The following is a 57,671-nucleotide window of genomic DNA, read 5'->3' as shown; positions in this document are numbered from 1 at the left end:
CGGCAGACATGGATATGGTGGCTGAAATTACTTCGCCGCCGCTTGTCTTCAGCACAACAACAGCATTTACAGCACCTTCCTGAATGCTTTCGATTTTTCCCTTAAGTTGATTTCTTGCACTTATAATCATTATAAACTCCTTTCTGACGCTTCTCTCCGATAAAAATTTCCATCAATATGTAAAATAATAGCATAAAGTTGAGCTGAGGGCTATTGGGCTGCAACATCAAAATTCATAACATTGCCGATGGTAAAATTATCGTCGAATACAGCAAAATAGACAAAAAAATCATAAAAATATCAATAAAATTCTAAATGGAAGAACAAAATACCAAAATTTTATAGCATTGACTTTTTTTGACAGTTTATATATAATTACTTCAAAAGTTATAAAATGGGGTAATATTTATGAATATTCTGGTATTAATCGGGTCATCGAGAAAGAATGGAAACTCCGCTAATATTTTTGAATATCTGAAACAGCATGAACTAAGCAGTAAGTATTCCATTGAAGGTGTGTATATCAGTGACTATGATATTGAGAATTGCAGATCATGTTATGGCTGTAATCAGGGTGGATGCGTCATAGATGATGATATGCCAATTGTTGTGGAAAAAATGATAAATGCAGATGCAATTATTTATTTACCGGTTGTTTATGCTTTCTCAACAAATTCAACTATGCAGGTGTTTCTGGAAAGGTGTGGCTTCGGATATCTCAGGGTTCAGGGAAGGCCTTTGAGAAACAAGCTGGCAAATGTCATCGCAGTGGGACGAAGGTATGCTCATTTAAATGTCATCTCACAAATTTTTATGAATATTTATCTTAATGAAATGATTATTGTTGGCAGCGGGTTTCCTCTGGTAGTAATGTGCGAGGGTGATTTTCCCGGGGACGCAATGCTTGATGAGGAGGGGAAAAATTCAATAGACAGGTGTATAACAAGAATGGTGGAATATTACTATGACAAAAAGGAAGTAGTCGTCTAGAGCAATTACAGCAGAAGGAGTGGCACGAATTTGATATTGATGATTGATAATTATGATTCTTTTACTTTTAACATCGTACAATACCTGAAAGTTTTGAAGCAAGATATTTATACTGTGCGCAATGATGCCATCGACAAGTCCCTGATTGAAAATCTGAAGCCCCAATGTATCATTATTTCTCCCGGCCCCAAAGCTCCAAAGGATGCCGGACAATGCCTGGATATCATACATGAATTCAAGGGAAAAATCCCCATATTCGGTATATGCCTTGGACATCAATGCATAGGAGCGGCGTTTGGAGGCGAGATAGTCCATGCGAAAAGCCTTATGCATGGAAAAACCTCTGTCATTAATTCCCTGGAGAAGGGAATATTCAAAGAATTCAGCAAAAAGCAATTCATTACAACCAGATACCATTCTCTTGCCATAAAAAGGGAAACCTTGCCTGACTGCCTGGAAATCACATGCGAAACCGATGATGGAGAAATAATGGGAGTTAAGCACAAGGAATATGATATTGAGGGAGTACAGTTCCATCCTGAGGCCATATTGACCGAAGGGGGCTATGAAATGCTGAAAATATTTCTGGACAGGTGCGGTTGTGGCTCCGGAAGCAAGCCGGATACAAATATTTCAGACAATACTCTGTTCAGTACTGCTGAAAATTCACTTTTCAGCAGCAGGAAGCTCCACCTTATACAGGAAATTGAAATCTTCAATTATGACGGGGATTTTCATACCGGATTTTTGAATATTTATAATCACCACCCTGAATATGGAAACTGTGCCTACCTGGATTCGGCAGGCGGTCCGGCAACTGACTGCAATTTCTCTGCCATAGCCGTTGACAGGCAATTCACCTTGAAACTGAAAAGCGGTCTCCTGACAGTTGAAGGCAAAAACGCAAACTATATAAACCATGTGAAGGGAATCCTTTCAGAACATTTCCAGCGCAGGAATGGAGGCTTTGATATTAAGGGCAGCAAGTTCTCTGCAATTTTCAACCTGATTAAAAGTTCATTTATTATTGACTGCCGGCATGATGAAAAATTAATCATATCAGTGCCTCTGATAGGCTATTTTACATACGAATACCTGCATTACCTGGAAAGTGTGCCCGAGAGAAGCGAAGATCCGTTAGGTTTTCCCGAGGTGGAGCTGGGTTTCTATTCCACTCTGATTTATACGGAATACAAGAGTAAAAGCTTCTCTATAATATCCAATTTCACTGATGTCCCATTTCCAAAGGACGACATAATCAGGTGCTTTATGAATTCCGGCACAGGAGAGTCCCCTATAAGCCCGAATGGTGACTCTGAAGTTCTGGAAGGCCGGCTGGTACAGAATATCTCCAGGGAAAAGTACCTGGAAATAGTGGACAGGTGTAAAAAATATATTGTTGAGGGAGACATATTCCAGGTGCAGATATCCATGAGGGAGGAAATTGAAGCCGACTGCCGGCCTATGGACATCTACAGGCAGATCAGGGCAATGAACCCTTCCCCATACATGAGCTTTATCCAGGAGGACAATTATACCTTCGCCAGCAACAGTCCGGAACTTCAATTTTCTGTGGTGGACGGGCATGCCATGATAAGGCCTATAGCGGGAACCTCCAAGGGAAAGGGCCGGGACAGCGGAGAAAGAGCGGAAATATTTGAAGAATTCTCAAAGGATAAGAAGGAGAATGCAGAGCATATAATGCTTGTGGATCTTGCCAGAAATGATATAGGGAGAATGGCCGTGGAGGGTTCGGTGCATGTTCCGGAGCTCTTGAAAATAGAGGAATATTCAAAATTCTTTCACATGACCAGTACTGTCAAGGGCAAACTGCAGTCGGATTTGAATTCCATGGAGCTTTTTGAGGCTACCTTCCCGGCCGGAACCTTGACCGGGGCGCCCAAAATCAGGGCCATGGAAATAATTTCGGAGCTTGAGACCGAAAAGCGCGGACCATACGGAGGTGCAATTGGAATCTTTGATTTCAACGGAAACATAGTAAGTTCAATAAATATAAGGACCGTTATAAAAAAAGGCGGAAAGCTGTATATACAGGCTGCAGCCGGTACAGTTGCCGATTCGGTCCCTGAAAATGAATGGAACGAGGTAATAAACAAGTTGGGAACATTGAGACAGGCCATTACAAATGTTTGCAACGATGAGCTTCAGCTTGTTTGAAATTCTATCGTAACAGCGATAGGACAATATAAACAGTATTCTGAAAGGGGTTAAAGAAATAATGGATAACGTAGGAATTGATTTTAACAGTATTGAATGGAAAAAGTGGGACAAGCCGGGGGCGGTTGGCCGCGTAAAGCTGGTGTTTGCCAATGGCAAAAGGATAAGACTGCTGGAGCTTCCGGCGGGCTTTAATGAAGAAAAATGGTGTGAAATAGGTCATCAGGGTTATGTGCTGAGCGGGGTTTTTACCATAATGTTTGAAGACAGCAGCTATGAATGCAGGCCTGGTATGGGTTTTGTCATACCAGACGGAATAAAGCACCGCTCAAAGGGTATGGACGATGAAAAAACAGTGGTATTCGTAGTGGATGAAATCGGAGTGGATAATATTTATGGAGAAAATAAATGATTTGCGCTCAGCGGTCAGCTTTCTGGAAAGTAATGAAGAATACATTCTTGAGCATAACGAACCCATTGATGCCCATTGTGAAATTGCAGCACATTATGTGAAGCATGGGGCAGGTGTGCCTGCATCTCCCAATTGCAGGGAGGGCTCTGCCGTTATCTACAGGAATGTAAAAAACCATTCCATGCCGGTGCTAATGGGTTTGTTCGGAAGCAGAAGAAGAAGCAACCTTTTGCTTACCGGAAAGGATGACAATACGGCAGCGGAGGTTATGCTGCATGGCTTGATGAACAGGCTTCCCGCTGAGAAAATGGAAAATCCGCCCTGCCAGGAAAATATTATAAGAGCTGTGGACATTATGAAGCAGCTTCCTGTTCCAACCATATCCCAGGCCGATGCAGGTCCCTTCATCACCTTGGGTGTCGTATATGCCGCAGACCCCGAAACAGGAGAAAAAAACTGCTCAATACACCGGTTCTGTATTCACGGCAAGGATACCATGACCATATGGATTGTTCCTGGACGTGACCTGGGCATATTGTATAAAAAAGCTCTTGAACGAAATACTACCCTTCCCATATCAATAAATATCGGGGTTGATCCGGCGGTTTATTATGCCTCCTGCTTCTCAAATCCTCCGGTAGCTCCGGGGGAGGATGAGCTGTCAATTGCGGGGGGAATCAGAAAATATCCTGTACAGGTTTCGGAATGTGTGTCGGTGGATGCATTGTGTATCAGCAATGCGGAAATAGTTCTGGAAGGAGAAATAACCGGTGAATTGGCAAATGAAAATGTTAACGACCCCACAGGTTTTTCACTGCCGGAATTTTTGGGTTACAACGGATACGCAAAACCCTCCATACCCCTGGTAAAAATCAAGGCCGTTACACATAGAAATGATGCAGTGTATCAAGCCTTGCTGGGACCGGGAAAGGAGCAGTCCGAGCTGTTGAGCATTCCTGCCGAGGCGGCGGTTATGAAGCTCTTAAAAGAGAATCTGCGGGGAGAAGTTATCAATGCCCATTACAGCTCGGCAGGGGGCGGTCTGCTGTTCCTGATTCTTCAGATAAGAAAGAAAGCCCCTGTTGACGATGCCTTTGCAAGGCAGGCGGGATTAATGGCACTGTCCTCCTTCCATATGCTAAAGCATGTGATAGTGGTGGATGAGGACGTTAATATATACTCCCATGAGGATGTATTATGGGCCATGACCACCCGGTTCCAGGCAGACGAGGACATAGCCCTGATTAAGAACCTGCCCGGCTTTCCGGCAGACCCCTCCCAGTCTCCTCAGTACTCACGAAGCATACCGGCAGCCGGTGTAACAGCAAAAGCAGTATTTGACTGTACTGTGCCGTGGGGGATGAAAGCCCTGTTTAAAAGATCCTTTTAACCGGACTGAATTGTAAATATTTTTAAATTTTGAAGGAGATTTCAAAATGAAAGAGGAATTAGAAGCTGTAAGAGCAGAAATTGACAATATTGATAATATAATAGTGGATTCGCTGGTAAAAAGGATAAATTGCGTGTTGAAGGTGGTTAAGTACAAAACCAGCGAAGAGGATGTAATTGGCTGCGACAGGGTGAAAATTGTTCTGGACAAGGTAAGGAACAAGGCAATTGAGGCCGGAGGACACGAGGAAATGATTGTGGAGATTTATAAGCAGATCATTGATGTGCTCACGGATATGCAGCTTGAAATACTGAGAAGCAGGAATGAATAAAGACAAAGGAGACCGGCTATGAAGATTGTTGTAATTTTAGGACATCCGCAAAAAGGAAGCTTTAATCATGCAATTGCAGAATTGGCAGTTGACACCCTCAGAAGTGAAGGGCATGAAATAATATATCACGATTTGTATGAAGAAGGCTTTGATCCTGTTATAACAAGCGAGGAGATACCCAAAGGAGCCCGGATTGATGCTGTTATTGAAAAGCATTGCCGGCATATAGCCGAGGCCGATGGAATAATTATAGTCCATCCAAACTGGTGGGGGATGCCTCCCGCTATAATGAAGGGCTGGATTGACAGGGTTATAAGGCCGGGAGTGGCCTACGCCTTTTTAGAAAATGACAAGGGTGAGGGTGTTCCCATTGGGCTGCTCAAGGCAAAGGCGGCAATAGTGTTTAACACTTCAAATACGGAACAGGCAAGGGAAATAGACGTATTTGGAGACCCTCTTGAGACCATATGGAAGAATTGTATTTTCAGCCTGTGTGGTGTTGATAATTTTTACAGAAGGATGTATGGAATAATTGTGACCAGCTCTGAGGAAGAGAGGCGGCATTGGCTTGAAGACGCAAGGCAGGCTGTTTTAAAATATTTTCCGGGAGATACAAAATAATTTATATTCTGCGGTAATGGACTGACAGGCTCAGCTTTGCCGCATGGGGCAAAAAGTATATGATTGAAAAGGCAAACATAAAAAATATATGCGTATATGGTGTGGGCGGTGTAGGCGGGTATTTCGGAGGGCAGCTTTGCCGGGGCTTGCTGTCGTCACCGCACCACAAGCAGGATACTGAATACAGGGTTTATTTTGTTGCAAGGGGAAGGCATTATGAAGAAATCCGTTCCGGAGGGCTCACTCTTGATGCTGAAGGACAGGGAAAAGTAAAAATCAAGCCCTATGCGGTAGTAAATGACGTGGCGTTGATTCCGCCTGCTGATATATATATCATATGTACCAAGAGCTATGATATATGTGCTGCAGTTGAATCAATCAAAGACAGGCTTACAAAGGATACTGTTATTTTACCTCTTTTAAACGGCATAAACATATATGAGAAAATCAGGTCTGTAAGTCATGAGGGTATTGTACTTCCGGCCTGTGTCTACATAGCCTCATATGTGGAAAAACCGGGTACTGTCAGACAGCAGGGTCCGGAGGGGAGAATAGTATTCGGCCGTGACCCCCGCAATTATTCCCACACTCCAAATGAAATATTGGAATTATTCCGAAACACAGGAATCCGTTATGAGTGGGTGGACGATCCCTATCCGCTGATTTATGAAAAATATATGCTTATATGCTCATTTGCACTGGTTACGGCCAGGTATGGAGTCACCATGGGCAGGGTTATTGAGGATAGCTTCCTTAAAAACATACTTGTGAATATTATGCTGGAAATCAGAAGCATTGCAGAAAAAAAAGGAATAAAAATGTCTGAGGATATAATTGAAAAATGCATTGATGTGGTAAGAAAATATCCTGCCGGCACAAAGACCTCCTTTCAGAGGGATGTTGAGCAGATGAAGGAGCACAACGAGGGGGAGCTGTACGCAGAAACCATACTAAGAGCAGGTGAGGAACTGGGTATACAAACACCATTTACCCGGCTGGTTTCAAGCTTTGAGACGGGCGGGGCCAAATGGACGGATGCTGGTATACAAGAGGTATAGAGGTATAAATGATAGAGATAGTCAGAAAGAAAAACCGTTTGGAACTGAAAATGATGGCTGCCGGCATGGGCGACGATCTTTGCGTCATGCTGACGGGAGGTGACAGGCCGCATCTTGGAGCAGTGACAGTGGGCTCCGGCACCGGAGACCTCAAAACCTTCACTTTTGACAGGCACAAGGAAAATATAATCACCGAGCTGTTTTCCAGCAGGTTAAAAAGGGAGTATGCCGGGAATTTTGCCGTGTGCTGCGGTATACATATGAACAATATATCCCAGGAAGAACTAGAGCTGGTAATCCAATTATGCCGGGATATGGCCGAGGAATTATGTGCATTACTAAAAAATAGAGCTGGATGAGGTTTTTAACGTGAGGCTTATAGTGGGAATAACAGGGGCGACAGGAGTCATTTATGCAATAAGGCTTCTGGAGGCGCTAAGGGAAATAAATAATTTGGATGTTTACCTTATTATTAGTGAATGGGCAAAAAAGAATCTTGGGATAGAAACCGATATTTCCCTGGATTATGTGGAAAGTCTTGCAGGTGAAGTATTTGACAATGCAGATTTGGGTTCCAAAGTGTCAAGCGGCTCATTTGTCACCGATGGAATGATTATTGCTCCCTGCAGCATGAAATCGCTAAGTTCAATTGCAAACGGCTATTGTGAAAGCCTTATTTCCAGAGCTGCGGATGTAATTCTCAAGGAGGGGAGAAAGCTGGTTTTAAGCCCGAGAGAGACTCCCTTAAGTGCTGTTCACCTTGAGAATATGCTAAAGCTGTCCAGACTGGGAGTAAGAATCGTGCCTCCCATGCCGGCCTTTTATAACCGGCCCAGGGAGCTGGAGGAAATTGTAGAACACCATGTAATGAAGATACTGGATCAGTTTGGGCTGGAAAGCCGGATGGCAAAAAGATGGAATGGAAATCAGCCTGCCCTGTTTTAGCATTGCAGCAAAAGTGCAATATTTTATGCTCAGGGACACAAAATATATATTGACATTAGGTAAAAAAGGGTGTAGAGTAAATATAAGGTAGTAATGTCCGGAAAACTTAATATTTAAAGTCTATGAATGAGAAAAGTATTTAAAGTATTTTATCACAGCGAGTTGACGTTTGGTGAAAGGTTCAACATAAGATTTTTAGAGAAATGGGCTCAGGAGATTTAGAACGAAGTTATAGTAGTTTGTTACGTGTTTCTCACGTTATAGGGATAGAATATTTTTATGTATTTGAAAATTGAAGTTTTTGAGTGGTATAGCGAACTGTTTCGTCTCGAATTGACGAAGCAGTTTTTTTGTTTATCATCAGCGCTGAATAAACAATAACTGAAAATTCCCATATGAAACAAACGAATATTTTTAGGTCATTGAGCTGCGGGTTTCGACTAACTGCCTGGCTTTAGTTCAGTATTGCCTTTTGCCGAATTAATAACACTATAAAATCAATGGAGGGTGATTCAATTGAAAATATTACTTATAGATAATTATGATTCATTTACATTTAATGTTTATCAATACTTAAGAGAGCTGGGAAACCATGTGATCTCCGTCAGGAATGATGCAATAACCCTGGAAGAAATCCGGGAATTAAGCCCGGAGGCCATATTTTTATCACCCGGGCCAGGCACTCCAAGTGAAGCAGGTATCTGCACAGAACTGATAAAAAGGTTTGCCGGGGAAATATCAATATTTGGCATATGCCTTGGGCATCAGGCCATAGGAGAGGCCTTCGGAGGGAAAATAATACACGCTAAAAGTCTGTTCCACGGAAAAACCTCCAGGATTTTCACCTTTGACAAGGGAATCATGAGCGGCTTTAAGGATGGGTTCATTGCAACAAGGTATCATTCCCTGGTGGTAGAAAGGGATACTTTGCCGGACTGTCTTGAGGTTACCTGTGAAACGGAGGATGGCCAGATTATGGGCATCAAGCACAGGGATTACAACATTGAGGGTGTGCAATTCCATCCCGAGTCCATAATGACGGAAAAGGGAAAGGCTATGCTCAAGGCATATCTGGAAAGGACGGGAGAACTTCTGAAAAACTGTGAGCGGACAAAAGCTTCCGGTATTGACAGCCGCCTGGATAAAAAGGAAAAGGCGATGCCTGTTGCCGAAGCAAGGGAAGTGGCCCAGTCCGCCGTAAGGCTCAAAAGGAATGGAAACGCCTATGAATTGTTGAAAAGAATACAACACGGCTTTGGGCCGGAAAACAGTTGTATTCTGGAGTCGGTGGACGGTCCTGCGGAAGACTGCGGGAGCAGTTATATAGGAGTATTCCCCCGCTTTGAGATAGTTATAAAAGACAGCAAAATGACCATTTCTTCCAAAAATGCAGACCTTGAAAATATGTTCATAAAGAATTTCAGTGATATGTATGATACCCAGAGCAAGGTTTTCTGTCTGGGAGCTAAAAGGTTTTCGGATATATTCCCTGCTATAAAAGGCATGTTTAAAACAGTCAAGCAGCATGAGCTGGACATTAATATAAGCCAGGGTCTGATCGGATATTTTTCCTATGATTATTTTCACTATATTGAAAAGGTTGAAAAGAAAAATCTGGATGCCCTGAACCTGCCGGAAGTACACCTGTGCTATTATTCCACCCTGATACATGTGCTTAAGGAATCACAGGAAATGGTAATTGTCAGCAATTACATTGATGATGAGTGCCATAGTGATGAAGAGCGGTTGCTGGCGGTATTGCAGGGCGACATTGCTTATCCTGATGAAGTTCCCAGCGGTGCTCTGCTGGGTATAACCTCCAATATGAAGAAAGAAGATTTCCTGAAAAAGGTTGAAAGGGCCAAAAAGTATATATATGAGGGTGATATTTTTCAAGTGCAGATTGGCAGAAGGCTTTGCGTAAAAAGGCAGATTGAACCTTTGAAACTATATGGAAAACTCAGGGAACTGAATCCCTCACCCTATATGTTTTATTGGGATGCCGGAGAATACCAGCTTATCAGCAACAGCCCCGAGCTGCAGCTCAGAGTTGAAGACCTGAATGTGAAAATAAGGCCAATAGCGGGAACCTCCAAGGGAAAGGGAAACAGCCCCGAGGAAAGGGAAAAGAAGAGAAATGAGCTGGTAAGCGATGCCAAAGAGCAGGCGGAGCATATAATGCTGGTGGACCTGGCCAGAAACGACATTGGAAGAGTGGCCGAGGCAGGGACTGTAAAAGTAAGCAAGCTGATGCGGGCGGAAGAATTCTCACATGTATTTCACCTGATAAGCAATGTTGAAGGGAATATTTCTCCCGACTCAAATTCCATGGAGCTTTTTGAGAGTACGTTCCCTGCGGGAACCTTGTCGGGAGCACCCAAGGTACGCGCTCTGGAAATAATAGAGGAACTGGAGGACGAACAAAGGGGGCCTTACGGAGGTGCTTTCGGAATATTTGATTTTAATGGGAATATTATCAGTTCGATTATTATAAGGACGGTGCTGAGAAAAGGTGAAAATTTATACCTTCAGGCCTCCGCAGGTATAGTAGCAGATTCCAGCCCCGAATCGGAATGGAATGAAATAGAGCATAAAACTGCAGCCATAAAAAAGGCCCTGGAAGAAATTGACGTTTAATATATGAAAGGATGAAAGTGTTATGCATATTATTAATCAAGAAAATCAAGATTTTTTAAACGGCTACAAAAAGGTAGTTGAAAGTTTTTTTGACGGCAGCTTGACGGGGAAGGAGCTGGAGGCTTATCAGAATCAAAAGCTGAATGAAATACTCCGGTATGTGCATGCCAATTCAAAATACTATAATAAGGCTCTGGAACAGTACAGCCACAAATTTGGAAGCTATACGCTGGATACCATGAAGGAGCTTCCCTATACCACCAAGGATACCTTGAGGGAGGCGGATATTGATATACTGTCCCAGCCAATACATAAAAATGCCTATTATTATGAAACCACAGGCACCACGGGAAAGGCCACTCCATGCCCCAGAAGCATGATTGACGTCATGTCCAGCAATATAACCATATCACTTATGTACAAACAGGTCTTTGAAAGCGTATTTGGGGATGAAAAGCCGGTGGTAGGGGTATACGGCCCAACGGAGGTCCATTCCTTCGGAGATACTCTTGGCAATGTATGTCACAATCTGGATTTATGTACCGTAAAAGCATGGCCGTATTCTCCCATAATAGGTTTTGATAAGGCCCTGGAGCTTATAAAGAAATTAAATATCCAGGTGATAATGTGCACACCCGGGCTTACCATGACATTGCTGAAGGCCGCTAAGGTCCGCGGCTATGATATCAATAAGGATTTTAACATAAAAATGTTCATGCTGACGGGAGAAATGTGTACTGAACCTATGATCAGGAATATAGAAAAGCTGTGGGGAGCCAAAGTTTTCAATTTCCTGTATGGTTCCCAGGAAGCGCTGGTAATGGCCACCTGCAATAAGAATAACAAAATGAATATTTTCCCCCATAATTATATATATGAAGTTATCAACTATGAAACAGATGAGGTTACAGGTCATGAGGGTGAGGGAGAACTGGCGGTCACCATGCTCAATCCCGGCGGAAAACCTCTTATACGGTACAGAACCGGAGATATTGTCAAAATACACAGAAATCCTGACAGCCCCATACCTTCTCCGGAAATGGAAATACTGGGCAGGGTAAAGGACCGTATACTGTTCAACGGGCTGGAGTACAAGGCTGCTGATATCGAAAAGGCAATAATGACGGATGTGGCCAACTGTCTGGGCTATCAGATAATTATTGACAATCCTGGCGGAACAGATCACGTTGACGTTAAAATTGAGATGCTTGATAAGGAATATGAAAATCCCGGCATATTGCAGGAGATTAATAAAAGATTCAATGAGGTTTTCAAAGTGGGGAACAGCGTGTCATTTTCCGATGAATTGAACCCTGTGGTATATACAGGGTCTCTTGTCAGTTGGAAGGCGGCGAGAATAATTGACAAAAGGCTTAAAAAAGCTGAGCATGACGAAGTGGAAAGAACTTCCGCAAAAGAAATAATCAGCAAGGAAGTCATAAAAGCCAAATAAGCACCGGGGTGGGACATAATATGAGTTCATTTATAGATATTGCGAAAAAACGGTATGCCTGCAGGAAATATAAGACTTTAAAGGTGGAAGAGGAAAAGCTTGAGCTTATTCTTGAGGCCGGAAGAATTGCCCCTTCAGCTTATAATTATCAGCCGCTGTATTTTATAGTAATTGATGATGCAAAACAAATGGATAGGATAACCGGCTTCTGCGGCAACAGCGGAAGCTGGCTGAAAAAAGTTCCCTTAATGATTGCGGTATGCAGTGAATACGGCAAATCGTGGATAAAGGCTGATGGCAGGGCTTCATATGAAATAGATGCCGCCATAGCCATAGACCACATGACCCTTCAGGCTGCTGACCTGGGATTGGGTACCTGCTGGGTCTGCGGTTTTTATCAGAATGAGTGCCGTGAGATTTTAGGTATTCCCTCCCATGTGGAAATTGTGGCATTTGTACCTGTGGGATATCCTGAAGAAGAAATTGACAATATGGATTTCCAGGTTAAAAACAGAAAGTCCAGAGAACAGATGGTGAGTAAAAATGTCTTTGGTGCCCGTTGGGTGGAACTTTGAAATACGGTAAATCTAATAGGTTTTAACTTTTCAACAACCGGATGTGTAATAGCCAGCATCCGGTTGTTGTCATGTCCTGCTGCCGGGGCAGCAGGTTATATCATTATTATGATTCTGATAATCCGAGAATATAGTACTATATAAATTATTTAAAAAAAAGTCACATCATGGTAAAATACAGCCTATATGGTAATGCGGTTGGTTAAAATATCTACATGAAATGGGGGACATTATGCCCGCAATAGGAATTGATCTTGGAACTACCAACAGTCTGGCAGCCTACTGGTCTGAAAAAGGTGCTGAAATCATACCCAACAGGCTCGGTTCAAATCTTACTCCGTCAATTGTAAGTGTTGATGATAATGGAGAAGTTTACATAGGACAAATAGCCAAAGAAAGACTGATTACGCATCCAAATCTCACGGCCTCGGTTTTTAAAAGATTCATGGGCACTGAAAAGCTCTACCAGCTTGGCAGGTTCAGTTTTTCGCCCGAAGAGCTGTCATCCTTTATAATAAAAAAGCTCAAGGATGACGCGGAGTACTTCTTGGGTCAGACAGTCAAAGAAGCCATTATAAGCGTACCGGCTTACTTTAACGACAGTCAGAGAAAAGCCACCAAGAAAGCAGCGGAGCTTGCAGGATTAAAGGTTGAACGCCTTATAAGTGAACCGACTGCTGCGGCTATGGCTTATGGCTTGTATAAGGAAAATGATTATACTAAATTTTTGGTATTTGACTTGGGAGGAGGAACGTTTGATGTTTCAATCCTTGAACTGTTTGAAGGGGTTATGGAGGTTAAATCCATAGCAGGCGACAACTTTCTGGGGGGAGAAGATTTTACAGAGCTGCTTATATCAAATTTTTTAAATAAAAACAAACTGAAATCAGAAGAACTTGATGCAAAGACAAAATCCATCATCTACAAACAGGCAGAATCCTGTAAATATGGTTTGACAGATAACAGCCTGTCCAAGATGATGCTGACAATAGACGGGCAAATTGTAGAAGAATCAATTACCAGAGAAGAGTTTGAAAAAATTGCAGCAGGATTGCTGCTAAAATTGAGGCATCCTATTGAACGGGCTTTGCGGGATGCGGAATTATCGCCTCAGGAGCTGGATGCGGTGATTCTTATTGGGGGAGCTACCAGGATGCCCATTATCCGTTCGGCAGTTACAAAAATGTTTGGAAAGCTTCCATATTCAAATATAAATCCTGATGAAGCAGTGGCTTTGGGAGCGGCTATTCAGGCTGCGTTAAAGGAACGCAATGAAGCTTTGAAGGAAATAATACTGACAGATGTCTGTTCATACAGCCTGGGTGTAAATGTGGTTAAGCAAATTTTTTCAGATAAGTACGAGGAAGGGTATTTTCACCCGATAATTGAAAGAAATTCTCCAATACCCGTCAGCCGGGTGGAAAGATTTTTTACTGTGCATGATAACCAGAAGGAAATCCGGGTTGAAGTATATCAGGGAGAAAGCAGGAAGGTAAGTGAGAATATCAGGCTTGGAGAGCTGCTGGTAAAGGTTCCTCCCGTAGTGGGTGAACAGTCTGTAGATGTAAGGTTCACTTATGATATTAACGGGATTCTGGAAGTAGAAGTGACCACAGTTAAAACCGGAGAAAAGAGAAGTATGATTATAGAAAAAAATCCCGGTGAATTAAGTAAAGGTGAAATTTCTGAGCGACTTAAACTATTGAGTGAATTGAAAATTCATCCCCGTGAGAAGGAGGAAAACAGACTGCTGCTTGCAAGAGGAGAGAGAATCTACGAGGAATCTGTGGGTGAAATGAGGGATGTGATTTCTCAGCATCTGGATATTTTTGAAAGAGAGTTGGCTTCCCAGGAAGATAAGCGTATAAAAATTGCAGCTAAAAAGCTTAAGCAGTTTCTGGATGAATTGGAAAGCAGGTTTCAACTATAATGAACATATGGGAAGTTCTTGAAATCGATTATACAGAAGATGTGGGTACAATCAAGAAGGCTTATGCAAGGAAGCTGAAGCTTTGCCATCCTGAAGATGATGCAGATGGATATCAGAAGCTGCGTGAAGCATATGACCTGGCAATAAAAAATGCTAAAAATGCTGTTAAGATACAGGATTCTCCGGACAGCGTCCGGAATAACGAGAGCCCGTATAACATGCATATGCTCCAATATGCTGCGGATTCTGGGGTGTATGGCTCATTCCCTGCATCAGGAATAAATGTTAATGACATAATTTCCGGCACATTTGAAAACCGTTTGAAAGGTTTGATGTCACAGCTTGGTAAGATATATGAAAATTTTTCGGAAAGAATAAATATAAATTCCTGGGTACAGGTTCTGAACCATGAAGCCATGTGGGATTTGGAAAATAAACAATTAGTGTTTATAGAATTTGTGACGTTTTTGTCAACTCACCGATGCCTCCCCGGAGAAGCATGGGCTTTGCTGGATGATGCATTGCGATTGCAGGAGCAGATAGAGCACCCTGTTTTCAGACAACACTATGAATTGAGAAATTATTTGCTTGGGGTTTTTAATCAGCGCTCGCTGAGTTTTCATTTTCTACATGATATAGAGTACGGCCAGCGGGAAAAATTCATAGAGTTAAGAGTTAACGCATTGGAATGTCTGCAAAGGAAAAATTATGATTTGGCATGGGCTTACATAGAGGAGGCAAGGGAAATATTTGACGGAGACCCGGAATTGACTTGCCTTGAGGGAATACGGTACTCGGTTGCATATAACACAGATGCTGCGATTGAAGCATTTTCAAAGGTATTGAAAGTAATGCCTGATTCTGTGGAGGCACTTTCCGGCAGGGCTAATAATTATTTGTTGAATGACGAGCTGGAAAATGCCAAAAAGGATTTTGAAGCATTGCTGGAGTTAAATCCAAAGGAAGATAAATATGTGACCCAGCTTGCGGAAATTCATTTAAAACAGGATGACCCCATTGGTGCCAGAAAGCTCTATAAAAAAATCAATGCCTATGAGCAGGAATTAGATAAGAATCATATACTTAATCTCATTGCCACTAACAAGGCTCTTGTTATAATGGGCAAAAACCCCGGACATGAAGAAGGTGCTTACTTTGAGAAAGAACTGCCTTTTATTAAACAGGAACTTAAAAAGCTTCAGAAATATGCCGGCAATGGTTATAAAACCAGCTCTTCCAGTGTTTATAAAGGATATGTCAAATTTATCATAGGCCTGGTACTTGTTTTGGCAGTCTTGTTTTTAGCAAATATGTTTTACAAGACAATAAATAATAGGAATAATGTTCAAGCAAATGGTTCAGTTCAGGGGGGAGACGCGGTTCAGAGCGGTAAGGTTGTTTCGGAGGCTTCAGGTGAAGCTGAAAAGGTTATTGATATATCCGAGGCAAATTTGGAACAATTGGCACAATCCGGGGAAAAAATATCTGTTACTATAACCCAGCCTCAAATTCTTAATTTTATTATTTATAATTCCTCAAAAACTGATAAGAAAACCCTGTATCCATTAACGGAAAAATTAGAGCCCGATAATGAGAATAATAGAATATTATATTTATCAAGAAACCTTTTTATAGGAAGGATAGGAGACAATTCTCTGTTTTTTTACGGAAGTATTTTTAGTATACTGGGTAAACAAAAAATCGATTATTATTCCGATGGGGGCTTCCCTGACGAAGTTACCTTAGAAGGCAGAATTGAAAGGAATGATTTTATAGATTTTAATACTACAGTTATTGATTATATGTCCTTTTACCCGGGGTATGAGACCTATCTTGCTTCAGTAAGCACAAAATACATATTTAAAGCGGAAGAAGATTACTATATCCCTGAAATAAATAATAATAGTAATAATAAAATCCCGAATATAACTGCAGTTATTAAATTGCTGTTAATATTAACTTTTGTATCAGTACTTATTTATAAGACGATAAAGGGAAGCAAGCACTAGTGGTCTGATTGAAATAACAGAGCTCTTTGTTTTGGGGTTTTTAACTTAACTCTTATAATAAACCCATAAATAGACATTAATGCACTTATATGTTAAAATATAGAATAATTAGGCGGTTTATACGGCCTATTGTCTGAGTAAGCTTTTTGTATTAAAGTTCGGCGAAAGTCTGCCTGCCGCACCCAATTACTGCCTTGGTCAAGGTAAGCTGCCGGAGCCGGCAAAAATACAAAATTCATAAATTTACTGAGGAGGTATTTTAACATGAAAAGGGTTTTAGCGTACTTACTTGTTTTGGTTATTGTGTTTACCGCTTTGCCAATTTCCTTTGTCAACGCTGCCACAGGCGGCTACTACAGCACAGGCACCTACAGGAACATATTCGTCGAGACAGGCAGGACAGAAGCTCAGGTGCAAGACAAACTCAACACCATGTTTGACAAGTTCTTTAAGGGAGACACCAATAATCAGAGGCTGTTTTATGAGTCGGGAACCGACGAGGCCTACATAAGAGACACAGGAAACAACGATGTGCGTTCGGAAGGTATGTCCTACGCCATGATGATATGTGTCCAGATGGATAAAAAGAAGGAATTCGACATGCTTTGGAAATGGTCCAGAAACCATATGTATCAAAGCTCAGGGCAGTATAAGGGTTTCTTTGCATGGCAATGCAACTACAGTGGCGGCATAATGGATACTACTCCTGCATCTGACGGAGACGAGTACTTTGCTATGGCGCTTCTTTTCGCAGCACGCAGATGGGGTAACGGAACAGGAATATACAATTACGAAGCGGAAGCCCAGGTAATACTGGATGCCATGCTCCATCAGGCAGATGACGGAGTGGGAGTAAACATGTTTGACAAGACACAGAATCAGGTGGTCTTCTGTCCAAACGGCGGTTCGGCTACCTTCACAGACCCGTCCTATCATTTGCCTGCATTCTATGAATTGTGGGCATTATGGGCCAAGAACCAGAACGACAGAACTACCTGGAGCAAGATAGCAGCAACAAGCAGGGAATTTTTCAAGAAGTCAACAAATTCAACCACCGGCTTGAATCCTGACTATGCTAATTTTGACGGTACTCCAAAAGACGTATCCTGGAGCTCGGGACATGCCGACTTCAGATATGATGCCTGGAGAGTCGCTTCAAATGTTTGTGTGGACTATGCCTGGTGGCAGAAGGATGCCTGGGCCTCAACAACCTTTGCACCAAAGATTCAGAGCTTCTTCAAAAAAGAAGGTGTAAGCACTCATGGCAGCAACTACACTCTGGCAGGGTCAAAGCTCAACAGTGACCATTCCCCGGGATTAGTTGCCATGAACGCGGTTACAGCCATGGCTTCCGACGCGGCAACTGCAAAGCCCTTTGTGGACGAATTATGGAATACGGCTGTTCCTTCAGGACAATACCGCTATTACGACGGAATGCTTTATATGCTTGGAATGCTTCATTTAAGCGGCAACTTCAAGATATGGGGCGCAGTACCCACGGTTATGTGCGGTGATGTTAACCAGGATAATGTTATTGATGCTCTGGACAGTGCAGTGTTAAAATCTTACCTGCTTGGAAAGATAACTACTCTGCCAAGCATGCAGGCAGCGGACACAAACGCTGACAGTTCAGTGGATGCTATTGATTTTGCCATACTTCAGCAGTATCTTTTAGGTAAAATAACTACTTTGCCTTACGGCAACTGATAGAAGCCCACTGAAGTAAAAATACATAATATTTTCCATATTATATATTTTTCGAGGATATTTATACCATTGATTTTGGCACCTGGCAGTAGAAAAGCGGTAAAAGTTGTAGAATATTGCGAAACAGGATAAAACCCGAATATATTATGTGTTAAAAATTACCTATGAAAAAGCCCCTTGAATCTAATTCAATGGGCTTTTTAAAAAATCAGTTAAATCCTGACAATGATTTTTCAGCATTGTCACAAAGTCAATTCGGAGGCTTTGGCCTCAATCCCAGACTATTTTAAAAGGGAGAGATTATTATGTGGGAAAACAGAGCACTACTCTGGAAAAAGTTTTTGCGTACTGTAGCCATACTGCTGGTGACTTCAATGCTTGTATCGGTAATATTTTTTCAGCAGGCAGTTGAGGCGGCGTCTGAACCAAGAACTGGCGGTTCCTATTACAATTATGGCGAAGTATTGCAAAAGTCAATTCTTTTTTATAAGGCTAACCGTCTTGGAGACTTACCCGATGATTACATTTTACCCTATAGGGGAGATGCCGCAATGACAGACGGGCAGGATGTGGGCCTTGACCTGACAGGAGGCTGGGCAGATGCAGGAGACGGAATAAAATTTACCCATCCCATGTCATATGCTGCGGGCCAGTTGGGCTGGGCAGTATACGAATACCGCCAGGCATTTGAAAAGTCAGGGCAGTTGGACGATATTCTGGACGAAATCAAATGGGCTACGGATTTCTTCATAAAGGCGCACCCCAGCCCCGATGTCCTATACTACATGTGCGGGTATGAGGAATCCGACCATTCTGTTTGGATACCTCATGAACTTCTGGACTACAGAACAAAAAGAACCTCCTTTAAGGTTGATGCATCCACTCCGGGTTCTGATGTGGCGGGACAGGCTGCCGCCGCGCTGGCTATAGCATCCTTGATTTTTGAGCCCACCGACCCGCAGTATGCAGCAACCTGCTTGACTCATGCAAAACAACTGTTTAAATTTGCCGATACTTACAGAGGAAAAAATCCTCTTAAAACTTTATACCCTTCGGGAAGTTATGTGGATGACCTGGCATGGGGTGCAATCTGGCTCTATATAAAAACCAAGGATGCCTCTTATCTGGATAAGGCCAAGTCGGTGCTGCCTGCCAAGTCGCTGGGCGGTCAGCACACTCACTGCTGGGACGATGTAAGCTATGGAGCGGCATTAAAAATTGCACAGGTTACACATGATGCGGAATATACCGCAATGGTTGAAAAAAATCTGGACACCTGGATGCCTGGAGGAGGTATCACCTATACTCCGGGAGGCCTGGCCTGGCTTTCACAGTGGGGTTCTTTGCGTTATGCCTCTACTGCTGCGTTTCTGGCCTTTGTGTGGTCTGATGACCAGACAGTGGGAACTGCCTCAAAAAAGGCAGCCTACCACAAGTTTGCAGAGAGTCAAATCAATTACGCACTTGGAGATAATCCCCGGGGCGGCAGCTATGTGGTGGGATTCGGCAAGAATGCACCCGAGCACCCCCACCATCGAACAGCCCATGGTTCCTGGACCAGCATGCTGTCCGTACCTTCCTTCCACAGGCATATTCTGTATGGTGCACTGGTAGGAGGCCCCACTTCAAATGATAGCTGGAAGGACGACATTTCGGACTACACCTTGAATGAGGTGGCTACGGACTACAATGCAGGGTTTGTAGGCGCCCTTGCAAAAATGTATGATATGTATGGCGGAAATCCGCTGGAAAATTGGCCTAAGCCTGAGGATTTCAGAGCAAAGGAGGACAACCTTACAGAATATTTTGTGAGAGGCTGGATAATATACGAGGGCTATGGAACTCTGAACCTTATGTTCCAAATCAATAATCGTTCAGCCTGGCCTGCCGCCATGAAGGACAAGCTTTCGGCACGGTACTACATGGACCTCACGGAAGTTTTTGAGTCAGGGCATAAGGTTGAGGATGTGGAAATAACACTTGGACAGAATCAGGGAGCCAAGCTTTATGGCTTGAAGCAGTACAAGGACAACATTTATTACTTTACAGTGGACTTTACAGGTACGCAGCTTATGCCTGCCGAATGGGAACTGTGTGAAAAGGATGCAAATGTGTCCATAAAGTACAAGGACAACTGCGGCTCTAATGAAAATGACTGGTCATACAAGAACCTGACAGGTCCTCCGGACTACGACGCAGTTTCTTTTGCTGGCAAAACCCCATATATTCCCATATACGACAACGGTGTACTTTTGTGGGGAGAAGAACCTCTTAAAAATGAGCCGGACTTTACCTACGGGGATATAAATGATGACGGCAGCATAGATACAATAGATTTTGCCCTGCTGAAACAGATATTGATGGGGAATTCTCCGGCAAATGTCAATATGCAGGCAGCGGATGTCAAGGCAGACGGGGATATAAATGCCTTGGATTATGCGGTACTGAAGAGCTATCTGCTGAAAATCGTGGATAAATTGCCTCAATAGCAGTAAGAAAGAAAACTCCTGCCAATGCTATGCTCCCCTTAGAGTAGACACCTGAAATGAAAAAAATCCAGGACTATACTAGGGGGAGATTTTCTTTTCCGGCCCAGTGCCGGGTTTTCATATTGCTACCTTTCGGGTGGTGTGATAATATAAAAGTGATATGTTACAAAATATTACAAATAAGTATTGTTTGCTAAAATCCGACACTAAGAAATGAGGCGATAATAATGTTATTTATATTCGGCTGGGGTCATCAAACGGTTAAAAACCATGGTCCTGTGGGTGTTTACCACTGCGAGCATTGCAATAATGACAAGTATTGGACACTGTACAGCAGAAGAACCTGGTTTACACTCTTCTTTATTCCCGTCATTCCATACAAGACTGAAAACATGCTGTTATGTCCCATATGCAATCATGGAGTAAAGCTTGACGCTTTAAAATTCAACGAATTAAGACAAGTGGCACAGTGCAATATGGATTTGATAAATAAAAAAATCACACAGGAACAGCATGGACAAATTCTTGCAGGTATAGCCTCCTCAACCGGCAAAAGCCCCAATGAAGGAGATAATTTTGCGGGTAAAACCGAGACTCAGATTAATTACATAAATCAAATGAAAGAGCTAGAAAAACAGAAGGGCTAGCAGCAGCTCAAATGTGAAAAGAACAGTAAAAGGAGTGCCGGCATGTATAGTTCAGGTATTAAACACCACTATACTCTGGCACTCACTTTTAACTGTTCTTATTTTTTCAGCTTATAATATTAATTCACGGGGAGAGTTTTTATATCACCCAGCAAATACTTCTTAAGCATGGCCAGGTCAATAGCATCCACGCTGCCATCAATATTCACATCAGCAAGCCTGAGACCGTCCTTTGAAGGGAAGGTGCTTATCTGGCGTGTAAGATATTGTTTTACAAGTGCAAAGTCAATGGCATCAACTGCCTTGTCATCATTAACATCACCATACAAGCCGGCATTGATTTCTCCCACAAAAGTGGTGATTGAATTTCCAGCCAGGCTGGCTGTGAAGCTTGAGCCGCTTACAGCTATTTTTGAACCTTCTGCCAGATTCTGGGTTGCAGAGGTTGTATATGGTGTCACAGATGCAGGGGAGAACCCATCCAGGGTATATGTAAGGGATTGATTGGTTGAACTGTCATTCATGGCAACTATGGCGAATTTACCGGTAGCCGGGTCTTTGTAAGCAGTTACATAAACACCTGATACAGGGTTCGCCGTAGCGGAAATTCTCTGCCAGCCGGGTCTTATAAACCTTGAATATTGTCCGATTGTATAAAGCCTCTTGGCAACTTTATAGGTTTTTGCATTCATGTCCATTTGTATGAGGCCTTCTCCGTTATATGTCTTATAGCAGGCACCCCACCAGTAATTCCACGCATTTCCCTGGGTTATGGTCATGAAATCATATATTTGCTTTGACCATTTCAGGCCATCTGTAATTGTTATATCGTTGCCGTTCATATCAGATATTTCTGTTTGCCAGATACCCTTCCCTTTAGCTTTAGTGGTGGGGAAGGTGGCATAGGAAGAGCCATAATTATGACAACCTACAATATCTGTCCTGGTAACAGCCACAGCATCATTCAGACAGTCTATGGCGAGAGACTCGGAACAGGTCATTTTTTCACCCATAATTACTTTGGCAGTTATGCCCTCACGGTCAAAGGTAGGCACCAGAGCATCTTTCATAAATGCTTTAAATTGAGCTCCTGTCCAGGTACACGAAGAATAGGCGGTTGTCAGGTCAGGTTCATTTGAAATGCCTATATGGGTTATTTCAATGCCAAACTTGGATTTGTAGTTTTTAATATGTTCAGCAAGATAGGTGGCATAGGCCTGATATTTATCTGCCTTGACCGACCCGCCTGCAACTGAACCGTTGGTCTTCATCCACGCCGGCGGACTCCATACCGAGTATTGGATGTTTTTGATTCCGTATGCTGCCTGGATGGCCCTTATCATAGGTATTTGATCATCGTTGGATTCACTCCAGTCCCAGGTGGTCTCAGACGGCTGCATGGTTTTGTTGGGGCCGTCTGTGGCATTTCCCCAGGTCCCGCCGTCACCGAGAATGGAACGAAAGATGGAAAAACCTGCTCCTTGGGTTGTAGAGAAAAGCAGATCATATATTTCCTTTTGTTTGGTTTCACCTAAAAGGGCGATATTGTTAGATTGATGAAAGGCTTCAGATACACCAAAGCCATCAATTGATTGATAGACAGTATTCCAGCCCACCGTAACCGTAGATGCTGCAAAAAGCTGCTGAGGCAAAGCTAGAGACAATAGAATCATTAATGCAATCGCTATACAAGTTAAGCGATTAAATCTTTTCATACCATAATCCTCCTATTTCGGTATTTTTGTTGTAAAAGACGAACCTTGAGATTAGCAGGATATTGATTTTTTTCAATATCACTTTTCTTTTGTTTTGCCTGCCCATATCAGGGCAGCTTTATCCTGTGTATTTTCAGTGCAAAAGACGGCTTTCCTCCTTTTAAAATATTTAGGTTTTTAGGACACCTATAAACCACAAACTATAAACCCTGGGATTCTGTATAAGGGCTTTGAAATAAACCGTGAAAATGAGAACGAAACTATTGCCTTGAGATATGTATTTAGTCCGATAACTGCCAAAAAATATGCTAAAAGAGCATAATTTGATATATTGCGAAATAGATTTACAGTCTTTTAATATTATACCATATATTGACATTGATTTTAAAGGCAAAAATATTGCTTTTTGAGAAAGTATCAGATAGTTCTTAGATAGTACTCAGATGGTCCTCAGAAGATACAGGAACAGCGAGCTTTACAAAAATAATTATTTCAGAAATTGGCCGGTTTTCCCCATCTTATAGGCCAGCAGTATAATGTCCTTTTCCTGGGAGGTCATATTCCTGTCATACATCTTTTCAAATTGCTCTATTATCCCCTGGGTGTCAATGGTTCTCCTTGGACTTCTGGCCGGTCTGGTCCTCACGGCTGCAGGGTCATATATTTCCGCCTTCATGAAATTATTATGGATTTTTTTAAGTATCTCACCTGTATAATACGCATCATAAAAGGCATTGTGAAAGCTGTGTTCAACAGGGATTCCCAATGCGCGGACTGCGTATTCAAGTCTTAGCTGGGTTTTGACCGGGTAGTGCAGATACATTGAGGCATAGGGCTGCAGGTTTATATATTTTTTTGACAGGTGCCTGCTGCTTAAATGGTGATATTCCACACTCCTGTACAATTGCTTCATATCACTTGAGCCCCATGCACAAAAAACTGAATCTTCACCGCCTGCAAATTCGCAAAACTCCCTGTATATTTCAGGGAAAAGTTGCTCCGACAGGAGCTGTTCTGCTGTGATTCCCGTGAGTTCAGCAACAAATGGATTTATTTTTTCATATAAATCCGGCTTTACATATCTGTTAAAGGCAGCCACTGTATTAAAGCCTGAGTCCAGCTTGAGAGCACCTATCTGTATTATTTCAAACGGTAACTGCAAACCCGGGGCCGGGCGGCTCTTTACGGAGGAGGGCTCCTGATTCAGTTCCAGGTCAAATACAATATAATCCATATAAACTCCTGAGTTTTGACATATGCCTGTTATATACAAACTTTTATTAGAATTATATAATGAAAAGGCACTTGTTAAAAGGGGTGGCAAGTGTAATCATGCACTGGGCTTTTGACAGTCAAAAGCTGTACGTGAATATATTGTTTTTGCAAACTGGAGTATAATATATAACTGATAGAAAATTTACTATACAGCCGGGCGCAGAATGAAAAATTGACAAGCGGCAGAGGGAGACATTTCAATGAATAACATGAACTTGACCATGTTGACGGATTTTTATGAAATAACTATGGCAAACGGCTATTTTCAAAATGGCTGGAAGGATAAAACGGCATACTTCGATATGTTTTTCAGAAAGGTTCCCGATAATGGCGGCTTTGCTATAATGGCGGGCGTGGAGCAGGTAATACAATATCTTAAAAATCTGGCATTTGACAAAGACGATATAGAGTATTTAAGAAGCCGGAAGCAGTTTGGTGAGGATTTTTTGGAGTACCTGAAAAATTTTAAATTCAACTGTGACGTCTGGGCGGTTCCCGAAGGCACTCCCATATTTCCGAATGAGCCGGTGGTAATTGTAAGGGGTCCTGTAATTGAAGCGCAGTTTATTGAGACCATGGTTTTGCTGACCATCAATCACCAGAGTCTTATTGCCACCAAAGCAAACAGGATTGTGAGAGCGGCACAGGGGCGGGAGGTCATGGAGTTTGGCTCAAGGAGGGCGCAGGGTTATGACGGTGCCATATACGGAGCCAGAGCAGCATATATCGGAGGCTGCATCGGAACAGCCTGCACCATTGCGGAAAAAGAGTTTGCCATACCTGCCATAGGTACCATGGCCCATAGCTGGATACAGATGTTCAACAGTGAACTGGAGGCCTTCTGCCTGTATGCCAGGACTTACCCGGATAACTGTACACTTCTGGTGGACACCTATAATACCCTTAAGTCAGGTGTACCAAATGCAATAAGGGCCTTCCGGGAAGAAATAGTCCCCAAGGGCTTCAGGCCCAAGGCCATCAGGATAGATTCCGGTGATATTACTTATCTGTCCAAGGCTGCCAGAAAAATGCTGGATGAAGCCGGCTTTCAGGATTGCAGGATTGTAGCTTCAAATTCTCTGGATGAATTTATTATCAGGGATATTTTGTCCCAAGGTGCGGAGGTGGATTTGTTCGGCGTTGGTGAAAGACTTATTACTTCCAGGTCAGAGCCGGTTTTTGGAGGAGTCTACAAGCTTGTGGCAGTTGAAGAGGAGGGAAGGCTCATACCCAAAATCAAGCTGAGTGAAAATGTGGGAAAGGTCACAAACCCAGGGTTCAAGCAGGTTTACAGGTTGTATGACCGGGTCAGCAACAAGGCCATAGCCGATGTATTGACTCTGAACGACGAGGCTATAGATGAAAACCGGCCTTACGAAATATTTGATCCGGAATATACCTGGAAAAGAAAAACCTTGACGGGTTTCAGAGCGCAAAAGCTTTTGGTGCCCATATTTGAAAAGGGCAAATGCGTTTATGAAAGTCCCAGTACCCAACAGATAAAGGAATTTTGCAGGGCACAGGTGGATACTATCTGGGATGAAGTCAAAAGATTTGAAAATCCCCACAAATATTATGTGGATTTATCAAAAAAGCTGTGGGATATTAAACAGGGACTGCTGCAGGACTATTCTGTAAAATAGCAGTCTCGGCTGCTGCGTTTCAGGTTTTACATAACAGCACAGGCACAGTTGCGGAAATAATGGGAGCATATGGGCAAACTTCGAGACAACAGGTTTGTTGATATGCTTTTTTTATTTAAATATATGAAAAAATATGGTATAAAAGGATGTATAAACAAAAATCATGTATAAATTTTATTAAAACCGGGGTATGAAATGAAAAAGATATTAGTCGTGGATGATGAACCATCACTTAGAGATTTGATGGAATTAGTCTTAAAACGTGAAAAATATGAAGTGGCCGCGGCTGTGGACGGAAAGTCTGCCTTGTCCCTTGTCCATGAGTTCAAACCTGATTTAATCCTGCTGGATATTATGCTGCCTGATATGAGCGGACATGAGGTGTGCAAGCAACTAAGCGCTGACAGGAGGATTCCCACTATCATGTTAACTGCCAGGCATGAGACCATAGATAAGGTGCTGAGCCTTGAGCTCGGGGCTGACGACTATGTAACGAAGCCCTTTGAGATAATGGAGCTGCTGGCCAGGATAAAAGCTCTGCTCAGACGGTCCGCCAAGGAGGATGAAGCGGAAATAATCTGCCATCAGGATTTAAAAATAGATATGGCAAACATGACTGTTTTAAAGGGAGACAGGGAAATCAGCCTGACGGCCAAGGAGTACCAGCTACTGGAGCTGATGGCGAGAAATGTAAAGAAGACCTTCAGCAGGGATGAACTTCTTCAGAAGGTTTGGGGCTACGACTACATGGGAGACAGCCGGGTGGTAGATATATGCATAGCCAGGCTCAGGAAGAAGATTGAGGATGACAGCAGTGACCCCGTACATATTGTAACAGTCTTTGGATTGGGATACCGCTTTGCGGGTCAGAGCTGAGGCTTTTACGGTTATTTTTACGAAACCAATGCCGTGTAAAAGGTGGAGGGAAAAATGAAATTCAGTACCAGAATGGTTTTATATTATTCCATGACATCCGTGGTGGTGCTGCTTATAGTTGGAGCAGTGGTAATAAAAAGCATTGAGACCTATTGGATAAACAAGGTGGATCAGCAACTTGCAGCACAGGATACAATGGTTCAGGATTATATAAATCAGGTGTTCCTTTTTGAGAAAAACAGTACAAAGGAGCTAAATGAACAAAATGCAAAAATGGTGTCTGCCAATCTCAGCTCGGGAGTGGGACAGCTTTTGATTTACGACAGGGATTTGCGGCTGCTCAGTGGCCTGGTTGACATATTTGAGCATCCTGATTTCCGCATGGATGCCTTTCAGAAGGAGGTCCTGCTGCCTGCGCAAAAGGGCGATACCGTAAACTACATACAGAATAATATCTATTACTATGCCTCACCGGCAAAAATAGACGGCAGGAATTCAGGGATAATTGTAATAAGCTATAAGCTCGATCTTCTGAATCTCATACTGAACAAGGCCATTGTAATCCTGTGCATGGGGGCGGCGATATTCTGCCTTGTGATTCTGATATTGAGCATATTAATATCCCGCAGATTGTCAGTGCCCATTAAAAGGCTTGTAATTACCACGGGAAAGTATGCAAAACGTGATTTTGAGCTGGTGGAAATATCCCGCAATGATGAGCTTGGGCAATTGGGCAGGAGCATAAACGATATGGGTATGCAGCTTAAGGACCATATTGACAGGCAGAAGCAGTTTGTTTCAAATGTATCCCATGAGCTCTGTACGCCACTGGCGGCTATAAAAGGATATACTGAGTACCTGGCTGATGAGGTCATGGGAGACCCGGGCCTTGACAAGGTTATTTTCCACCTGGATAATGAGACCTCCAGACTTACAAACCTGGTCAATGACCTGCTGCAAATGTCCCGGATGGACTCTTTCAATGAAAAGTTTTCCTTTCAAAAGTTGAATTTATCGGACCTTTTGACCGAAACTGCGGAAAAAATGAGAGACAGGGCATCAGGCCATAAGATTGATTTATGCTGCGGGATTGACAGGAATATCCATATCGAGGCGGACAGGGATAAACTTGTACAGGTGCTGGTAAACCTGCTGGACAATGCCATTAAATATTCCCGGGAGAAAACTTCTGTTGAAGTAAGGCTCGCTTCTGATAGTGAATATGCCGTTATAACCGTTGCAGATGGAGGAATAGGCATTCCGGAAGAAGACCTGGACAAGGTCTTTGACCGCTTTTACCGTTCACAAAATGCCTCCGGTATTCCCGGCACAGGCCTTGGACTGTCCATATGCAAAGAAATCATTGAAAGGCATAAGGGCGAAATTTACATATGCAGGACCGAGACAGGAGGCACAGAGGTCAGGGTCTTGCTGCCCCTTTAAGCTTTAAGTCCCTTTTAAGAGGAATAATGTTACAATTTTGATACAACTATGAATTATGAAAGAAATAAGCCCAATATATAATGATATTGACAAGAGAGAAAATCAAGTTAATAAGGGGGCTTTAAAATGAGTGGCTTTAAAATGAGTGGCTTTAAAATGACAGGCTTTAAGATGGCAGGTTTTAAAATGACAGGTTTTACAAGGAGCAGTGCCAGGCGGTGGGGGGCAGGCTTGCTGGCACTTGGATTGGCGGCAGGCATGTTAAGCGGCTGCGGAAATTCCTCGGATAAATCCTCCGCCGGTGTCTCAAGTGCAGCGGACGCATCAGTAAATGTTAAATTCAGTGAGCCGATTAATGGCGCTACAGAAAATGTAATTTCCCTTGACGGCAAAGCTGATACCACCAGAAACTACGGCATGCAGACCTCTCCCCAACCAGATGAGTATAGAGAGGAAGGCCGCCAAAACCAGAGTGCATATTTCAAGGACTATGGTATCAATCCGTTCAACGATACGGGAAATAAGCCTTTATCCACTTTTTCACTTGATGTGGATACAGCTTCCTATACAATCGCCAGAAAGTACATAGAATCCGGTTCACTTCCTCCAAAAGAGGCAATAAGGCCGGAAGAGTTCGTAAACTATTTCAGACGGGACTATCCCTTACCCGCAAAGGACACTTTTTCAATTTATACGGAGCTGGCGCCATCCGCCTTCAACAGAGGCTATCATATACTGGAAGTAGGTGTCCAGGGCAAAAATGTGGCGGCCTCAAATATAAAACCTTCCGCCTTGACTTTTGTCATTGATGTTTCAGGTTCCATGGGTATTGATAACAGGCTGGGACTTGTTAAAAAGAGCCTGAATATATTGGTAGGGCAGATGGGTGAAAGTGATAAAATAGGCATCGTGGTTTATGGCACAAACGGCAGAAAGCTTCTCGAACCCACCTCGGGGGAGGATAAAGACCGGATTTTATCAGCCATTGACAGACTTGAACCGGAAGGCTCCACTAATGCTGCGGAAGGTTTGATACTGGGTTATGACATGGCGTACAGGAATTACAAAAAGGACGGCAATAACCGGATAATTCTATGCACCGATGGTGTGGCCAACCAGGGGATCACCGGTGCAGAAGATATTTTAAAAATGGTGGAGGACTATAAGGCAAAGGGAATAACTCTTACAACACTGGGCTTCGGCATGGATAATTTCAACGACATATTCCTTGAGACGCTGGCAGATAAGGGAGACGGCAATTACGCATATATTGATACGGTGGAAGAAGCCAAAAAGGTATTCATAGACCAGTTGGCCGGCACTCTGGAGGTTATAGCAAAGGATGCAAAGGCTCAGATAGAGTTTGACAAGGGCAGTGTGGAGAGTTACCGGCTGATAGGGTATGAGAATAGAGCGCTGGAAGACAAGGACTTCAGGAATAACACCGTGGATGCCGGTGAAGTTGGCGCCGGACATGCGGTTACGGCATTGTATGAACTAAAGCTCAAGAACAGCCTGGAAGGGCGGATCGGAGTTGTAAAACTCAGGTATAAGAGTCCTGATACAGGTAAAGTTACCGAGATAAGCAAAACCATTGATTCTGCTCAGGTAAAAGACAGCTTTTATAATGCAACTCCACGCTTCAGATTTATTTCCATGGTTGCCCAGTTTGCGGAGATACTGAAGGGAAGTCCCTGGGCAAGCAATACCAGTTTGGAGGATGTTAACGATATCCTTGAGCATGACCTGAAGGACCTGAATTGGAGCAAGGAGGATACCGGGTTTGCCGGCCTTGTAAGGAGCGCTATGGAGCTTAAAGCCAGGTAATGCTCCTTGCGGAGAATAATATGCAGTTTTTATTTTCATATAAGTTCCTTGCCGGTCTGAATTAAAAATTTTATGACCGGCATTGGAACTTTTTCCGTTTATCGGGGTCTAATAGTTTATAAGCATTAACAATAAATTATATGAGGTGATTCCATGACCGTAAAGAAGAAATTAATAACATTGACTGCAGCAGCAATTCTTTCGCTGTCGTTCGCCCTCAGCGGGGCAGAGGCTTCCATACAACTTATGGATTTGCCTGATACCGATGTAAAGGATAAAATAGTTTCACTATATGAGAGAGGTATCGTAGCCGGTACGTCAGACGGAAAATTCTCTCCCATGGCCAGGGTTACAACAGCTCAAACAATACAACTGCTTGTTAATGCCTTTGATTTGAATCTCAATTTTGTCCGTTTTGCCAAGGAGCCTAAAGCAACTGATTATTTTTCAAAGGCTGATGACAGCGCCTGGTATGCAAATGCACTTATCATTGCCTCGGTTAACGGTGTTGAAATCAGTAGAGATATTGACCTGAAGCAGGTCTGGACCAGAGAGCAATTTACAAATACACTTATAACCTTTATGGAAAAGCATTATAATCTTCCAATGCTGAAAATATTGCCGGAGGCTATTGCCGACGAGTCTCAAATAACAGCCGATTACAGCGGAGCCATTCAGCGGGCATTGCTTTACGGGGTTGTAAATCTGGATGAGGAAGGCAACTTTTACCCAAAGGACAGGCTTACACGTGCTGAAGCGGCTGAACAGATCTATAACGCTCTGGAATATTTGCAGTCCAACTTAAAGAAAGTGGTGGATTGAGAATAAAAAATCAAATATTCATACAATCTTCCGGAACTTGGTGGTATAATATTCTGATAGCCAGAATTGCTGGTTGAAAATCTATTATATCCGGAGAAAAGTATGAAACACATAATTAGACTTTTTAAACTTGCCAGGCCATGGACAAAATATCTGGTGGTATCCACAGTTGCACTGTTTATGATTTCAGGCATCAACCTTTTTGCACCGTACATAACCTCAAAAATAATTGCAATAATGGAGAGCGGTGATTACAGCTCCTCCATTAATACTATCGTATTTTTTGCCATGATACTGCTGGGCTGCTTCGCCTTAAGAGCAGTATTCCAGTTCCTGAACAACTATTTTGCGCATGTGGCGTCCTGGAGCCTCGTAGCCCGTTTGCGGGGAGTTTTGTATGACCATTTTCAAAAACTGTCCATGAGCTACTATCATGATAAACAAACCGGCCAGCTTATGTCCAGAGTCGTAAACGACATAAATACCTTTGAAAACCTGATAGCCCATGCTATTCCAGATCTTGTCACAAATATCATCACCCTGGTGGGCGTATTGGTTATCCTGGTTTTTATAAATCCGTTCCTGGCCTTGCTGGTTTGCATACCCATCCCCTTCATTGCTTTCCTGTCTGTAGTGCTTCGCAAAATCAGGAAGTATTTCAAGGTGGGGCAGGCTAAGATTGCCGAATTGAATGCCGTACTTCAGGATAATTTTTCCGGAATGAAGGAAATTCAGGTTTTCAACAAACAGGAGCATGAACTGGGAAAGGTCTCTGAAAAATCCGAGGAACACTCTTCAGCATTGATTAAAGCTCTTTTTTACTCTGGAATTTTGAATCCAGCAGTTAATTTTATATCTTCAATCGGTACTGTCATAGTGCTTATTGCGGGACCATTGCTTGCATTGAAGACAGGCCTGAGCATATCACAGGTAGTTGCCTTTTTGCTGTACCTGAACCTTTTCTATACGCCCATATCAACGCTGACCAGAGTGGTTGAAGATATGCAGCAGGCGCTGGCGGGAGCGGAGAGGGTTTTTGAGGTGCTGGATACCGATCCCGACATAAAGGATAAGCCCCATGCCAAAAAGGTTGGAAAGCTGTCCGGCTCAGTGGAGTTCAAAGATGTCAGTTTTTCTTATAAGGGTAATATCCCCGTGCTGGATGATATAAGCTTCGAGATAAAGGCAGGTCAGATGATTGCCCTGGTAGGTCCCACCGGAGTTGGGAAAACCACGGTTTCTGCCCTGATAGCAAGATTTTATGATCCAAACTCAGGAAAAGTCCTTATGGACGGGATGGATATCCGGGATATGACTTTGGAGTCCTTAAGAAATCAGCTCAGCATTGTTTTGCAGGATGTATTCCTGTTTAACGGAACAATAGCCGAGAACATTGCATACGGCTGCAGCAACACTACTCAGGAGCAGATAGAGGAGGCGGCTGAAACCGCCTGCATACATGAATACATTATGTCTCTGCCGGAAAAGTACCATACTGTTATCGGGGAGAGAGGCGTCCGCCTCAGCGGAGGCCAGAAGCAGAGAATATCCATAGCCAGGTCCGTTCTCAGAAATTCACCTGTGCTTATCCTTGATGAAGCCACCTCCGCAGTAGATACCGAAACCGAAACGGAGATACAGAAGGCAATTAACCAGATAGCCGGAACGAGAACGCTGATTGTTATAGCTCACAGATTATCAACCGTAAAAAGGGCAGACAAAATAATTGTACTGGAGAATGGCAAAATAGCCGAACAGGGACAGCACGAGGAGCTCCTGAAACTAAAGGGAGTATACTCAAACCTCTGCAATATACAGAACCTGATGTAAAAGCCAATACCAATCCTGCAGCTTTTAATTAAGAAACAGTCGTAAAATGGAGAAACCAGTGAATACAGTACAAAAAATAAAAACTCTGCGGAAGCACCCGCTGATTGAATTATTAAAACATAACAAGGGAAATCCAAGGACCCTGATTTTAATGGAGCCTCTCTGGGGTATTCCCTATAACTTAATCGCACCTTTTGCCACACTATATATGTACACGCAGGGAATAACGGACGTTCAAATCGGACTGATTCTGTCGGTTGCTATGTTTGTTCAGGTGTTTTTTTCCTTCTTTGGTGGTATAATCACCGATAAGCTGGGGCGCAAATTTACAACCATGATGGGTGATTTCTTTGGCTGGGGTGTTGCTTGCCTCATATGGGCCATTTCGGGTAACTTTTGGCTCTTTTTAATTGCAGTCTTATTTAACAGCTTTGAGCAGATTAACCAGACGGCATGGTATTGTTTATTGATTGAGGATGCAGATTCCAAGGATTTATTAGGAATATATACCTGGGCGAACATAGGCGGTCTGGTTGCAATATTTTTTGCACCAATTTCTGGAGTCTTGATAAATTCTTTTACCGTGGTCCCGGTTGTCCGTGTTTTATATCTGGTTTTCGCTGTGAATATGCTGATTAAGGTGATTATTACTTTGCGGCATTGCGATGAAACCCGGCAAGGAAAGATTCGTATGGCCGAGACGAAAGATACCACTGTTCTACAGATGTTATATGAATACAAGGATCTGATACCCAAAGTGCTGATGAATAAAGAAATTATGAAAGTGGTTATTGTCTCTGTGATATTACATATAACCAATCTTGTCAGTACCAACTTCTTTAGCTTGTATGTAACACAAAGACTAGGCATAGCAGATCGTTATCTGGCTTTTTTTCCTATTTTGAATGCGGCTGTGATGTTGATTTTCATGATTGGAATACAGCACCGCTTGGAAGCTGTGAAATTCCGGATACCTATGTGGATTGGTCTGGTATTGTATGCCGCGTGCTCGATTCTTCTGATACTGACTCCCATCGGCAGCTTGCCGTTTATTATCCTTTATGTCTTTGTTGCGGCAGTGGCCAGTGCCCTTGTAGTGCCTCGTAAAGATGCCTTGCTCCAGCTAAACATTAATCCGAAGGAGCGGGCCCGTATTAATTCTTTGATTATGTCCTTTACCATTGCTTTTGCCTCACCATTTGGCTACTTTACCGGATGGTTATCAAGTATTGACCGCCGCTTGCCATTTGTATTTACATTTACCATTTTCATCGCAGCAATCATTATCATAGGTCGTATCCGTGATCCCGAATTCGCTGAAGAGCATAGGGACGTGGATAATCCGGTGGTTTGCGGTACAGGTGATTAAACTTAGGCTGTTACAGCAATTTCAGACACATTTCCTTGAACTCATAAAGTGAAGACGGTATTATATAATAAATGGATGGCTAAATAATAAATTTAACTTGTCTTAGAAGAGGTATTAAATGAAAAACCAAGACACAAAAAAGAAAAAAATAATAGATTGTGCAAATCAAATTATTAGATCAGAAGGAATACGTGCTGTTAATGTTACAAATGTGGTTAATGCTTGTAAGATTAGCAAATCAACCTTTTATAAGTATTTTTCATCAACCGAAGATTTAATCTCAAACATTAAACAGGGAGCTGACAATGATGATGAAGCATTTTATTCGATGAGGCAAATGATTATTCAAAAAGCTATAGCTGAATTTTCCAAAAACGCTTTTCATACCATAGATATTGATACAATTGCAAAAGCTGTGGGATTAAAAAGAACTTCGATATACAGCTACTTTAAAAGTAAAGAAGAATTGCTTGAGATAAGTTTTCAAAATGAATTGGAAAATCGAAAAAGATTTAGCAAGTTAATGAAGCAGAGCCCATTTCATCCTGTTGTCTACATAGAAAAAATCCTTCAATATGGTGTGAATTTTTCAACTAGTAAGTACAACAATCTTATGATGCGAAACATCCTATATTATTCAAGTGTAAATGAAAAAATTAAAAAAATATGGGATGAGACATACAGCTGTACTCAAGAAATTATTGAGGAATATTTTGTTCAGGGAAAAAAAGAAGGGGTATTTAGTCAAGATATTGAAACAAAAACTATTTCGCAATTGGTACTTTCATGCTGGCTTGGGATATCTGTGAGCAAACCTGAGCAATATAATGAACTGGGGAAAAAATTTATTGATATGTTCATTATACCAATTACAAATTACAAAGAACGATAACATACTAAAAATATCAAAATAGTAGTAAGTTATCATTGACATGTATTGTTTGGATGTTATCCTGACTTCTGCAGCAAAACGAGATAAAAAATGCCTGTAATCTCTGTGAATAAAGGATTAGCAGGCATTTTCAAAGTTAATATCTAGCTTCTTTCCAACATCTTCAAGTACATCATCATAAAAATCAAAAAGATAATAATTCTCCTCGGTAATAATCGCATAACAACCGTCAAATTTTTGATACCTTCATGTTGGCTTGGGATATCTGTGAGCAAGCCTGAGCTGGGGAAAAAATTTATTGATATGCTCATTATACAAATTACAAAGAATGATATCATACTAAAAATATCGGAATAGTAAAATTATCATTGACATTGTGATATTTGGATGTTATTATATGAGTACGGTAAATGACTTTGTGTCGTTAAATGTACTTAAATATGGTTTGCCTAAGCATAAAAAAATTATTTAAACTTAAAGGTCACATCTTTTTGGGTGTGACCAAAAAAATACAATATACCCAAGTAAACATATAGGATAACATTGACATGTGTCTACTTTGGATTTATCGCAGTTTTTATCTGAGGACGGAGGATGATTATGGCGGTCAAAAGCATGAGTATAATAGAGGTTATAGCAAAAGAGCGTACTTCAGAACTTATTGATATGGGTACAGTTGGAATCGATATTGGCTCAAGACAGTCAAAAGCAGTTTTGATTCATGGAAAAACGATACATACAGTAATCACTGCAAGTGGGGTGGATTCACAGGAAACTGCAGAAAAGCTGGTGGGGAAATTACTAAAGGGTACAGGAATTTCAAAAAGTGAAATCAGTTATATTGTCGGAACAGGTTATGGCCGTGTTGCAATGAACTTCCAGGGTATACCGTCTGGAATAATGACTGAAATAACTTGCCATGCAATGGGGGCGCATTTCCTCAACGCCGGAACTAGGACAATTATTGATATTGGTGGACAGGATTGCAAAGCAATTAAAATTGATCCTGAAAACGGACGTGTTATTGAATTTGTGATGAATGATAAATGTGCAGCAGGTACTGGCAGGTTTTTGGAAAAAACGGCTGAAATGCTTGGGTACCAACTTGAGGAATTGGGAGAAAGGGCTTTGGAATCAAAGAAAAAGCTTGAAATCAGTAGCCAATGTGTTGTTTTTGCAGAGTCCGAAATTATTTCACTTAAAGCAAACGGAGAAAAACGGGAGGACATAGCAGCGGGAATTCATTTTGCCACAGCACGGCGTGTCAGAAATATGGTAAACCGTATCGGACTTGATCCGGAAATGGTTTTCTCAGGAGGAGTTTCAAATAATCCGGGCATGAAGCTTGCACTTGAGGAATTATTGAAGCACCCTATAAAAACTACAAAACTGGATATGGTCTATTGTGGTGCACTAGGTGCAGCGGTGCTTGCACAGAGGATGTCCAGGGATAGTTACATAACTGGTGAAAGCAAGGAGGATGGGAATGAAAATTGAGGAAGTCATTGATTCTGTTTTGGTGGGTGAAATTTCTGATATTGTGGTGCTTGGAATTGATATCGGCTCAAGGAATGCAAAAGCAGTTCTTTTAAAAAAGGGAGAGATATTTACCGCCATTGTTGCTACCGGTGTGAACATGCAGGCAACTTCAGAGGAATTGCTGGAAGAAATATTTGAAAAGGCTGGAATGTCCCTTCAAGATATAAAATATATTGTGGGAACGGGATATGGGAGGATATCTCTGAAATTTCCCGATGTTCCTACGGATATATTGACAGAAATATCATGCCATGCAATGGGAGCACATTATTTGAATTCAGGAACCAGGACTATTATCGACATTGGCGGTCAGGATGCAAAAGGAATTCAGATTGATCCGCAAACAGGCAAGGTTATTAAGTTCAAAATGAACGATAAATGTGCAGCCGGGACAGGCCGTTTCCTTGAAAAAGCAGCAAGCCTGCTGGACCTTGGATTATCTGAGTTCGGGTCTGCTTCATTAAGGGCAGAAAAAGAACTGGATGTGAGCAGTCAGTGTGTTGTTTTTGCTGAGTCGGAAGTTGTTTCACTAAGAGCAAAAGGGGAGGCCTCTGAAGATATAGCGGCAGGAGTGCATTTTGCTTCTGCAAGACGTGTAATAAGCCTGCTCAACCAAATTCCCCTGGAAGCAGATTTGGTGTTTACAGGCGGAGTGTCAAACAATGTAGGCATGAAACATGCTCTGGAACAATTGTTGGGGCATCCTATTATTGTACCGCGTCTTGATATGGTATTTGCAGGTGCATTGGGAGCCGCCATATATGCCCAGCGGCTGGCAGAAGAGACTACCCGGACCAGAAAGCAGGAATTACTGGCACACAAAGCTAATCTTTCGGATTTGACCAGAAAAATTGAAGAAGCTGAAGTATCGATCATAGAGCGTTTAGATGTGAAAAAGGTAGGCTATTTATGTACATATACCCCTGTTGAAATTTTAAGTGCAGCTGATGTAGCTTATACAAGGCTGGGAAAATGCGGTTTGCCAAATGTAGTGGCACAGGGGGAAACTATTGTTAAGAGTGTCTTTTGCGATGTCACAAAGAGCATTATAGGTCATTTCGCTGCAAAAGATCCGTTGTATGAAGCTCTGGATCAAGTTGCGACATTTTATACCTGTGATTCAATGAGGGCAACAGCAGATGCCATAGACAATTATTTTAAGCCTACTATTGGTTATGTAGTGCCAAGAGGGAGTGAAAAGGAAGCTGTAAGGAATTTATTCCGCCAACAGATTATTAATTTTAAAAGTGATATTGAAACTCTGACCGGGAAGCCTTTAAGTGTAGAAAAAGTACGTGAACACATTAATTTGCATAAGAAAATCAGGAGGCTTATCAAGGAGATATCTGAATTAAGAAAAAGAAATAATCCTCCTATTTCAGGTGCTGATTTTTTGGAAATCACACGTGCATACAGGACTATACCTCCGGAAGAACAAGTATCTATTCTGTCTGACATCCATAATCGCTTGTTAAATATACCTGATGATGATTTTCCACGTTTGCGGATTATGATTGCAGGTGGAATGATGGCTGATGGAGACCGAAGAATTATGGATTTACTTGAAAAAGACCTGGGAGTCAATGTAGTTGTAGAAGATCACTGCACAGGTCTTAGCCCCTTTTATTATGAAACTGAAGAATCCGGTGACCCCTGGCAGGAGCTTGCAAACTCATATCTGGATCAGGCACCGTGCGCAAGGCAGTTTCCGCTTTCAAAGAGGATTGATTTTTCAGCGCTGCTGGCGAAGGAATACAGTGTTGATGCTGTAATATTTACTTATCTCAAATTCTGTCCATGTTATGGAATGACAAAAGGTAGTTTTATAAAGAAGTTTCAGGATACGGGAATACCTGTTCTTGAACTTGATACTGATTATTCACAAGGTGATACAGGACAAATAAACACAAGACTTGAAGCATTTATTGAAGTCTTAAAGGAAACCAAAGGAGGTGAAAAGAATTGAGCAACAAAGTAATCAAGGAACCATCCAATCAATTGGAGTACATCATTTCCAGCAAGCAGGAGCATGAGTATTCCAAGGCTGTGAATAAGCTTTTTGACCTTGCACTGACATATATTGAGGATGCTGAAAAGGGTAACCGTTTAGGACGAAAAGCTGCATGGACCCAGGGGGTTTTTGAAGCACCGCTGTTTTATGCCTGTGATACGGTACCAATATCGGCAATAGACCTTGGAAGGCTCAGCTCCCGTAATTCGGTTCAAATAGCGGAAGAGGCTTTTGATTTACCAAAGGAAACCTGCTCAATGATTTCTGTTTTGCTTGGTGAATGGGTTTTGCGCAATAACAGTTCCGTAAAAAGAGTTGTAGCATTTAATAATGCTTGCGAGCCTTTTAACATGGCTTACGAATTAATACGCGAGCAAGGTTATGATGTCTTTAGGGTAGAAGGAGCTATTCGCCCAAAATTAAACCATGACGGCAGATTGGATCAGGTGATCAAATTTCTGTCAGGTGAGCTTGGGGACCTGGCTGTATGGCTGACAGGAAAGCAGCTTGATGAAAGCCGGATGGCCCGGGAAATTGCACGTATGAATAGAATATTGGCAAAAGTAAGAACTGTTATGGAATTAAGACTTAAAAATTCACTCTATATTAAAAGTTTGCCAACTATGTTTATACTCATGGGATCAGGGCACTATTTTGGTAAGCCGGATGAGTTTGAAGCGGTACTTGATGAACTGATTGATGAGCTTAACTCTTCTGATGTAATTCCTTCACCGCTGGGAAAGGTTATACCGCTTACCTGGATAGGGGCTCGTGGCTTGGAGTTCGGAGTATACAAAGCGGTTGATGACTGTGGTGGTGCGCTCCTAAGCTGGTTTACTCCAAACCCATATGACAGGAATTGGCGTGAGGATGTACCACCTTTAGAAAGTATGGCCCGGTATATACTGGATTATTTTCTTGTTGGATCACCTGTACATCAGATTAAAGGCATAGAGAGAATGATAGAACAATCATCATCAAAAGGTATATTTTTTTACCATTATGTAGGATGTGCGTTTGGTGGGGTACATGTTGAAATATTCCGTGACTACTTCAAAAAAAGGGGTATTCCCAGTATTGGTCTTGATGGATGCTTTCAGGTAGGTGCGCCATCCGGACAATTATTAACTCGTGTTAGAGCATTTATAGAGATGTTCTCATAATTGCAAACTTATAACTAGGCGGTGAAATGTCCCCTACTTCTGCAAGTGGCGGGTACTGCTTTGGTTTTCAGGCGGAGAGCACATATCTATATCTACCGCCTTGTTGAAACACCGCTGGTGTAAGGAATTTTTCCTACAACCGGAAAACTTCCTTTGAATTGAGGTGTTATAAAAATTAATAAAATTATAAAATGAGAGGCGGGAAATACTATGAAAAGAATTATTTCGTTAGTACTGGTAACTATTTTAGGAATTGTGCTTTTTAGCGGATGCGGAACTAACGAGATCGTTGCAAAGGATTCCAAAGTGAGCCGGCAAACAAAGGAAACATCAAATTCGGCTGCCAAACCTGAAGTCATAAGAATTGGCTCTATCATTGGCACGATATCAACAATTGCCAAGGAACAAGGTTTTTTCGAAGAGGAATTCAACAAAGACGGTATTAAAGTAGAATATCAAAGCTTTACTTCAGGACCTCCAATTACTGAGGCATTTATATCCAACAAGCTGGATATTGCTACATATGGTGACCAACCTGCAATTGTTGCAGCGGCAAATGGTGCTGGTGTAAAGGCTGTAGGAAGCTTTACCGGAGGCTACGACAAGCTGGCATTAGTTGCTCAAATTGATTCAGACATAAAATCTCCAAAGGACTTAAAAGGTAAAAAAGTGGGAATTACAGTTGGAACGGTAGTCCAGCATATGCTTTATCTTTATCTTGATTCAGCAGGTCTAAAGCCCGAAGATGTAAGTATTGTAAATCTGCAACCCAATGATTTGATTACTGCATTGGCAGCAAAAAACATAGATGCAGCTGTAACGGTAGAGCCTTTTACAACCGTTATACTTGCAAAAAAAGCTGGAAAACAGATTTCCGATTCTACCGGATTAAAATATATGGCTGGTCCAATTGTCGCAAGCAATGATTTTATCACAAAGTACCCGGAAATCATTAATAGATTGCTAAAAGCATATGATAAAGCAAAAAAATGGGAAGAACAAAATAAGGATAAGGCCTCGGAAATACTTGCAAAAGAGCTGAATATTCCTAAAGAAGTTGTCCTGGCAGGCATCATTTCAAAGGATACAGACAATGTTAAAATTACAGAGGATGTTTCAAAAGCTTTTGAGCAAACATACCAGTTCCTGCGAAGCAGCAATTTTATTAAAAAAGACTATGATATTAAGTCCTTTTATGACGTGCAATTCTTAAAGGCGGCAGGATTACAATAACACAGAATCATTCCGGCAGTTGACTGCAACATAAGGATGCTGCCGGGATGTATTCAAAGCCAAGGAGGGCTGTGGATGGCAGAAGCAAAAAGTATATATGGCAATCAATTGAGAAGTAAACAAATCAAAATATTGACAAAGCTCTCTCACTATCCGGCTGCATTGATTGTACCAATTGTTATTTTGATATTTTGGGAGATTATGAGCAGAAATGGTTATGTTAAAGCATTGATTCTTCCTGCTCCATCTGGAATTCTGGATGCTTATATAGAACTTATAAAGTCAGGCAGGCTTTTTGACAATCTATTGATAAGTATTTTTAGAGTTGCTCAAGGATACGTGGTTGGTGCTGTGTTGGGAGTGGCTGTAGGAATATTAATAGGACTTTTTAAGAGAGTAGAAATAGCTTTTTCAATAGTCCTCGGATTTTTGCGTCCGATACCAATCATTGCCTGGATGCCGGTTTTGATATTATGGATGGGAATTGATGAAGGTTCTAAGGTTGCAGTGATTGCAATCGGCAGCTTCTGGCCTATTTTGATTAATGTGGTTTCAGGCATACGAAGCGTGGATGATAAATATCTTGAGGTAGCTTATATATTTGAAAAGAACAAAATCCAGATTCTTTTAAAAATTGTTTTGCCATCGGCACTCCCTTCTATTTTTACCGGATTGCGTGTAGGTATAGGGATTGCATGGATGTGTGTAGTAGGAGCCGAACTGATTGCTTCAGCATCGGGAATAGGCTATCTTATTATGTCATCAAGAGAAATGCTGCAGCCGGATATAATGTTTGCCGGTGTATTTTCTATCGGGCTAATCGGCTTGCTTATTGATTCCAGTTTAAGAATAATAGAAAAAAGATTATTGAAATGGAATTCTAATGCAAATTCCTGAAAAGAGGTTGGAATGAATACAAAAGATTCGAATCATTTACCTTTAATTATTAAGAAACTTCATAAAAGCTATAAAATTGATTCCGATACAGTTGATGTGCTGGAGGATATTAATCTGACTGTCAGGCCTGGAGAATTTATAAGTATTGTCGGAGCAAGCGGATGTGGTAAAAGTACTTTATTAAGATTGATTATCGGCCTTGAAAAAAATTATCAAGGACAAATCCTCCATGGAGATAAACCCATTAAAGGTCCAAGTTCAGATAGGGGGATGGTGTTCCAGCAAGCGAGACTCTTTCCGTGGCTTACTGTTGAAAAGAATATAGAATTTGGTATAGTTGGGAAACTATCTGAGGTTGAAAAAACGAAAATAATTGAAGAACATATAGAATTAGTTGGGCTAAAAGGATTTGAAAAAGCATATCCACATCAATTGTCCGGTGGTATGCAGCAGCGTGTAAGTATTGCTCGTGCACTGGTTAACAGACCTGATGTATTGCTTCTGGATGAGCCATTCGGAGCATTAGATGCATTAACCCGTATCAATATGCAGCAGGAGATTCTACGCATATGGCAAGCAGAAAAAACTACCATGATTTTGGTTACACATGATATAGATGAAGCAATATATCTTGGAGATAGAGTCTTGGTTATATCCAACCGACCAGGCAAAATCAAAAAGAATATACCGGTCGAATTGTCAAGACCAAGGGAACGAAGTGACTATGATTTTGTGAGAATCAGAAAAGAAATTTATAGAGAATTCTTCACTCAAGAGGAGAAAAACCTTGAATATTTTATATAACGAGGCAATAAAATGTCCCCTCCCCCCTCCACAAGGTGGCGGGTACCGCTTCGGGTTTCAGGCGGCGAGCATATCTCCCGCCTCGTTGAAACGCCGCTGATGTAAGAAAATTATCCTACAGCCGGAAAATTTTCTTTGAATTGAGGCGTTATAAAATGGGTTAGTAAGAGTTGAAAATTTTGAGGGAAAAAAGAATTCTAAAAGAATTGTGGTGCCAAAGATGGATTTAAAAGCGCTTAAAAAGAAACGGCGTTATGTGTCAGGTTGATAAAAATAAATTTTCACTTGGAATAAAAACTGTAGGCGGTCAATTTGAAGCAGAAAAACTACTAAAGGTTTATGAAATAGCTAAAAATATGGACAGGGCTATGTTCACATGACATCAAGACAAAGCATTGAAATTCCACATATTAAGCTTGAAGAAAAATTGCAAATTTTGCCACGATTTTCAAATCAGGGGTAGGTGTAAAAGCCTGTCCTCATAACTTAGACACGTCAGGGTGGTCACCTCAAAAGGGGGAGCTGCCTTTTTTGTGCATCTATTAGACGCTATAAGCTTCATACCATGCTGGGCATTAAACTTATCAGTGGTGATTTAAATGTTACAGACCACCGGTACCCCACACTGTAAAAATCCAAAATATTTTTCTGTTCCATATTGACATTGACGTAATGACAACCTATATAATGGGTATTAAGGTAAATGGGGGCAAAAACTCAGGGATTTATGTTTTTGCCGGAACTTGGAGGATGTATGGAAACCAGGCTGACAGTGGGGCAACTGGCCCAGAAACATAACATATCGGCGCGGGCGATACGCCATTACGAAAATATAGGCTTGCTGGAGAGCAGCAGGGACATGGAATCCAATTACAGGATATATGGAGAGGATGAATCTCAAAGGCTGTCTCAAATACTGCTGTTTAAAGGTATGGGTTTCTCTCTTAAGGAAATTGCAGCCATCATCACTTCGTCGGGAAAGAAAGAGAACATCGTAAATATAATCAGAAACAGGCTTAAGAACCTGGAAAAGAAAGCGCTGGTATTTAACAACTGCATTGAAATACTCAGGGAATTTCTGGAGGAGTGCAGCAGGCAGCCGGATGACAAAATTGACAGCATTGGGTTATTAAGCGGGCTTATATCAATTAAAAGCCTGGGAGAAACCGGCCAGGCTGTGCAGGAAACCCTGCCTGAGAAAATGTCCATATTGTCCGACAAGGACCTTGAAATATTGAAGCTGTCAAGATCGGAGGATTTTAACGCACTGTATCTTCCCTTCATTTTAGGACAGGAGGATGCGGACATACTTGAAAACTTCTTTATAAACCACAGAAGGTTTTTTGAACTGAACAAGGTTATTTTGCCGGGAGGCAGGAAGCTGAATGAGATATATAACACACATACCATTGCGGGAAACATTAAGACCAAGATAGCAGAGATTTTGCTGAATTCAGAAGGCGGGCAGATGACAGATGTGACTTATAAGGAAGTGGTCCGGAATTTGTTCGATGCAATTGTCTCAGATATGGAGGCGGATCAGCAAGACCGGATTGGGCAACTGGAACTCAAGCTTGCAATGGCCGTACTTGTAAAAGGTCTGGAAATATTGGATTTTTCCGGCAAGCTGAACAATGAGAACGTAAAAGCAGTTGCAGAGGTACTGGAACTGGAACTGCCCCAATATACCCCGGAGTATTTGCTGAAAGCCGTTGGTGAAATATATGAAAAAGAGGGAAGGGTTGCCTACAATGTGATACGCATTGTCAACAATGCGGTCAAGCGGCAGGTGCTGGCAGGTTTGTTCCTGGCCATGACGGATTACGACGCCCTGGACAGCAGAAACTGGCTTCTGGACAGAGCTCTTGACATGGCCATAAAGCATATATGGTCACGGGAGATTGAAGTGATCGGGCAGCCGTATAAAACTCTTTTCCAGGTAATATTTCAGATTGCTCTCATTCGTGCCAGAAGCCTGTATGCGCCGAATACTTTTATCCTGCCTGAAATTATGCAGCTCAGGGAGAGAAAGCTAATAGGCGTTGAAACCCGGACCACGGACAGGGACGGACTTAGCGGCAGGCAGATTCCAGCGCTTGAAAACCTGTATTTTGACCAGGGCCTGTCAGAACATATTCCATGCCGTACAAGCCCCGGTATAAGGTATGGGATTACCTGCAGGCACGAGGGAGAGTATTATACCTACATTACAGGAGAGGAAGTTGACAGCTTCGAGTATATTCCGGATGGAATGACTGCCCAGGTACTTCCCGGCGGAACTTATGCGGTTTTTCCGGTAAGGGGAGGGCCCTTTCCCTACAAGGTTCTGGAAATCAACGAATATGCATACGGAACCTGGCTGCCGGCATCGGAATACACTTATGACTTCAGGCCATATGTATTGATAGGAGAAAATGAAATTATAGGAAAAATAGGCTGTGTGGATTCGGTTATAAAAGTATGTATACCTGTGAAGCTCAAGGAGGCTGTAAAATGATAATTGATGAAGCGGCTTCCCAAATGCCGCATATGAATACACATAAGCTGCACTCCTTAATCAGGTACATAAAGGAGAGCAATATAGGCATAAATGGTATTGTCATTTTAAGAAACGGAGCGGTGGCAGCAGAAGCGTATAATTACCCCCACCACAGGGAGGTACGATATGATATGCAGAACTGCACCATGGCCGTCATATCGGCTCTGATCGGAATCGCAATCGACCAGGGCTGTATTGACAGTGCATCTGAGGAAATATCCCGATTCTTTCCTGATTTTTTTAATGAAAAAGGAGCAACGGACAGGGAGAAAAGTAAAATAACTGTGGAAAATCTCCTGGAAATGTCCTCCGGCTTTGAGTGGAACGATACTGTTTTTAGCGAGAGCAATTCATTATATCAACTCTGGAGAGCTGACAGCCAGGTTGGCTTCATTCTGGAAAGGCCCATGTCCCATGAGCCTGGAAGCAGATATAGCCACAACATGGGAGGGATACATCTTTTAAGTGCCATCCTGCAGAAGGCTGTGGGAATGCCCGTACCGTCATTTGCACTGGAAAAGCTGTTCAGGCCGCTGGGAATAGAGGCGCCGCAATGGGCGGAAGACAGTCAGAACATAGCCGTGGGTTTTTATGGACTGTGTCTGAGTTTGAAGGATGTGGCAAAAATTGGGCAGTTATATCTTCAAAAGGGCAGGTGGAAGGGAGAGCAAATTATCTCGGAGAAATGGATTGAGGCCTCCACCCGTAAGCGTATGGATACTCCGAATGGCCCCTGGAGCTTTTATGGCTGCGGTTATGTCTGGAATATGAACAGGTTTGGAGGCTACTGCGTAAAAAGTCTCCAGGGAAATTCATTATTTGTTTTGCCAAAGTATTCAATGGTGGTTGCAATTTCGGGTTCCCTGCTGCCGCAGCAGCTCCAGCTTCACGAAACCCTCATGGAAACTTATTTGATTCCTGCTGCCAGGTTTCACGGAGATGGCGATAAGGCGAAGCTTTCGTCGGCACAGGAGCAGCTTGTGAGCCTTACAAAGGACATGGCGTCTCCGCCGGAGCCGGAAAAACCACGGCCTTTGCCCGGGACAGCCTCCCGCATCAGCGGAATCACCTATCATATGGAGCCAACAATAGCCGAGGAGAGTTTCACATTTTATTTTGATGAAGTACAGGAATGCAAGCTGCTTGTCAAAATGTACGGGAAGAATTATGAAAGCAGCATAGGCCTGGATAATGTGTACAGGTACTCAATGAGGGATTGCTGCAAAGGCTTTTGGGAAAATTCCGGCACCTTTGTCATGGATAAGAAGATGCTCAGCTCAAACAGCAATTTCAGATACATTTTCAGGTTTGAAAAAGATAAGCTTCATGTAAAAATCAAATCAGGTTCTGATGGCGTGGAAGCAGGTGCCGCGACAGGTACGGCAGAGGCTTGAAGAATACTGTGAAATATGGGAAAGAGGTAGAAAAATATGCTCAGCAAGTTGTCAAATTTCTGGTATTATCATAAGAATCATGTTCTGGCGGCAATAATCCTTCTTGTAATAGCTGTTTTTGTGATAATTGTTGTACCGGGCGGCACTCCCAGCCCCGATATACAGGTGGGATATGTTACAGACGGCAGGGAAGTGGGCGAAGCCGTGATCGAAGAAATGAACAGTTATTTTGAAAATGTTATAAAGGATGTTGACGGGGACAATAAAAGATACATGGACTTCATACCCCTCATTGGGCCCCGTGTGGATGTTGAATTTTCATCGGATGGAGTACAGTTGATATTGATTGATGGCAATACCCTGGACTTATATAAAAATCAAGGTGTTTTTGAGCCTTTGGACGCTGTGGTAAAAAAACACGGGCTGGATGTAAGCATGGATGAAAGGGTGCTGTCCATGACGGAAGGCCAGAAGGAAACCCATATTTTTGCCTTGCCTGTCAGCAAGATAAAGTACCTGCTGGACAGGGGATTCCCGGGAGATAATTACTATCTGGCTGTGAGAATGGAATATGAGAATACTCCGGAGGCCAGGACAAAGAACAAAAACTCCTATTCGGTTCTTGAGAAAATGCTGGAATACAGGGGCTGAGAACAGACACTGTAAAACAGACATTATGACCGAAACATTTCGGTGTCAGATAAAAATGTAAAATTATCCCTGATAGTAAAATATTGATTATATCAGTGTTTCCTAAGAAATCGGACGCCAAACAATATATTATAGTGCTATCAGTATTAAAACGCAAAAATCTCGATGCTGTCAATCAGTTTATGTTGGCCACACTTTCCCTTACAACAAGGCTGTGCGGCAAAAATAGCTTAAGGGGCAGGTTGTGGAGCTTATTAATACGTCCGATCAGCAGTTGAGCCGCCATATGCCCCATTTCGGCTGTGGGCATTGAGATAGTGGTGAGCATTGGGGAGGTTTTTTCAGCTATCTCCAGATTGTCCATTCCCATAACGGAAATTTGTGCCGGTATCTTTATATCGGCGTCATATAATCGATGTATCACGGCCGCAGCCGTCACATCAGAGCCGCAAAGAATGGCGGTTGGTAAATCCTCTGCTTTCCGGAGCAGTGCCCCGGCGGCTTCGTACCCCTCCTCGCTGCTGTTGTGTCCGCAGGTGGTTATCAGCTTGGGGTTAACCTCCAGTCCGTTCGCGGTCACGCAGTCTAAATAAGCATGGTATCTTGCTTCGCCGTCAGTTTCCCCGATGTATCCAATCCTCCTGTGCCCATTTAAAATTAAATACTCCATCGCCAGCTTTGCAGCCTCATATCCGCTGTAAAGAACCTGATCCCAGCCTGTGCCGATTACATTACGACCGACGAATACCAGATTTTTATACTTGGCCTCCAGCTTCGTAAAGGCTTTGGCATCGTCAAAGCGCCCCAAAAGGATCGCGCCCAGAGGTCGCTTTTCCCTATTCTGCGGATCCCAATCTAAAATTGCCTTGTCAATATGATAGCAATAGTCGATTAATGTATACCCCATCGTAAGGGCCTGCTGGGCCGCTGCCCGAAAGACTTGCGCGAAAAACGGGTTATCATCAATCGACCTTACCCGCCTGCCCAATATGCACACAATGGCTTCCCTCTCCTGTGGCTGCCCACTGGCCTTTCTCTGTCCCAAAGCCCTTGCATATGGCAAAGGAGTGTAGCCGGTTTCCTTGATGATAGCCCAAACTCGGTCACGCAGTTCCTTTGTTGCGAAGTTATTGTTGGGGGAATTTATAATGCGTGACACAGTGGATGGATGGACCCCCGCCAGTGCGGCGATTTCTTTTAACGTCATTATTATGTTCCATCCTTATTAAATTTTTGCGGATTGCAAGCCCCTTGCCGTGCTTCCCCAAAGCTTGTCCTGTGATTAGTATACGTCTTATTCCGCAAAAAATCAACGCGGTAGGAAATCGGTTGCGTAAATACTTATTGAAAAACAAAAATGAGTAATATATAATCATTCTATACTAATCATATAGATTTAGTATAAATTAAAAAAGGAGGTGTATTTGCGCCCATGCAAAACAATGTGAAGATATCCGTATCGGGTTTAAGAAAAGACTTTCTATTAAAAACAGACAATAAAATAACCGGTCAGTTTACCGCATTAAATGACATTAACTTTGACATCTATGAATCTGAGTTTATATCGGTATTAGGTCCCAGCGGCTGCGGCAAATCCACCCTTCTGGATATACTTGCGGGACTTTCGGCGCAAAGCGCGGGTACTGTCTGTATTGACGGTGAAGCGGTTGTCGGTCCTGATTCTAAACGAGGTATCGTTATGCAGGGATATGCTTTGTTTCCTTGGAGAACTGTACGCAAAAATGTGGAATACGGTCTTGAGTTACAGAAAGTACCTAAAAACATGAGGCGTGAGATAAGCGAAAAATACATTAATTTGGTAGGACTTGAGAAATTTGTGAACTACAGGCCGAACGAGCTGTCGGGAGGTATGAAGCAAAGAGTAGCTATAGCGCGCGCTCTTGCATACGATCCTCAAATCCTCCTTATGGATGAACCTTTTGGCGCTCTTGATGCCCAAACCCGTGAAGTTTTGCAGGACGAACTGCTGAATATTTGGTCAACTACACAAAAGACAATTGTTTTTGTAACGCATAGTATTGACGAAGCAATTTACCTGTCAGACAGGGTTGTGGTTCTTTCACCGGCGCCGGGCGAAATAAAGCGGATTTTTCCGATCAATTTAAGACGGCCAAGAAACGGCGTAAGGATGACAATGGAGTATATGCAGCTTTTTCGCGATATAACGGCTGCCCTGCACGATGTGTCTGTTTTGCCTTCCCAAGAAGCTAATGGGAGCGGTATTTGATATAAAGGAGTTCATTCACGATGCAAATTAAAGGCAAAAAGAAAGATTCAATCGAGGTGATTGTCCAAGCAGGATCCGGGAAGAGTTTTGGTGCAGCAGCATATAGGATATTCAAAAACTCCGCGCTGCTCTTGTTCGTGATTGTTCTTTGGCAGGTACTTCCGACGTTTAATATTATAAAGCCCTATCTTCTTCCTCCATTTTCAGAAGTCGTAGCCACATGGTTTGATTTAATGCTTTCAGGCAAGCTTGAACCGGATATATTTATAAGCCTGCGGCGTACTTTAACAGGTTTTAGCTGCGCACTCTTTTTTGGCATACCGATAGGCGTGGCGATGGGTTATTCTAAGATTTTCTCTGATTATGTTTCGCCTTTTATTCATTTTTGCAGACAGATTCCATCTATGGCATTATTCCCTGTATTTATTATATTTTTCGGTGTAGGCGAACCTTCAAAAATAGTTATTGTATTTTGGGTATCTGTTTGGGCAATCCTTCTAAACACGATTAATGGCGTTATGAATGTTGACCCTCTTTTAATAAAGGCATCGCGCTCTATGGGCGGGAAAAATATTGCTATACTGTTTACTGTAATATTGCCTGATAGTGTACCGTCAATAATGACAGGAGTGCGGCTGGGAGCGGGATCTTCCGTTATTTCACTTGTCGCGGCTGAAATGCTTGGAGCCCGGGCGGGATTGGGTTTCCGCGTTATTAATTCGCAATATAACTTCCAAATCGGACAAATGTACGCAACGATATTAACTATAGCCGTAATAGGAATAATTATTAATCAGCTTTTAGTTTCAGTTGAAAAGCGGTTGACATTCTGGAAGCCCACAGTAGGAAACCAATAATCAAAAAGGAGTGGGAATGTGAAAGTATCAGCGGAATATGTAAAAAAATTGATAGACAGTGATGAAGTTTATGCACTGATTGATGTTAGGGACCGTAAAGAGTATATAGATTCACAAATATTTATGTCATCGCATATCCCAAGATATTTATTGGAGGAAAAAATACCGGTAGTTGTACCTGTAAAAACTACAAATGTGATTTTATATAGCAATGAAGAAAAACGCGCTATGCTTGCCGCGCAAACTTTAATAAAAGGCGGATATACAAATGTTTCCGTGCTTGATGACGGAATTGAGGCTTGGAAAAACGCCGGATACCCGGTAGTCACAGGAGAGCATGTCTTTAGCAAGGCTTTTGGCGAGATAGTAGGTGAACTCCGAAAAACCGTTACAACGGTTACCCCCCAAGGACTGGATGAAATGCTTCGGAGCGATGACGATTATGTAGTCATAGAGGTGCGTCCCGAAGAAGAAGTCATGATTACCGGCAGCATACCCGGCGCCGTAAATATTCCCGGTGTTGAGCTGGTATTGAAAGTACACGACTATTTTAAAGAGGGAAAGAAGATAGTTTTTACTTGCGCCGGACGTACGCGGGGGTTTATAGCGTCCACAACGGTAAAGCTTCTCGGGTTTCCGCCTGTTTATGACCTTCTTAATGGTACGCTTAACTGGAAACTTGCGGGATTTAATCTTAAAAAGCCGGTGCCCTGTGCTCCGCCTGCTACTGAAGAAAGCAAACGGCAAGCCGAAACGCAGGTTAATACCCTCATAGAAAAAGAAAGCATACCCCTTATAGAACCCGATTCGTTAAAAACATTAATCGACCGTTCCGATAAAGAGACTCTTTATCTAATTGATGTCCGAACCAGGGATGAGTTTATTTTGAATCATATACCCGGAGCTATCCATTTTCCCGGGGGTCAAACGATACAGAATACCGATGATTTGATGGTAGTACATAACGCGACTATCGTGTTCATCTGCGATAACGGTACAAGATCGGGGGTATCCGCATATTGGTACAAGCAAATGGGTATTCCGAAAGTGTATGTACTTCGTGGCGGAATGAATTTGTGGTTGCAAAAAGGGTTTAAAGCAGAAAAAGCGATTGCGGATAAAATTTTATTAAATTACGAAGAGGCAAAGGCGGAAATACATACGTCAAACGCTGAAAAGATCGCACTGGTCATAGAAAGCAATAAACAGTCTGTAATAATTGATGTCGGCAACGGCAGGGCATACGCCAAAGGGCATATGCCAAACGCCAAATGGGTTCCGAGGGCGCGGATTGAGGAGCGGATTTCCTTAATTGTTTCCGATAAAGAAACAATTTTAGTTGTAACAGCGGAGAATTTCAGTCAATCAGTTTTTGCGGCAGCGACTTTAAAGTCTTTAGGTTACAAAAACATCAATGTTTTGGAGGGCGGGGTTACAACTTGGTCAGATGCCGGCTTCACTCTAGTCGAGGGAACTGACGGGCAGATAATTGACGACCGTGAAATACGTCTTTCGGAGTACGGAGACAAGGAGGCTGCCGCATATTTTGAATGGGAAGAAAACTTAATTCATCTTCCTGAATATATGGATTATTTTAAACAACGAGGATTAATTTGAAGGGGCAACTTGCTTAGTCACAAATAAATGAAAAAGTATAAAAAGGAGAAAAATTATGAGAAAGAAACTTATAGCAAGCATTATGGCAGCAATCGTTATCAGTATTTTCCTGCCGGGCTGCTCGCAACAAACCACCGAAAACTCTCAATCAACCCCACCCGCAAGTAACGAGGCAACAGCAAAAGCGTCTGAAGGCGCCGCAGCCAAGGAGCTCCCGGAAACAGACGATGTAACGCTTCGTTATATAATAAACAATGTGAGCGACATTTATCCCTATGACTTTGCGCTGGAAATGGGATATTTTAAAGCTGAGGGTGTAAACGTTGAAGAGGTTGAAGGAATTGCCGGAGGGGGCGCAGCGGTTATCCAGGCTATTTCTAACGGCAGCGCGGACATTGGCAGCGCAGCGATTCCCGCATTTATAAACGCTGTGAAGACAAAAACCCCGATAAGAGTAATATATGGCGGACCGGCAATAGCTCACGAAGAGAACCCCGGTTATAATATATTGGTGAAAAAGGGCAGCGATATTAAGGCCCCTGAAGATTTAAAAGGTAAGACCATTGCTTTATCGGCACGCGGAGCGATGATGGAATTTTTCCTGCACTTATATTTGAATAAAGCAGGTCTTTCCATTAATGATGTGGATATAATTGTAGTCCCGGCAGCCCAGCATGAACAGGTTGTAGAAAGCGGACAGGCAGTTGCTGCCGTAGACGGCTCACCTATTGCCGATAAAATGATAGAAAACGGTGTGGCGGAAAGTCTGACTACGATGTATGACGCAATAGACCCTGAACTATCGAGCATGGGCTGGGGCTATATCATAAATACAGATGTGCTTAAAGAACACCCTATTGCTGCAAAAAAATTAGTTTCCGCTTTGATAAAATCTGATGAGTATGTTCAGGCGCATCCTGACGAAGCACGCAAAGTCGTTGCAAAGATTTTTGAAAAGCGCGGTGCGAATCCGGAGCTTGCAAAATATTGGAAACCTTATAAGCTTGTGGATCATGGGCTTTGGAAAGATAGCGGTATTAAGTTTTGGCTCGATTTTATGAAAAATAATACTACGACCGATACAAGTGCTATCAGTCCTTCAGATATATATACTAACGAGTATAATCCTTATTTTAATAAATAGGTCGGGTGAATTGAACATGGGAACCAGAAAATCAAGCAGGACGGACATACCCTTATTTGAGCGTAAAGAGCTTACAAATAAGTTGAAGCTTATAATCAATGAAAGAAGTTCCGGGATAGGAATAGTCGGCGTCGCTTCCATAGACAGGTTTGAAAACTCGCCGAAAGGGCATGGTCCGAGGGATTTTATTTCTGACGCAAACGCGGTGGTAGTTTTGGGACTACCCATTCTTGATGGAGTTGCGGACTATGCGAACTATGAAATGAAAGATTCGGAAATAGTAACCGATGAGGACATTTATGTAGGCAAAGATGGTATAAAAAGGATTTACAATCCAAGGCTCGCTCTGCAAAATCAAGTAAACCTCAGGAGTGCTCATGAAGCACTTAATATGGAAATACAGATTCTGAGCATCTATGCCGGAGCATTTTTGGAGAATGAAGGCTATAAAAGCCTTGTAATGCCTACCACATATGGCACTACATTTTCATGGCAAATGAATGTTGACAAAGACTATCCGAGAAATGTAAAAGGAATAGGGCAATTTTCACATCGTCATGCCGCCGTTGCGGCAGGGCTTGGATCATTTGGACTTAACAATCTTCTTTTAACGCCAAATTGGGGACCACGAAACAGATTTACGACCATTATCACCCGTGCCCCGCTTATTGCCGATGAACTGACGAATATTTCAAGCTGCCTCGGAGAAAAATGTTCTAAATGCATTGATAGCTGTTGCGCGAAAGCATTTGGGGATGTATTTGAATTTGAAGCGTCCGGTGTCAAGCAGAAAATGGCTAAATTTGACCATCTCAAGTGTGAAGGAGCTTATGGGCTTTGTAAACGCGCATGTATTTCTTCATGTCCTGTCGGTTCATTTTAATATCTTTGCAACATTAACAAAAATACAAAGGGGCGCACATCAAAGTAAAATTTTGAGGGCAGCCTTTTTTTCTATAGAGTTGGAGCCAGAAAGGCAAAACCTGGATTGTCTTTAAAGAATTTATTATTTCGAAAAGAGACCGTTTCAGATTTTGTGTAAACCTCCAGAGTGATACGGCATCTTTTTTGCCCACTCAAAGCACGTTGAGACGGTAATTCTGATGACAAATAGTTGTTTGAAGGGCATAAAATAGGGTTTGACCACAATATGTTGTGGTTTTGGAGCAAAAATTAAGCAAAAATCTGGACAAAAAAGTGCGTTTTTTGACCCGGATTTTTGGGGCTTCTCATAGATGACAGATTTTTTAGATGACACCCCAGAAACCATAAATTTCATAGAGGAAAATCCAAAGGCATCAGAATACAAAATCCCGGTGTCTTGTTTTTTATAAAGAGCAAAAGGTAACCGAATCATTTCGGTAGCAGGCAAAATTTATAGGGCTATGTTTTTCTATAACGAGAAACTGGCCTTTTCTTGGCACAGGGGCATAAGCAGTACGAGTTAAAGCAGAATTTAGCAATTTATAAAGTGAAAATTTTTAATGATTTGGCTGTTAAACCACTTCTGAAATTTACTTAATATAACAGAGGCTGGAAGAATTTTAGGAGTGAGTAAACCATGATGACCAAGATGCTGGTAAAAAAGCCAGAGCCGGCTTCAGGCAGGCATCACTAGCAAGGGAGGAAGGGAAGAAACGTAAACAGCAGAGAAAGCTTCAAGGAATGAACCCTCCTTTGGCAGAAAAACCAAAGCTTGAAAGTAAGTCTGATGGTAAGACAGAGGATATGAGCTTACAGGATAGCAATACCAAGAATCCGATACAGATGGTAAAGCAGGATGTAAGCAATGCTGCTCCAGGATCGGGAATTCCAGGTAATTTAAGAGCAGGGCTTGAAAAACTATCAGGTGTTGATTTATCCGATGTAAAAGTGCATCAGAACTCTGATAAACCGCAGCAGGTGGGGGCATTGGCATATACAAAGGGAAATGATATTCATATAGCCCCCAGGACAGGAAAAGTATCTCCCTCATGAGGGCTGGCATGCGGTACAGCAGAAGCAGGGAATAGTCAGACCCACCTTACAGATGAAAACAGGGGAACTTGTTAATGATGATGCAGGTCTTGAAAAAGAAGCTGATGTTATGGGGAATAGGGCTGAAAAAGAGGGTTCAACAAGTAGTACGTCAAAAACGGTAAAATTGGAAAAATCTTTTCAAATGATGCAGGAAAGTAAGACTATACAGAGAATATCACAAGAAGAGGCAATGAGAACAGCAAAGGAAAATACTCATGAAAAGAATTCCGGCTATAGTTGGAGCATAAGAGCAGGTGAATATAACAGATATGTTATGGAAGCTCAGGACATGCTCCGGGATATAGGGTATAAGCTTTCAAAGCGTGGAGCTGATGGCAAATGGAGTCCTGGTGGAGAAACATATAATGCATTGCTAAAATTCCAAAAAACCTGTAAGGATACCTATAACGGCTTAAAGCAAAATGCTCCAACCCAGGCTTTAGCACAGGTTAAATATATGCAGGGTGTTGATCCTACCGGAAAACTCGACAAGGCTACATATAATGCTTTAAAGAAGGAAAAAGAAAATAAGACAATCAGAATAAAAGAAGAGAATGAGCGAGCTAATAAAAAGAAATTAGAAAGTAGCAATAAAAGTAATAAAACAAAGGAAGCTGCTGAAGATACTAAACAGGGCAATATTGATACGGATGATGTATTGGATGGAATTCAGACTGTTATTGATGTTGTAGGCTTTGTTCCCGGCGTGGGTGATATAGCCGACGGAGTAAATGTCGGAATAAGTATAGTCCGCAAGGATTGGTTGGGAGCAATATTTTCAGGGATAGCTTTGATTCCAATGGCAGGCTCTGCTATTGCAGCGCCGATTAAAGCTATATCTAAGGCTTCGAAAGTTGGAAAGGCCGGAAAGTTTAGTAAAATAGTTACGGACGCCATAGAATTTTTGGTTAAATTCTTAGGCGGTGCTAATAAGGTTATTTCTAAATTGAGTGGTTACCTGGAAGACTTGAAAGGAATTCTTCGTAAGGTTCCTGAAGGAATAAAAGCAGCTGCAGATTCTAAGCTGGTGAAGTTAATAGCTGGAAGTAAAGGAATTGAAAAGATAATTTCTTTTGCAAAAAAGATAGGAAATGGCATTGATACAATTTGTAAAAAAGCAGATGAGGTTTTTACAAAGGTAAAGAATGCAGTTGCCCCAGAAATGCCAGTAAAGAAAGCAGCAGTGACAGAAACGCCAGTAAAGAAAGCAGCAGTGACAGAAACGCCAGTAAAGAAAGCAGCAGTGACAGAAACGCCAGTAAAGAAAGCAGCAGTGACAGAAACGCCGGTAAAGAAAACAGTTGTAACAGAGGCACCGGTAAAAAAAGCAGTTGTAACTGAAACGCCAGTGAAGAAAACATCTGATGTGGGAGCAAGTGAGGTTGGTAAGGGAGCGGATAATACTGCTAAGGGTGCGGGGAGTAATGTTGCAAAAGGATGGAAAGTCGGTGATCCAATTGATAACCTGACAAAGGCAGGAAATCAGCCTTCTTGGAGTGCTGTAAGGCAAAGATATTGGAAAAATGAAGCATTTAATACCCCTAAGAATTATTCTCCTGAGAATATTGCAAGAATGCAGAAAGGGTTAGCTCCACAAAGGTTTAATGAATTGACCGGAAAGATGGAATCAATGGAATTACACCACATAATTCCTCAGAGGTCAAATTTACCAAATATTAATAATTATGAAAATTTAAGGCCTGTATGGCCAGATGAACATCAATTAATTGACCCATACAGGAAAACAGGGAGGTAGATTAATGCCAAGTTTTGATAAAGATTTTATGAATGCTAAAGGAACTCCAATTAAATATAAAGATTTAGAACTTATTAGAATTGACCGAATTCCAGTTAAAAAGAAATTTTCTGGTTATTTGAGAATCATATCAACTAATTCAGAATGGAAACAAGGAATACGCATAAGAGTAGACGGTTCGATGACTATTAATGCATGTGAAGGAAATGACTTCATCATATGGGCAGATGACGTTAAAGGAGATATTCCTTTTGAGGGAACCTCAAAAAAATCACAGTTGATGATATGGAATGCTTGGGATACAGGTAGTGGCCGAGTTGATGCATGGCTAAACGGCGCAGCAATGATTCTTGAATTACATGGAAATACTAGAAGGTATAAGTGCAATGACTCTCACCCAGATGAGAACTTTGATGATATTATATTTGAAGTAATACTGAATGAATGATTTTCATTATAGCAGACATCTTAAAAAGCTGGGATTTAGCTGATTTTATAGTAATCACAGCTACCTAAAGATAAACAGACTCTGTTTGCTTAAAGCCCTAAGCGGTCGGCATTGCCGACCGATGTGAACTGGCGGGTGCGGTGCTCAAAGGTGCACCCGCCTTTAACCTGCTATAGTATTAGTCAAGGGATAAATGCAATAATATTGGCAAAATTCCTCCCTTTACTTTGATGTTATCAACGTCCATCAGGACGATGATATAATGTCCTCATACAGACAGAGGTTCT

General features: G+C 42.1%; 48 protein-coding genes (1 of these 48 running past the window's edge). 44 read left to right on the top strand and 4 right to left on the bottom strand.

Features of this window, described 5'->3' with window-relative positions:
* A protein-coding gene (locus tag CLHUN_RS13575; protein WP_080065176.1) for a TOBE domain-containing protein crosses the window boundary here: on the bottom strand, window positions 1-130 show its beginning. Its footprint begins 290 nt before the window's first position; 130 of the gene's 420 nt are visible here — the first part of the coding sequence; it begins with the start codon at window positions 128-130; its stop codon lies off the left edge, out of view.
* Between the two features lie 278 nt (window positions 131-408).
* On the opposite strand from CLHUN_RS13575, the gene CLHUN_RS13570 reads away from it, so the two are divergent.
* The 17 genes from CLHUN_RS13570 to CLHUN_RS13490 all read left to right on the top strand — a co-directional run bounded on the left by CLHUN_RS13570 (window position 409) and on the right by CLHUN_RS13490 (window position 21,372).
* On the top strand, window positions 409-990 hold the full coding sequence (locus CLHUN_RS13570) for a flavodoxin family protein (protein WP_080065175.1): 582 nt from the start codon (window positions 409-411) through the stop codon (window positions 988-990).
* Between the two features lie 39 nt (window positions 991-1,029).
* On the top strand, window positions 1,030-3,168 hold the full coding sequence (locus CLHUN_RS13565; protein WP_242656520.1) for a chorismate-binding protein: 2,139 nt from the start codon (window positions 1,030-1,032) through the stop codon (window positions 3,166-3,168).
* A 61-nt stretch (window positions 3,169-3,229) separates the two neighbouring features.
* Window positions 3,230-3,580 (top strand): cupin domain-containing protein, encoded by a 351-nt coding sequence (locus CLHUN_RS13560; RefSeq protein WP_080065173.1) that lies wholly within the window; start codon window positions 3,230-3,232, stop codon window positions 3,578-3,580.
* A complete protein-coding gene (locus CLHUN_RS13555; protein ID WP_165755754.1) occupies window positions 3,564-4,970 on the top strand; it encodes a UbiD family decarboxylase in 1,407 nt (468 codons plus the stop codon). The genes CLHUN_RS13560 and CLHUN_RS13555 overlap by 17 nt, the downstream gene beginning before the upstream one ends.
* Window positions 4,971-5,016: 46 nt before the next feature.
* Window positions 5,017-5,301, top strand: a complete 285-nt coding sequence (locus CLHUN_RS13550; protein WP_080065171.1) for a chorismate mutase — start codon at window positions 5,017-5,019, stop codon at window positions 5,299-5,301.
* A gap of 18 nt (window positions 5,302-5,319) precedes the next feature.
* Window positions 5,320-5,922, top strand: coding sequence for an NAD(P)H-dependent oxidoreductase (locus CLHUN_RS13545; RefSeq protein ID WP_080065170.1), 603 nt, complete (start codon window positions 5,320-5,322; stop codon window positions 5,920-5,922).
* A 59-nt stretch (window positions 5,923-5,981) separates the two neighbouring features.
* Entirely contained in the window at window positions 5,982-6,980 is a 999-nt protein-coding gene (locus tag CLHUN_RS13540) for a ketopantoate reductase family protein (RefSeq protein ID WP_080065169.1), read from the top strand.
* Between the two features lie 8 nt (window positions 6,981-6,988).
* Window positions 6,989-7,339, top strand: a complete 351-nt coding sequence (lpdD, locus tag CLHUN_RS13535; protein WP_080065168.1) for a prenylated flavin chaperone LpdD — start codon at window positions 6,989-6,991, stop codon at window positions 7,337-7,339.
* Window positions 7,340-7,349: 10 nt separating this feature from the next.
* Window positions 7,350-7,925 carry a UbiX family flavin prenyltransferase gene (locus tag CLHUN_RS13530; RefSeq protein ID WP_080065167.1) on the top strand — a complete coding sequence of 192 codons (576 nt, stop codon included), beginning with the start codon at window positions 7,350-7,352 and terminating at the stop codon, window positions 7,923-7,925.
* Between the two features lie 516 nt (window positions 7,926-8,441).
* Complete coding sequence (locus tag CLHUN_RS13525; protein ID WP_165755753.1) at window positions 8,442-10,562, top strand: chorismate-binding protein; 2,121 nt, start codon at window positions 8,442-8,444, stop codon at window positions 10,560-10,562.
* A gap of 22 nt (window positions 10,563-10,584) precedes the next feature.
* Entirely contained in the window at window positions 10,585-12,015 is a 1,431-nt protein-coding gene (locus tag CLHUN_RS13520) for a phenylacetate--CoA ligase family protein (protein WP_080065165.1), read from the top strand.
* Window positions 12,016-12,035: 20 nt separating this feature from the next.
* On the top strand, window positions 12,036-12,590 hold the full coding sequence (locus CLHUN_RS13515) for a nitroreductase family protein (RefSeq protein WP_080065164.1): 555 nt from the start codon (window positions 12,036-12,038) through the stop codon (window positions 12,588-12,590).
* Between the two features lie 232 nt (window positions 12,591-12,822).
* Window positions 12,823-14,520, top strand: coding sequence for a molecular chaperone HscC (locus CLHUN_RS13510; RefSeq protein ID WP_080065163.1), 1,698 nt, complete (start codon window positions 12,823-12,825; stop codon window positions 14,518-14,520).
* Window positions 14,520-16,529, top strand: coding sequence for a J domain-containing protein (locus CLHUN_RS13505; RefSeq protein WP_080065162.1), 2,010 nt, complete (start codon window positions 14,520-14,522; stop codon window positions 16,527-16,529). Before CLHUN_RS13510 ends, CLHUN_RS13505 begins: the two co-directional genes overlap by 1 nt.
* Before the next feature lie 264 nt (window positions 16,530-16,793).
* Window positions 16,794-18,236 carry a glycosyl hydrolase family 8 gene (locus tag CLHUN_RS13500; RefSeq protein ID WP_080065161.1) on the top strand — a complete coding sequence of 481 codons (1,443 nt, stop codon included), beginning with the start codon at window positions 16,794-16,796 and terminating at the stop codon, window positions 18,234-18,236.
* A gap of 305 nt (window positions 18,237-18,541) precedes the next feature.
* Window positions 18,542-20,725: a glycoside hydrolase family 9 protein gene (locus CLHUN_RS13495; RefSeq protein WP_080065160.1), complete on the top strand. Its 2,184-nt coding sequence runs from the start codon at window positions 18,542-18,544 to the stop codon at window positions 20,723-20,725.
* Between the two features lie 227 nt (window positions 20,726-20,952).
* Window positions 20,953-21,372: a zinc-ribbon domain-containing protein gene (locus tag CLHUN_RS13490; RefSeq protein WP_080065159.1), complete on the top strand. Its 420-nt coding sequence runs from the start codon at window positions 20,953-20,955 to the stop codon at window positions 21,370-21,372.
* A gap of 119 nt (window positions 21,373-21,491) precedes the next feature.
* On the opposite strand, the gene CLHUN_RS13485 is transcribed toward CLHUN_RS13490, so the two are convergent.
* Together CLHUN_RS13485 and CLHUN_RS13480 are read right to left on the bottom strand one after the other, a co-directional pair.
* Window positions 21,492-23,087, bottom strand: coding sequence for a dockerin type I domain-containing protein (locus tag CLHUN_RS13485; RefSeq protein WP_080065158.1), 1,596 nt, complete (start codon window positions 23,085-23,087; stop codon window positions 21,492-21,494).
* Between the two features lie 487 nt (window positions 23,088-23,574).
* Window positions 23,575-24,321 carry a 3'-5' exonuclease gene (locus CLHUN_RS13480; protein ID WP_080065157.1) on the bottom strand — a complete coding sequence of 249 codons (747 nt, stop codon included), beginning with the start codon at window positions 24,319-24,321 and terminating at the stop codon, window positions 23,575-23,577.
* Between the two features lie 241 nt (window positions 24,322-24,562).
* Between CLHUN_RS13480 and CLHUN_RS13475 the strand changes: the two genes are divergently transcribed.
* The 19 genes from CLHUN_RS13475 to CLHUN_RS13390 all read left to right on the top strand — a co-directional run bounded on the left by CLHUN_RS13475 (window position 24,563) and on the right by CLHUN_RS13390 (window position 47,295).
* On the top strand, window positions 24,563-26,005 hold the full coding sequence (locus CLHUN_RS13475; protein WP_080065156.1) for a nicotinate phosphoribosyltransferase: 1,443 nt from the start codon (window positions 24,563-24,565) through the stop codon (window positions 26,003-26,005).
* Window positions 26,006-26,200: 195 nt separating this feature from the next.
* Window positions 26,201-26,881, top strand: a complete 681-nt coding sequence (locus CLHUN_RS13470) for a response regulator transcription factor (protein ID WP_080065155.1) — start codon at window positions 26,201-26,203, stop codon at window positions 26,879-26,881.
* Window positions 26,882-26,935: 54 nt separating this feature from the next.
* Window positions 26,936-28,324 (top strand): sensor histidine kinase, encoded by a 1,389-nt coding sequence (locus tag CLHUN_RS13465; RefSeq protein ID WP_080065154.1) that lies wholly within the window; start codon window positions 26,936-26,938, stop codon window positions 28,322-28,324.
* Between the two features lie 126 nt (window positions 28,325-28,450).
* Window positions 28,451-30,151 (top strand): vWA domain-containing protein, encoded by a 1,701-nt coding sequence (locus tag CLHUN_RS13460; RefSeq protein WP_242656517.1) that lies wholly within the window; start codon window positions 28,451-28,453, stop codon window positions 30,149-30,151.
* Between the two features lie 153 nt (window positions 30,152-30,304).
* Complete coding sequence (locus tag CLHUN_RS13455; protein ID WP_080065153.1) at window positions 30,305-30,973, top strand: S-layer homology domain-containing protein; 669 nt, start codon at window positions 30,305-30,307, stop codon at window positions 30,971-30,973.
* Window positions 30,974-31,075: 102 nt separating this feature from the next.
* Entirely contained in the window at window positions 31,076-32,803 is a 1,728-nt protein-coding gene (locus tag CLHUN_RS13450) for an ABC transporter ATP-binding protein (protein ID WP_080065152.1), read from the top strand.
* A gap of 58 nt (window positions 32,804-32,861) precedes the next feature.
* On the top strand, window positions 32,862-34,172 hold the full coding sequence (locus CLHUN_RS13445) for an MFS transporter (protein WP_080065151.1): 1,311 nt from the start codon (window positions 32,862-32,864) through the stop codon (window positions 34,170-34,172).
* 118 nt (window positions 34,173-34,290) lie between these two features.
* A complete protein-coding gene (locus CLHUN_RS13440; RefSeq protein WP_080065150.1) occupies window positions 34,291-35,064 on the top strand; it encodes a TetR/AcrR family transcriptional regulator in 774 nt (257 codons plus the stop codon).
* A gap of 600 nt (window positions 35,065-35,664) precedes the next feature.
* The gene (locus CLHUN_RS13435) at window positions 35,665-36,561 is read left to right on the top strand and encodes an acyl-CoA dehydratase activase (RefSeq protein WP_080065149.1); all 897 of its coding nucleotides are present in this window, start codon (window positions 35,665-35,667) and stop codon (window positions 36,559-36,561) included.
* Window positions 36,551-38,569 (top strand): 2-hydroxyacyl-CoA dehydratase, encoded by a 2,019-nt coding sequence (locus tag CLHUN_RS13430; RefSeq protein WP_207559169.1) that lies wholly within the window; start codon window positions 36,551-36,553, stop codon window positions 38,567-38,569. The genes CLHUN_RS13435 and CLHUN_RS13430 overlap by 11 nt, the downstream gene beginning before the upstream one ends.
* Window positions 38,566-39,777 carry a 2-hydroxyacyl-CoA dehydratase family protein gene (locus tag CLHUN_RS13425; protein ID WP_080065147.1) on the top strand — a complete coding sequence of 404 codons (1,212 nt, stop codon included), beginning with the start codon at window positions 38,566-38,568 and terminating at the stop codon, window positions 39,775-39,777. Before CLHUN_RS13430 ends, CLHUN_RS13425 begins: the two co-directional genes overlap by 4 nt.
* A 210-nt stretch (window positions 39,778-39,987) precedes the next feature.
* Complete coding sequence (locus CLHUN_RS13420) at window positions 39,988-41,010, top strand: ABC transporter substrate-binding protein (RefSeq protein WP_080065146.1); 1,023 nt, start codon at window positions 39,988-39,990, stop codon at window positions 41,008-41,010.
* Between the two features lie 75 nt (window positions 41,011-41,085).
* Window positions 41,086-41,907 (top strand): ABC transporter permease, encoded by an 822-nt coding sequence (locus CLHUN_RS13415; RefSeq protein ID WP_080065145.1) that lies wholly within the window; start codon window positions 41,086-41,088, stop codon window positions 41,905-41,907.
* A gap of 12 nt (window positions 41,908-41,919) precedes the next feature.
* A complete protein-coding gene (locus CLHUN_RS13410; RefSeq protein ID WP_080065144.1) occupies window positions 41,920-42,711 on the top strand; it encodes an ABC transporter ATP-binding protein in 792 nt (263 codons plus the stop codon).
* A 254-nt stretch (window positions 42,712-42,965) separates the two neighbouring features.
* Window positions 42,966-43,091, top strand: coding sequence for a hypothetical protein (locus tag CLHUN_RS13405; protein ID WP_340148339.1), 126 nt, complete (start codon window positions 42,966-42,968; stop codon window positions 43,089-43,091).
* Window positions 43,088-43,174: a hypothetical protein gene (locus CLHUN_RS22915; RefSeq protein ID WP_422785063.1), complete on the top strand. Its 87-nt coding sequence runs from the start codon at window positions 43,088-43,090 to the stop codon at window positions 43,172-43,174. The genes CLHUN_RS13405 and CLHUN_RS22915 overlap by 4 nt, the downstream gene beginning before the upstream one ends.
* Before the next feature lie 291 nt (window positions 43,175-43,465).
* Window positions 43,466-45,208 carry an effector binding domain-containing protein gene (locus tag CLHUN_RS13400; RefSeq protein WP_165755752.1) on the top strand — a complete coding sequence of 581 codons (1,743 nt, stop codon included), beginning with the start codon at window positions 43,466-43,468 and terminating at the stop codon, window positions 45,206-45,208.
* Window positions 45,205-46,644, top strand: coding sequence for a serine hydrolase domain-containing protein (locus tag CLHUN_RS13395; RefSeq protein ID WP_165755751.1), 1,440 nt, complete (start codon window positions 45,205-45,207; stop codon window positions 46,642-46,644). Before CLHUN_RS13400 ends, CLHUN_RS13395 begins: the two co-directional genes overlap by 4 nt.
* A 36-nt stretch (window positions 46,645-46,680) precedes the next feature.
* Window positions 46,681-47,295 (top strand): hypothetical protein, encoded by a 615-nt coding sequence (locus tag CLHUN_RS13390; protein ID WP_080065141.1) that lies wholly within the window; start codon window positions 46,681-46,683, stop codon window positions 47,293-47,295.
* Window positions 47,296-47,470: 175 nt separating this feature from the next.
* Here the strand turns inward: CLHUN_RS13390 and CLHUN_RS13385 are convergent, their stop codons facing one another.
* On the bottom strand, window positions 47,471-48,502 hold the full coding sequence (locus CLHUN_RS13385) for a LacI family DNA-binding transcriptional regulator (protein ID WP_080065140.1): 1,032 nt from the start codon (window positions 48,500-48,502) through the stop codon (window positions 47,471-47,473).
* A 225-nt stretch (window positions 48,503-48,727) separates the two neighbouring features.
* Here CLHUN_RS13385 and CLHUN_RS13380 point away from each other — a divergent pair, with 225 nt between their 5' ends.
* The 8 genes from CLHUN_RS13380 to CLHUN_RS13350 all read left to right on the top strand — a co-directional run bounded on the left by CLHUN_RS13380 (window position 48,728) and on the right by CLHUN_RS13350 (window position 57,384).
* On the top strand, window positions 48,728-49,543 hold the full coding sequence (locus CLHUN_RS13380) for an ABC transporter ATP-binding protein (RefSeq protein WP_080065139.1): 816 nt from the start codon (window positions 48,728-48,730) through the stop codon (window positions 49,541-49,543).
* A 20-nt stretch (window positions 49,544-49,563) separates the two neighbouring features.
* Window positions 49,564-50,400, top strand: a complete 837-nt coding sequence (locus CLHUN_RS13375; protein ID WP_080065138.1) for an ABC transporter permease — start codon at window positions 49,564-49,566, stop codon at window positions 50,398-50,400.
* An 18-nt stretch (window positions 50,401-50,418) separates the two neighbouring features.
* Window positions 50,419-52,017: a rhodanese-like domain-containing protein gene (locus tag CLHUN_RS13370; RefSeq protein ID WP_080065137.1), complete on the top strand. Its 1,599-nt coding sequence runs from the start codon at window positions 50,419-50,421 to the stop codon at window positions 52,015-52,017.
* Window positions 52,018-52,072: 55 nt separating this feature from the next.
* Window positions 52,073-53,161 (top strand): ABC transporter substrate-binding protein, encoded by a 1,089-nt coding sequence (locus CLHUN_RS13365; protein ID WP_080065136.1) that lies wholly within the window; start codon window positions 52,073-52,075, stop codon window positions 53,159-53,161.
* A gap of 16 nt (window positions 53,162-53,177) precedes the next feature.
* Window positions 53,178-54,044, top strand: a complete 867-nt coding sequence (locus CLHUN_RS22370; RefSeq protein WP_080065135.1) for a hypothetical protein — start codon at window positions 53,178-53,180, stop codon at window positions 54,042-54,044.
* Window positions 54,045-54,838: 794 nt separating this feature from the next.
* A complete protein-coding gene (locus CLHUN_RS22565; protein ID WP_242656516.1) occupies window positions 54,839-55,138 on the top strand; it encodes an eCIS core domain-containing protein in 300 nt (99 codons plus the stop codon).
* A 52-nt stretch (window positions 55,139-55,190) separates the two neighbouring features.
* The gene (locus tag CLHUN_RS22365; protein ID WP_242656515.1) at window positions 55,191-56,936 is read left to right on the top strand and encodes a hypothetical protein; all 1,746 of its coding nucleotides are present in this window, start codon (window positions 55,191-55,193) and stop codon (window positions 56,934-56,936) included.
* A 4-nt stretch (window positions 56,937-56,940) separates the two neighbouring features.
* The gene (locus tag CLHUN_RS13350) at window positions 56,941-57,384 is read left to right on the top strand and encodes a hypothetical protein (RefSeq protein WP_080065134.1); all 444 of its coding nucleotides are present in this window, start codon (window positions 56,941-56,943) and stop codon (window positions 57,382-57,384) included.
* Window positions 57,385-57,671: the final 287 nt, after the last annotated feature.

Source organism: Ruminiclostridium hungatei, from assembly GCF_002051585.1.
GTDB lineage: Bacteria > Bacillota > Clostridia > Acetivibrionales > DSM-1351 > Ruminiclostridium > Ruminiclostridium hungatei.
The sequence above is the reverse complement of the archived record's forward strand: the minus strand, read 5'-3'. Positions and strand labels throughout refer to the sequence as shown.

Excerpts from the sequence above, each read along its gene's own strand:
- CLHUN_RS13570 (WP_080065175.1), top strand. The coding sequence starts at position 409 with ATGAATATTCTGGTATTAATCGGGTCATCGAGAAAGAATGGAAACTCC.
- CLHUN_RS13565 (WP_242656520.1), top strand. The coding sequence starts at position 1,030 with ATGATTGATAATTATGATTCTTTTACTTTTAACATCGTACAATACCTG.
- CLHUN_RS13560 (WP_080065173.1), top strand. The coding sequence starts at position 3,230 with ATGGATAACGTAGGAATTGATTTTAACAGTATTGAATGGAAAAAGTGG.
- CLHUN_RS13555 (WP_165755754.1), top strand. The coding sequence starts at position 3,564 with ATGGAGAAAATAAATGATTTGCGCTCAGCGGTCAGCTTTCTGGAAAGT.
- CLHUN_RS13550 (WP_080065171.1), top strand. The coding sequence starts at position 5,017 with ATGAAAGAGGAATTAGAAGCTGTAAGAGCAGAAATTGACAATATTGAT.
- CLHUN_RS13545 (WP_080065170.1), top strand. The coding sequence starts at position 5,320 with ATGAAGATTGTTGTAATTTTAGGACATCCGCAAAAAGGAAGCTTTAAT.
- CLHUN_RS13540 (WP_080065169.1), top strand. The coding sequence starts at position 5,982 with ATGATTGAAAAGGCAAACATAAAAAATATATGCGTATATGGTGTGGGC.
- lpdD (WP_080065168.1), top strand. The coding sequence starts at position 6,989 with ATGATAGAGATAGTCAGAAAGAAAAACCGTTTGGAACTGAAAATGATG.
- CLHUN_RS13520 (WP_080065165.1), top strand. The coding sequence starts at position 10,585 with ATGCATATTATTAATCAAGAAAATCAAGATTTTTTAAACGGCTACAAA.
- CLHUN_RS13515 (WP_080065164.1), top strand. The coding sequence starts at position 12,036 with ATGAGTTCATTTATAGATATTGCGAAAAAACGGTATGCCTGCAGGAAA.
- CLHUN_RS13510 (WP_080065163.1), top strand. The coding sequence starts at position 12,823 with ATGCCCGCAATAGGAATTGATCTTGGAACTACCAACAGTCTGGCAGCC.
- CLHUN_RS13505 (WP_080065162.1), top strand. The coding sequence starts at position 14,520 with ATGAACATATGGGAAGTTCTTGAAATCGATTATACAGAAGATGTGGGT.
- CLHUN_RS13500 (WP_080065161.1), top strand. The coding sequence starts at position 16,794 with ATGAAAAGGGTTTTAGCGTACTTACTTGTTTTGGTTATTGTGTTTACC.
- CLHUN_RS13495 (WP_080065160.1), top strand. The coding sequence starts at position 18,542 with ATGTGGGAAAACAGAGCACTACTCTGGAAAAAGTTTTTGCGTACTGTA.
- CLHUN_RS13490 (WP_080065159.1), top strand. The coding sequence starts at position 20,953 with ATGTTATTTATATTCGGCTGGGGTCATCAAACGGTTAAAAACCATGGT.
- CLHUN_RS13485 (WP_080065158.1), bottom strand. The coding sequence starts at position 23,087 with ATGAAAAGATTTAATCGCTTAACTTGTATAGCGATTGCATTAATGATT.
- CLHUN_RS13480 (WP_080065157.1), bottom strand. The coding sequence starts at position 24,321 with ATGGATTATATTGTATTTGACCTGGAACTGAATCAGGAGCCCTCCTCC.
- CLHUN_RS13475 (WP_080065156.1), top strand. The coding sequence starts at position 24,563 with ATGAATAACATGAACTTGACCATGTTGACGGATTTTTATGAAATAACT.
- CLHUN_RS13470 (WP_080065155.1), top strand. The coding sequence starts at position 26,201 with ATGAAAAAGATATTAGTCGTGGATGATGAACCATCACTTAGAGATTTG.
- CLHUN_RS13465 (WP_080065154.1), top strand. The coding sequence starts at position 26,936 with ATGAAATTCAGTACCAGAATGGTTTTATATTATTCCATGACATCCGTG.
- CLHUN_RS13460 (WP_242656517.1), top strand. The coding sequence starts at position 28,451 with ATGAGTGGCTTTAAAATGAGTGGCTTTAAAATGACAGGCTTTAAGATG.
- CLHUN_RS13455 (WP_080065153.1), top strand. The coding sequence starts at position 30,305 with ATGACCGTAAAGAAGAAATTAATAACATTGACTGCAGCAGCAATTCTT.
- CLHUN_RS13450 (WP_080065152.1), top strand. The coding sequence starts at position 31,076 with ATGAAACACATAATTAGACTTTTTAAACTTGCCAGGCCATGGACAAAA.
- CLHUN_RS13440 (WP_080065150.1), top strand. The coding sequence starts at position 34,291 with ATGAAAAACCAAGACACAAAAAAGAAAAAAATAATAGATTGTGCAAAT.
- CLHUN_RS13435 (WP_080065149.1), top strand. The coding sequence starts at position 35,665 with ATGGCGGTCAAAAGCATGAGTATAATAGAGGTTATAGCAAAAGAGCGT.
- CLHUN_RS13430 (WP_207559169.1), top strand. The coding sequence starts at position 36,551 with ATGAAAATTGAGGAAGTCATTGATTCTGTTTTGGTGGGTGAAATTTCT.
- CLHUN_RS13420 (WP_080065146.1), top strand. The coding sequence starts at position 39,988 with ATGAAAAGAATTATTTCGTTAGTACTGGTAACTATTTTAGGAATTGTG.
- CLHUN_RS13415 (WP_080065145.1), top strand. The coding sequence starts at position 41,086 with ATGGCAGAAGCAAAAAGTATATATGGCAATCAATTGAGAAGTAAACAA.
- CLHUN_RS13410 (WP_080065144.1), top strand. The coding sequence starts at position 41,920 with ATGAATACAAAAGATTCGAATCATTTACCTTTAATTATTAAGAAACTT.
- CLHUN_RS13405 (WP_340148339.1), top strand. The coding sequence starts at position 42,966 with ATGTGTCAGGTTGATAAAAATAAATTTTCACTTGGAATAAAAACTGTA.
- CLHUN_RS22915 (WP_422785063.1), top strand. The coding sequence starts at position 43,088 with ATGACATCAAGACAAAGCATTGAAATTCCACATATTAAGCTTGAAGAA.
- CLHUN_RS13400 (WP_165755752.1), top strand. The coding sequence starts at position 43,466 with ATGGAAACCAGGCTGACAGTGGGGCAACTGGCCCAGAAACATAACATA.
- CLHUN_RS13395 (WP_165755751.1), top strand. The coding sequence starts at position 45,205 with ATGATAATTGATGAAGCGGCTTCCCAAATGCCGCATATGAATACACAT.
- CLHUN_RS13390 (WP_080065141.1), top strand. The coding sequence starts at position 46,681 with ATGCTCAGCAAGTTGTCAAATTTCTGGTATTATCATAAGAATCATGTT.
- CLHUN_RS13385 (WP_080065140.1), bottom strand. The coding sequence starts at position 48,502 with ATGACGTTAAAAGAAATCGCCGCACTGGCGGGGGTCCATCCATCCACT.
- CLHUN_RS13380 (WP_080065139.1), top strand. The coding sequence starts at position 48,728 with ATGCAAAACAATGTGAAGATATCCGTATCGGGTTTAAGAAAAGACTTT.
- CLHUN_RS13375 (WP_080065138.1), top strand. The coding sequence starts at position 49,564 with ATGCAAATTAAAGGCAAAAAGAAAGATTCAATCGAGGTGATTGTCCAA.
- CLHUN_RS13365 (WP_080065136.1), top strand. The coding sequence starts at position 52,073 with ATGAGAAAGAAACTTATAGCAAGCATTATGGCAGCAATCGTTATCAGT.
- CLHUN_RS22370 (WP_080065135.1), top strand. The coding sequence starts at position 53,178 with ATGGGAACCAGAAAATCAAGCAGGACGGACATACCCTTATTTGAGCGT.
- CLHUN_RS22365 (WP_242656515.1), top strand. The coding sequence starts at position 55,191 with ATGAAAACAGGGGAACTTGTTAATGATGATGCAGGTCTTGAAAAAGAA.
- CLHUN_RS13350 (WP_080065134.1), top strand. The coding sequence starts at position 56,941 with ATGCCAAGTTTTGATAAAGATTTTATGAATGCTAAAGGAACTCCAATT.